We start from the raw sequence: 57671 nt of genomic DNA, 5'->3' as shown, positions 1-57671 counted from the left end.
GGAAGAATTTGATTTAGCATATAAGATTGAGGAAAAAGTTACTCCTGGAAGTGGCGTCAAAATTGCTGAACGTATTTTTATCAATCAAGACTATGAGTTTCAATGGCCTGCTTTACATGAAGAAGAGGACGATGGGAAAGGCTTTTGCTACGGACTTCGAAATCAAGCAGGAATCCTAGCAAATGGAACGGTTATCCCTTGTTGCTTAGATGGAGAAGGGATTATTAACTTAGGAAACGTTAATGACAAACCTTTCTCTGATATTATCGAAGGCGATCGGGCAAAGAAACTAGTAGATGGATTCTCTCAAAGAGTAGCGGTCGAGGAATTATGCAGGAAATGTGGGTATCGGAAGAGATTTGGGAAATAGAGTGCAAAGAGAGAGCGTATTAGGGTAGTTACCCCCAAAAGTTAGAGTTTTTATTATGCTGCTAATTGGCTGGATTGAGTTCTATATTCGACAGGACTCAATCCAGCTAATTTTTCTTTTGATCGTTCATGGTTGTACCAGTAGATATATTCTTCAATCCTTCTCTTTAATTCTTCATAGCTTACTAATTTTTCCCCATAGTACATTTCTTGCTTTAAAATACCAAAGAAATTCTCCATCGAAGCGTTGTCTGCGCAGGTTGCTTTACGTGACATGCTTTGGAACACTTTATTTTTCTTTAATGTTTTCACCCATTTGTTGTGCTGGAAATGCCAGCCTTGATCCGAGTGGATGGTAGTTCGGTGGGTTGAGAGATTCTTTATTTTCTCTATTGTTTCGTTTAAGGGTTCCATGACTAGATCTAATGTAGGACGTTTCTTGATTCCAAACGAAATAATTTCTCCGTTATAAAGGTCAAGTATTGGATTTAAGTACAATTTCTCTTCGCCTAGACATTTGAACTCTGTAGTGTCAGTTACTAATTTTTGAAGAGGGGTGGGCGTACTAAAACGACGTGATAATCGATTTTTTGCTATCTTTCCAACGTTACCTTTATATGAATTGTATTTACGAGATTTGCGCATGAATTTCACACATTTTAGTCCTAGCTCTCGCATAAGTCGATACACTTTTTTATGATTAATACAATATCCTAATTTCTTTAACTCGCCCGTTATACGTTTATATCCATAACGTTCATGGAACTTCTTAAATAAATGTGTAATGAGTTCTTTTAATTCTGTATCTGGATCTTCTCTCTCAAAGTTTTTTACATGATAGTGATAGGTTGCTTCAGGAATACCCACCACAAGGAAAATATCAGTTAATCGAAACCCTTCTTCTTTGAGTTCGAACGCCACTCTTGCTTGTGCTTTTCGTGGAAGGCACTCGGATTTTCCCGAAAAGCTCTCAGCTTTTTTAGATATGCATTTTCTAGTCTTAGTAATTCATTTTCTCGTTCTAATTCTTCTTCACGAGTTAACTTTTGTTCTTCGTTTCTCTTTTTGTTTGGTTTTTTAGACATAGAAGACCGCCCCTTTGACTTTGGATTTAGGCCTTCTATTCCTTGTCCCTTAAATGTTTTCATCCATCGGTGAATTAATGAAGGGTTATTTATCCTAAACTGTTCAGCAGTTTCCTGATAAGAAGCACCTGTTTCTAACATAAATTGTAGCGTATCTAATTTAAATTGAACAGAATACACTGCCTTTCCCTTTTTTTGTTTTAATCCTCCGATCCCTTGTGTTTTATAAGCTCTGACCCAATCTTGTAATGGTGTTTGAGAGGGCATATTGTATTTCTTCGCCAATAATTTATAACCAAGATGTCCATTCAAATACTCAGTAACAAGCTTTATTTTAAATTCCTCACTATATTTTGCCATAAAAAACACCCCCAAAAGTTAGTTTTTTACTCTAACTTTTGGGGGTCGGAACCTAGATACGGTCTCTTTTTCCTTTGAGTCTGAGTGTTATTGCGAGTTGTTAGGTGTGTTGGTTTTGGATAGGGTAGGCGGGTCTAGGGTTTGAGAAGGACAAAGAACAGTTCTTCATAGGGAGGCTAATAAAGTTTTTGATAAGGGTTATGAAAGACGAAACTGCAAGACGTGCTAGGTGAACTGTCTTTCATAGCAAGGATAAAAGACAGAAATGCTAATAAATTCGAAGAACTGTCCTTCATAAGGCGAATGAAAGACAAAACTGCCAGTTGAGCTAGCTGAATTGTCTTTCATAGCAAGGATGAAAGACAGAAATGCTAAAAAATTCGAAGAACTGTCCTTCATAAGGCGAATGAAAAACAACCTACAGTCTGAGATAGGTGAAATGTCTTTCTAGAGCTATATAAAGGACTTCCTAAACTGGAACAGATAGAATCATACAACTAAGCAGCATGGTGGATTCTCATTTAGCAATCATACCTAGAGTGTATTTATTCATAGTAAGCCCATTGGTGAACGCCCACCATTTTAAAGTTTTTTTCGAGTATCCTCTGGATCCTTTTCTTAGTTTTGATGATTTTACACCAATCGTGAATGATAGTTGTTGTTATTTTTATGTCGGGGAAAAGAAGTTTAAACTCGTTTATATTACGTAGAACAGCATCTGTAATCAATTCTCCGTGGTTGCAATCTTCACATATAACTTTTTTACCCTTAATAGAAACAGAAAACGAACTACAGCATACACAAGTAATGCCTTTTTCCATGAGGTCATAGTTGTAAGAGGGTAAAAGCGTATATGGAGATTCTTTAATATGCAGAGAGAGAAGTTTTTCAACCAGATTCTTATGTGTCTCATTTAAACTTGAAGAGATTTTATTAAGCTTATGAATGAATTTGTTAACTTGGGTTGGAAAAATAAAAGGCTTGTCCAGAGGAGCTTGGTATAAGGTGAATTCAGGGTTAATGAAGATTACTGAAGATTGAATAGTGGCATTGTATCCGATTTGTTGGAGTAACTGACGTAATAAAGAATCTGTTCTATTTAATTGGTTAAGAGGATTGCTAATTTCTTGTTTCTTGGAATACGTGTATATGCGGTCTGATGAGTAATAAAAGTCTCCTTCAAAATTTTTAACTTCAAAAACAAAAATAGTTTCCTGAAAAATAATTAAAGAATCAATTTGAAATAGAGTATTGTTTAGTTTTAGTAGCAAATCATTCACTATAAGGCAGTCACTTCTAAGGTTTTCAATCAATGAATCGAATAGTTTTTCTCCATCATACCCCCTCCTAAGGTTAAGGTAGTGTTGCTTGTCTGTTTCTGTCAATTTCATTCGGGTATTTAGTGATGATAACATAAGCAATTCAGAAGATTTAGTACGCGGTTTATAAACCATCATACACATCCTTTCTTAGTATCAATCTATTTTTGAGGTAATAGTATACACTTCACCTACTCCTTAATCTTATTACAAAAATTAACAAAAATAAATAGAGTGAATCTTATCCTTTTTACCCAAAATACAAAAAGTAATGAAAGTTGAAAGAAGAGAGGGATAAACCAATGCAAACTCACGATAATCAAGGATTTTCCCCAGATGAATTTAAGTTAAATAAGTCTGGGTTTGATCCAAATATGCCGGGTCATTCTAATCAACATATGAATGAAATGATACTACGCCAAGAACCTAGAACAGTAAGAACTGAAGGATCAGGAATTAGCTTACCTCAAGACACAAGACTTGAAATGGGGCTAATGCTAGATGAGCATCTATGCGCTCTAAATGTCGCGCTTCACCAGTATACGAAGCACCATTGGTTAACAGAAGGGGCAGAGTCCTTCGGTAGCTTGCACCATATTTTAGATGAGCATATTGAAGTTACTCAAAAACACATTGATATGGTGGGAGAGAGGGTTGCTAGACTAGGGGTTGTGCCAACTGCACATCCAGTAACTCAACATGAAATATCTTATATTAAGCATGAAGCTGAAGGCCGCTATACAATGAGAGACTTCTTACGTAATGACCTAGAGCATGAAATAAAAATCCAAGGAATGTTGAGAAAAACAATCAAACGTGCACATGAGCTAAATGATTTTGGAACCGTCCAAACTTTAGAGGAAGTTTTACTAAAGCGTGAAGACTTAGGCTATCATATCTGGAGTCTCCTAGAAGATGACACATTAGTGCGTGGAATGAATCATCTATTAGATGGCAACAATGATATCGCCAATAACCGTCATTTAAATGATCATCTCCCACAATAATGTTTCACATGAAACAATTTTAAAAAGTCCCTTATTTTAAAAGGGACTTTTAATATGGCATTTTATTCATATGGTTTTTCTTGATAAAAATAGTTCGGTGACTTCCATTTATTATCATAAGATTTATGAAAGATATGAGTGGATGCTGGAGATATCGGTGGAATTAACCATGTCCAATCTCCCGTTAGCTCACGGCCTGAACTTTCCTCTGCTTCTTCAAATAACTTAAATTGAGCTGCAGCTGTGTGATGGTCTACGATACTCACACCTGCATGTTTATATGAAGCCAATACGGCCACATTTAACTCGATTAACGCTTTATCTTTCCATAAACCCTGGTTTCTTCTTATATCTAACCCTAAGATGGATGCTACTTTTGGGAGAAGATTGTATCGGAATGAATCGGCAAGGTTACGGGCACCAATTTCAGTTCCCATATACCAGCCATTAAAAGGTGCAGCCGTATACTCAATGCCTCCGATTTCAAGCTTCATGTCAGCAATCATCGGTACTGCATACCACTTGATTTGTAAAGCTTCAAATGCAGGATAGTCAGGGTGGAATATTGGAACCTCCATGACATAATCTTCGGGGATAGCATACCATTTTGGCTTATTATTCTTAGTTTGTATAACTAAAGGTAATACATCAAAGTGAGTCTCATTGCCTTTCCAGCCTAGATCCATACATACTCTTGTAAAATCGGCTGATAGAGGATCACCAATAAATCCATCTTCTTTCTCATATCCTGCATAGCGAATTAATTGATGATTCCATAATCTAATTTGTTGCTCACCATTAATGGTAGGTTTAAAGATGGTAATGGTTGGTCTGATTTTTCCACCGTTTGTAGCCATCTCCATATGATTTAAAAGGGCGTGGTAAATATCCTCCTCGCGGTCAAGGTTCCTGGCATCAATGACATCTAGTGATTGCCAGAAAAGCCTTCCAATACACCGATTGCTATTTCGCCAAGCCATTTTGGCACCGTGAGATAGCTCTTCGAAAGTATGATCATAGTGGCCATGATGGCATATATCTGATTCAATTCTCATTAATCTTCTTTCAATTTCTTCTTCTTTTCCTAACTCTTTATAGCATATTTCTATGAATTCCTTTGCCTGCTGAAAGAGTTCATTGGCCTGTTTCAAGTTATCAACCTTCCTACTTGTTACCCTACAATAGGGACTTCTCATATGAAGTTAAAGTTGAATCTTTACACTATACTAGTCCATTCTTTTTGACAAATCAATATAAATAGGTTGATGCCTAGGGGCACCTAACTAGTTAGGGCATACATTGGTTATGTACGGTAAAGAAATGGAGGTATAGTGATGAACCCAATGTACCCTAATAACATGTCACCACAAATGAATGGAAACCAACCCTTGCAAGCTGTTCAATCTATGCAATCTCATCAACCAATGCAAGTTACTGTCGTGGAGCCCTATGTGTATGCAGCTGTCCGTAGCTTAATTGGGAAAAGAGTAGTGATGGACACGACGAGAGGTCCAGTCAATGGAATTGTTATGGATGCGAAGCCAGATCATGTTGTCATTCAAGAGCGAGACTCAACATTCTTTGTCAGAATCTGTGAAGTAGTCTGGATTATGCCTGAGAATTTTAAGTAACCTTAAAATATCATTTGGATGTACTTATAAAAATAGTTTCTTGTATTCCATGTAGCCAGAAGCTATGTTGTGTATGTCATGTAAATCAAGATAGACCTCTCATCTCATGGAGGTCTATTTCTGTTTTGTTTAGTCATTATGCGATTTCTTATCATTCGCTACTAAATCTCATAAATAAGAAAAAAATTTACGATATAACGAAAGTAAGAATTAGAAATTTATAATAATGATGTATCAGGAAATTTATATCCAAAATGCTTTTTCACATTACGAAGTTTGTATGTTCTCCCTAAGTAAAGCTACCTTGTAAGGGAAAAGAGTTGCTTCCATAATCCCCTCTTTTACAGCTGGATCATTGCTCATAATGTCTAAGGCTTCTTCTTCAGTCTCGACTTCAACAATAACAATTCCAAACGGATCCGTCTGTAACGTTCTACCAGCTAGTATTAGCTTTCCCTCTTTATGGAAGTCTTGTAAATATGTAAAGTGTTGTGCAACCGTAGTATTCTCCTTATCTGTCCAATTCTTTTCATCTAACAATCTAGGAATAAGCTTGAGTTGATAAAGAAACTGTAATTTCTGCATATAGGACCCCCGCTTTTATTCTGAGTATCTATAAAATGATTATTATAGGGTTACCTCACTCATCAAAGCATGTGTATTGCCTTCTGTATCTTCTAGAAATGTCATCCAAGTTTCTGTTTGCCCCATTTTGGCTACCATATGTGGTCGATCCTTAAATGAAACACCCTTTTCTAGTAAATCTTCATACATGCTTGTAATATTTTTAACCTGAAAATAGATTACTGAACTCGAAAAAGCATAACTTTCATTTTCAGGGATACTGAGAAGGAGGCGTAGTCCATTGCACTCAAAGAAAGCCATACTGTCTGTATGAAAAAGCAGTGGAAGTCCTAAAGTGTCTCTATAAAATATAATGGCTCTTTCAAGGTTTTTTACAGGTACCCCAATTTGTCCTACTTTTTGAATAGAATTCATAGTCATCATAAATCTCCTTAAAACTTAATCGTAATGTCTAATAATTCCATAAGAAACGTAAAAATCCTTTATACTTATGTTTGAAATTATAGTAGTCGCTCTTGAACTCGTGCCATTAGAAACTCGCTTTATGGTATGATTTATTTTACTAATAACCACTTTAAAAAATAGACTAGGATAACCAATTTTAGTAAAAGAGATGAAAAAATGGACATATTAAAGGATATTGTTTTACCTAATGGTTTTTTGGATGATAAAAGGGTTATGAAACGAGAAATTCTCTATAAAGGTATGAATGGGAGAGAAATTGAACGCTTTTTTGTCAATCCATCTCAGAGCTTTGTCTTTAAGCCTTTAACAAATAATAGTCAGATGGGGAAAGAAAATTGGATTTATGAGAATGTTCTTTCTGCCTTTCCACCTTTCTATCCTCGAATTTTAGCAAAGTCTCTTAATAGTCATAATCCTAATCATAATTGGATTATTTATGATGATCTTGGGCCTTTAAACCATGATTTTAATGAAGAGACGGCAAAAGGTGTTGTTACATACATGGCAGGTTGGCACCGTCTTTCAATTGATAAACTAGTACATGCACCACTAAAAGGTCCAAAGCCATTCATTGAGGAGATTGCTTTAGAGGTGCTTAGAAAAAAAGGGGAGATTGAACGAATCCAATCTGACTTCGATATTTCTAATAAGCTTATAGATACCGTCTACTCTCTCCTCCAAAAAGAAAACTTTTCTAAAGAATTAGTTCTTTCACACGGAGACCTGCATTTAGGAAATTATGCTGTTTCTCATGGTAGAATCTATATCTTTGACTGGGAACACACCCATCTTAACAGTCGATTCTGGGACCTATTCCATCTTATTGACTTATCTCATCCTGTCTTTCCTAAGAAGTTGACTAGTCGTATAAGAGAGGAATTACTAGATCTCTATTTAATTGAAATGGAACCGTACGGAATAAAACTAGATAAATCCTCTTTTAAAAGAGAGTATTATTTATTTTCTTCTGTTTTCAACCTTTGGATGCTTTTACTCATTGAAAGAGACTTGAAAAAAGATGCTGGCATATGGTCAAAGGGTCAATTAGAAAATCAGTTAAATGAAACCATACTAAGTTTACGTGATTGTGCTTACCATCTTTAAAATCTAGGAGGGTTTTGATGAAAAAAGTTGGGTTAGTCATGAGAAAAATACAATTTACTGAGGCTCAGGGCCCTCGTGTATTTGCGGAAAGACTAAAAGAGATTAGTAAGGATTTTGGGATAGACATTGTTTTTATATCCCCAGAGCGGCATGTAAGTGGATATGATTGGATCCCAGGGTACGAGCATGAAAAGGGCGACTTAGTTAACTACGATGTTGTCTTAGATCAAATTTATAAAGAAAAAATTGACCATGTGATTTATACAGTTTCAGGATTTACTTATCTTAAAATGTTTCTGAAAAATAGTGTCCTTTTCCCACACAGTTTCCCAGACCCAGCTTTAACTGGTTATGAAATGATGAAGCCATTTTATCAAATCGTGGATAAGGCAATTGTACAAACGGAGTTTCTTAAACGTGAACTTCACAGGAATTTTGGTGTAGACGATGTAACGGTTATTCCCATTGGATTTAATGAGCAATTAGCGGAAAAGCATTTTGACCCCTCCCAAATTGTTCATAACCGTATTCTTTGGATTGGAAGAGATGAAGAGAATCGACGCCCAGATCTTGTGCTAGAATACGCAAGGAGAAATCCAGATAAGGAAGTGTACATGATTTTTGGAGGAGTACGCTATAAGGAAAGCATGAAAAAGTACGATATTCCATCGAACGTAAAGCTACAATTTGCCTTAACACAGGATGAAATTTTTACGTTAATGAACTCTGCGAAGGTTTACTGGAGTAGCTCAAAGTTTGATACATTTGCCATGCCTTTAACGGAAGCATTAGCGATGGGGAAAATTGTAGTAAAACCAGAGCATCCTTGTTATGACCATATTAGTTCAAAGCACTCTTTTTCTGGAAATGAAAAGAACTGGTTTGAGCTTGTCAATATGGCTGTTTCCTCTCCTCTTAACGTATCGAACGATAATCGCCACTATGCTTTTGAAAAGTTTTCTAGCACGGTAATGAAACGAGGCTATAGAGACTTTTTTGATCATTGGTTAGCTCGTACATAATCTTCAGGGTGGAGCGCTGTTTCTTCCACCCCATTATGTTCTAGGAAATAATTCTATACATACACTCCGTCCATAATGTCATTGAACACTTCTCCCATAGTTGATATAGCTACTATCATTTGGTCTTCGGTTAAATGGGAAAACCCAAAAATGCCACAAGGTCGCGGAGGCTTGTGGCTAAATCCTGTTACGACATTAACCCAGAAAACCTCACGCTCATTGCAACGCTTTATAAATTGCTGGTATTTACCCTCTGTGAACCTCCACCAGCCAAAAAGGTGAAGGCCTGATTCAGACTCGATCCAATCAAAGGCAGTAGGGAGATATTGATTGAATAGATTTTTAAATAGTTGGTACTTGTTAGAGTAGATTCGATTCATTTTTCTAATATGTTTTTCATAACTTCCCGTTCGAAGAAAATTAGCAATAGCCATTTGCTCTAGAGCTGAGGTTGTATATGGCTCAAAAAAGTACTTTGCTGCATGAAAGTAGGGTTTGATGTCACTAGGAATTACCGCATAGCCAATCCGTAGAGCTGGCAAAATGGTTTTTGAAAAAGTCCCCAGGTAAATAACCCGATTCTCATAATCTAAAACTTTTAGAGGCTCTATCGGTCTTCCCTTCCTACGAAATTCACTATCGTAATCATCTTCTATTATTAAAGCATTTTTCTGTTTAGCCCATTCTAAGAGAGCTAGCCTTTGTTCAAGTGGCATAACTTTTCCGGTAGGATACTGGTGACTTGGAGTTACGTAGACGAGATTACTATCCCAATCCTTAACTAAAAAATCAGAAGAATGCACAGGGACCGGTAATAGTTTCCCACCTAATGCGAGAATAGTATCCTTCATACTGCCAAACGTAGGGTCCTCTATCACAACATGATCCCCTGAGCGAATAAGGAGCTGAGCAAGGATAGAGAAGGCATGCATCGTCCCATTTGTAATATAAATATCTTCAGACTCGCATATGATTCCACGCGTTTTCCTTAAATAAGTCGCAATGGCTTCTCTGAGCTCAAATAATCCTTGTTGCTCAGGATCTTTGCTAAGAATTAAATAATTCAACTCCCTGGCTGCTTGGTTAACAGCTTTTCTCCACTCGAGCTCAGGAAAGTGAGCTAGCTCCGGAGTAAAGCCAATCCCAAAGTTTATTGCTGAGCTCGTACGTTCACTTGGAGGTTCCTCAATAGGTAACCGACTTCCCCAATCCGACAATCTAATCTCTTTTTTCAGAGTAACCTTAGCTGTCTCTTTAACAGGAATCGTAGAGACGAAAGTTCCACTTCCCATTTCTGTTCGTATGTATCCATCGGCCATGAGCATTTCATAAACCTGTCTAACGGTATTTCGATTTACTTCATAGATGGTGGCCAGCTCTCTAGTAGATGGGAGCTTATATCCTGGAGCAAGCTTACCAGACAGAATCGCTTCTCTTAGTCCATGATATAAAGCTAGATACTTAAATCTATATTTTTGGACATTAAACTTGATGGGAAGAATGGTTTTCATATATCGTCACTCCTGCAAAAGTGGGCTAATAAAAATAGTTAAAACTGGGTCTTTTTCCCTGTCAGTTTATTATATACTATTAGTTTTGTAAGAAACATACACATAAATTTAATGGTTCGAAAGGAATGTAAATAAATGAAAATTCATGTACTAGTTTATGATCAATTTGCAAATTTTGAAGTAATGCTTGTAGGCTGGATGAAATCAAATAACGTAGAGCTTGAAACGGTATCCCTAGAACAAGATTATGTAACCAACGTAGAAGGTTTTAAAGTGTTAGCCGATAAAAGATTAGCAGAAGTCAATCCTAATGAGGTCGAGTTACTCCTAATTCCTGGAGGAAACACTCCATCCATTTTAGGTAATGAGAATCTAAAACAGTTTATTAAAGAAGTAAATGCAAATGGAAACGTGATTGGAGCTATTTGTTATGGACCTACGTTACTAGGTGAAGCAGGTATATTAGAAAATAAACAATTTACAACAAGTGTTGGGTCAGATGAGGAGCTTTTCGCCATTTTTAAAGGTGGCCAGTTCACGAATGACGATGTTACGGTTGATGGAAATATTATTACAGCAAAAGGCAATGCATATGTAGAGTTTGCACTTGAGGTTTGTAAAAAGATGGAGCTAGTAAAGCCTGAACACTTAGAGTTTTATGGTAAGTTTTTAAAGAATGTAAAAGAGCCGGTAAATTCTTAAGTAGGAGGCTCTTATGAAACACAATGAAACGGTAAAAGTGGGTATTATAGGTGTTGGGGCCATTGGAGAAAGTATGACAAAAGTATTTTCACAACACCCTCTCACAGAAGTAGTTGCTGTCTGCGATATTGTGGAGGAGCTTGCTGCCCAAAGAGCAGCAGACCTAGGAAATGTATATTGGACAACCAACTATAAGGAACTATTGGAACTTCAGGGAATAGATATGATCTATGTGGCAGTACCTCCAGCTCATCATTATTCGATTGTCATGGATGTACTCGAAGCTAAGAAGCATGTGTTGTGTGAAAAGCCTCTTGCAAACTCCTTGGAGGAAGCTGAAAAGATGCTTAGCAAAGCTAGGATCTCTGGTGTTGTTAATGCTGTTCACTATCCTCTTAGCTATATAAACAATATTAAAATGTTAACGTCTCTTATGAAGGACGGTTACTTAGGGAAAGTAAGAAGAGTTGAGCTAGAGATGCGCTTTCCAGAGTGGCCAAGAAAGTGGCAAGTAAATGATTGGATTGCAACCCGCGAGCAAGGTGGATTTGTATTTGAAGTGGCAGGTCACTTTATACAGATTATCCATCAATTGCTTGGGAAAGTTAACTCTGTTGAGAGCGAATTAGAATTTCCAGAGGATCCAAAAGCTTGCGAGACAGGAATAATTGCTAAAATGAGACTTGAAGATGGAACTCCCATTCTAGTCAACGGAATCAGTCAGCTGGCTGGCCTACAAGAACAAAGTATTTCACTTACCATATACGGATCTGAAGGTACTCTTGCTTTAGTAGATTTAATTAAGTTATATGGTGGGAAAGTTGGAGAGGCCTACAGTGAGATCCCGATTGAAAAAGATGAATCCTTTTGGGATGAGTTTATTCAAAATCTTGTTGCAGCCATACAAGGTGATACAGCAACAATCATAGACTTTGAACAAGGATATCAGGTTCAAGTTGTCTTAGAAAAGTTAAGAAGTCCTATTATGAAATAACAGAGAGTATCAAAGAATCCTATTTCTTTGATACTTTTATTGTTTTTGAAGATAGATTTGTAATTTATATGGAAATCGGCAGGTTCCTAGTATATGATGAGGTTAAAAATACATAACTTACGACCAATATATAGGTGGGAATCCGTTGCTACTATTAGAATATATTATTAATCTTTCTATTTTCTCGTTAATGGTCAGTTTACCATTGGTAATTGGGTCATATATTAAGCATAAACCTTTAAGGCAGTATCGTTTATGGGTCAGTATTTATGCTGGAATCGTTTCAATTATCTTGATTTTACTTTCAATTCAGGAGCAAGGTTACTCTTATGATATCCGCTATGCTCCCATTATTTTAGTCTTTTCTTATTTGGGGCCCATTGCTGGCCTTGTAACAGGCGCCATTTCTTTGTGTGCAAGGTTGTATATGAGTGGAAATTGGTATCCAGCCATAATGGGCTGGGCTACTATTATGATTAGTTTTTCCGTCATCCACTTTTATTTGCGCCAAGTGAATCCAGTAAAGAGAAGTATCGTTTTCTTTGTCACCTACGTCATTGTTTATATCATAACAGTGCCCATTCTCTTTCAAATATTTAGAGATCATCCACTTTTTCATCTACAATATATGATCTTTGTTATGCTAGGAGTCTTTATAGGCATATTACTTATTGAATCTTATTTAAAGTTATATAGGATTATTCAAGAGAAAAAACGTATGGAGGATCACCTAGCAGCAAGTGAGTCAAAATATCGTTTAATAGCTGAAAATACATCAGACCTTATTTTGGTTATGGATAAGGATCGATCAGCTACTTATTACTCCCCATCCCATGAGTGGGTGTTGGGATATAAGATAGAGGAACTAAAGAATATTGAACTATGTCAAGTCATTCACCCTGATGAGATCACCATGTTTAAAAGAAATATTAAGCGGATGCTTAATAAACACGAATCTTACACGATGGAGTTTCGTCTTAAGCATAAAGGTGGTCAATGGATTGAATTTGAATCCCGCTGCATGCCTGTTAGAGGGGAGAGGAATTCAATCGAGCACCTTGTTCTTATTAGCAGGGATATTTCAGAACGCAAGAAGGCAGAAGAGATACTGCTACAATCTGAAAAATTATCCATTGTAGGAGAACTAGCCGCCGGAGTTGCTCATGAAATCCGGAATCCGCTTACCACTATTAAAGGATTTATACAGCTATATAAACAAGAGAACAGTTCTTTTGCCTATAATGACTTGCTTTTAAGCGAGTTAGAACGAATTGAAACGATCACGAGTGAGTTGTTGTCTTTAGGAAAACCTCAAGCGGTCCAACTAAACCGAACGAATGTAAAGGATTTAATCGAAAACACGCTAGAATTGCTTTCTCCGCAGGCACTGATGAATAACATTGAATTTAACTTAACATGTGAGGAACCATCCATCTTTCTTACATGTGAACAAAATCAATTAAAACAAGTGTTTCTTAATATCTTTAAAAATGCGATAGAGGCTATGCCTGATGGTGGAAAGATTAAGATCGAGTTAAAGAAGTTAGATAATGACTGCATCATTTCTATTCAAGATTACGGATGTGGAATCCCAGAAGATTTACTTCCAAGATTAGGAGAACCTTTTTACAGTCTTAAGGAAAAGGGGACCGGCCTAGGCTTAATGATCTGTCACAAGATTATTCAGCAACACCAAGGAAGCATTTCATATTCGAGTACATTAGGAGAAGGTACATTAGTTGAGATTAGATTACCTTTAAGCAAATAGATGCTAACACCCTTTCATATATTGAGGAGGGTGTTATTTTTTTGAAAAATTTCCATGTTCATATTCCGTTCATAAAAGTGGTTTACATTATTTATGGAATATGAGCAAAAAAATGGTTTAATACAACAAGACGGCAGATATACTTTCTAAATAATTTATGACCTAATAATTGTAAAATTTTATGAAATCATTTACAGATGATACAGGAGAAAAGTGTCGAAAAGTAGAAATTAATTAAAAAATGGTACGGTGAGAGGAGATAGGGTCTTGGAGATCAATCAACAAGTCAAATTATTTGATAAACAGGCGAAAAAATATTCAAAGCGTAAAAAAAAGAATGCTAGCGAGCTAAGAATGCGACAAAAATTATTGCATTCTGCACAAGGTGAAATTTTGGAATTATCAGTAGGTGCAGGGGCTAATTTTCAATTCTATCCTAAAGACGCTAAGGTTACAGCAGTTGACTTTAGTGCATCTATGATTGAACAGGCCAAAGATACAGCTAGGGAACAAAATCTTGATGTTCATTTTATAGTAGGAAATGTTGAAGAAGTAGAGCTTCAAGAAAAGAAATTTGATACGGTCATTTCAACGCTATCAATGTGTTCATATCCGAACCCTGAAAAAGTTCTTCAATTGATGGCTAGCTGGTGTAAAGAGGATGGTCAAATTCTACTGCTGGAACATGGCATTAGTACAAATTCCGTGTATTCCTGGGTGCAAAATAAAGCAGATTCTTTTATTGAGAAAAGAATAGGCTGCCATATTAACAGAGATATATTAAAGATGATGAAAGAATCCCCATTACAGATCGAGAGAATAGAGAGTCTAATGCTAAATTCTATTCATTTAATTTGGGCGAAGCCAAACAAAGGATAAGAGGAAGAGAACATATGCCAAAACTTATAATAGTAGATGATGATTTCAGTATTCGTAGCCTGCTTAGGATGGTATTGGTAAAAGAAGGGTTTGAAGTATTAGAAGCCGGTGATGGCCAAGAGGCATTAGAAGTAATGGAAAAGGTTAAAGTAGATTTAGCTATTATAGATGTAATGATGCCTCGGATCGATGGAATTGAACTGTGTCGAGAAATAAAAGAATTTTATCATATCCCCGTTATTATGGTAACAGCAAAGGGAGAAACGATGGATAAGGTAAAAGGCTTTCAAACAGGTACAGATGACTACATAGTAAAGCCATTTGAACCTATTGAGCTCGTGATGAGAGTAAAGGCTATTATGAAACGATATAACATTGTATCTGCGCAAAAACTAAGTATTGGTGATGTTGATATTGACATGCAGGGCAGACAGGTAAAAGTTAAGGGACATTCTATTGAATTTCCACCTCGTGAGTATGATTTATTCATTAAGCTAGTAAGCAGTGAGAATCAAATCTTTACTAGGGATCAACTCATTGAGGAAATATGGGGTTATGACTTTGAAGGGGATGAGCGAACGATAGATGTTCATATTAAAAGAATTAGGGAGAGAATTAGAGACTCAGAGACTGTAAAAATTGTTACAATCAGAGGCCTAGGGTATAAAGCAGAGGTATTAGCGTGATTAAATCCTTATATGCTCGTACCGTTATTACATTCACCATTGTTGTTATGATTAGTGTGCTAGTAGCTTATGGTATTAATTATTGGATTTTTAAAAAGAGTGTAGAAGAGCAATACCTTGAAGACTTAACAACCTTTTCAGAGGGCATTGTTAAGTTGAAACATACACAAGAACCAGAAGAAGTAGAAACTTTTTTAGAGACAATGGCAAGTCTAAACAATTATCAAATAGACCTCTATTCAGAAAAAGGCCACCTGAAACAGTTTGGTAAACTTCTTTTATGGGAAACTCCTAAAAAGCTAAGTGAAGACGAGATTTTATCTGTCTTTAGTGGAAAGTCATACCGTTATTACGAAACAAATCTTAAGGGATGCCATGCAGTCATAGCTTTTCCTATTACGATTGGAGAGCAAACATTAGTCATGAGCATTCAACTTGATACAGAGGATGAACAGTTATCAACTTATCAAATCTATGTAATACTAGCTTCTGTATTAATCATTGGATGTATGTTAATTGCCGTTGTTTCACACTATTTAGTAAATCCACTCCAAAAGATCACTGGCGCGACAAAATTACTGGCAGAAGGAAAGTATGATGTACATCTAGATATTAAAAGAAAAGATGAAATTGGTACTCTAGCAAGAAGTTTTGATGACATGGCAGTTGAAATGGGAAAGATTGAAAAAATGAGACAAGAGTTTGTTTCAAATGTGTCCCATGAAATTCAATCTCCGTTAACCTCTATAAAGGGCTTTTCTAAACTCCTATTAGAAGACAACATGTCAGAGGAAGAAAAAAAGAAATGTCTTGAATTTATTTATTCGGAAAGTAACCGGTTGTCAAAGCTTGGAGATAACTTATTAAAACTTGCTTCTTTAGATTCAGAAAAACATCCTTTCGAACCAACATCTTACTCGTTAGATGAACAATTGCGCAGAATCGTCATCATGCTTGAACCACAGTGGAGTGAAAAACAAATCTTATTCAACTTAGATTTACCAAAAACAACTATTGAAGCGGATGGGGACCTATTAGCCCAAGTCTGGATTAATCTCATTACGAACGCTATTAAGTTTTCACCCTCAAAAGGGAAAATTAGCATTCTTATAAAGCAGGAAAATGAAGTGGTTAATGTTTTTGTAAGGGATAACGGGATAGGAATACCAGAAGACCATTTACCTTATATTTTTCAACGGTTTTATAAGGCGGATCATTCAAGAGACCGTAAGCAGAAAGGGAACGGTCTAGGTCTTTCTATTGCCAAGAAAATAGTTGAATTGCATAAAGGGGAAATTTCAATTGCAAGTAAGGTAGGGGAAGGTACTACCTTTGAAGTATCAATTCCTGTCACTCAAGAATAAGGTGTCCAAGGAGCCCATGAGAGAAAACGGAAAAGTTGAAATAGAAAAAGGGCAGGCCCAACAAAAGAGTGGACCTGCCTTTATAATAAAAAGTTATTTTGAAATAAGTTCTCTAATTACTTCATTTGTTAAATTTGGAACCACCTCAAGAGAATAAGTCATTTCCATTCTCTCAAGCTTCTTATGAGCATCAATTCCGTATGGCCCGATATTAATGACAGGCACATTGATATCCCGAATGTCACTATATTCTACGAAGTGTTTAGTACCCCAACCTGGATTATTATCCGAAACTGCTCTTATTCCTTCCTCATCATCACTCAGAGCGACAAAGCTCATGTCTGAGATATATGGGAAAAAGTTTCTCGTTACAATCGGGTATTGATAAGTTGGCTGAATAGCTTTGACAGCAGTCTCTACTGCATCAATCAAGTTTTGTTCAACTTCCGACTTCCCTGATAACTCGATCCTTGGTGAATATAGCGAAGAATAGAATAAAATAATCGCTGGGCTTTTATCTTTCATCCATTTCCAAGCCTCTTCAACGACTCTTGCTGCGAACATCCTTGTATCTAGTGATGTATCTAATAATAGTTCTGCCTTAAAAGCATCCATATGACTAGAGTATTTAGCACCGTTTTCACTAATCAGCAGCTCTTCAAATTCTTCAAAGGTGTAGACTCTAGATGACCATTCGGTTGGCATAAAACGCTCACCGCTAATTTCACAAAATGCTTTATATCGGTCATAAAAAGTAGCTAGAGCATTCTCGAAAGCTATCGTCGCTTGTTCCTTTAGTTTTACTAGTACGTCCTTTGGCGACCAAGAATGAATGAAAAAATTATAATAGACATAAGCGGATAGTGCTGTCTGGACGGTATAAGAAGGTTTTAAATCGGTTTGTTTTAACGAAACCGGTGGAACGGTTGTTTCTCCGTATGCTTCATTACATAGCTCAGGGCTGTAGTTTATTTGCTTCGTTAACTCCGCGGCAATAAAGTTAGGATCTAACCCCTCAAAACATGAGCCGACATGTGTTTCTGCACCTGTGATAAAGAAGGATGGAAGAAGCTTTCCAACTGTTCCTTTATAAATGTAACGATTTTCATCCCCCTCATATCTTGGAGACACGAAATCCGCATTAATCGCTGCCACATAGTCAAACTGATGCTCTTCTTTCCACCTTTTAAGCGTTTTTAAAGCTGATAGAACTCCATGTGATCCATCTTCTTCATCACATTCAGCTAAGAAGACCAGATTTCCATCCAATTGATCTGGATTTTCGGAATAATATTTTAGTAGGTATAGATGACTTGCTAGACCACTTTTCATATCTAGCACACCTCTACCAAATAACCATTCACCAGAATCTAAATGGTCTCTAGCTGTTGAAGGAAGCTCCTCATCTCGCAAAGCTCTCATAAGCTCATCTGGTGTGCACGCAAATTCTTTTAACTGGTTAAAATCATCAATTCCAACCGTGTCCATATGCCCCATTAGGATGACAGTCCTGTTACTGTTGCCTTTTGTCCCTTTTACAAATGAAAGAACATTATATCTTTCTAGATCATCATGATTCGTTTGTTCGATTGTGGCGTGTGTTGGGTTTTCTAGAAAATATGGAAAAGAAGTTAGTAGTGTATATAAAGAATGGGCAATGACTTTTTCTCCATCTGTGTTAACAATACTTTCAATATTGACAAGTTGTTTTGTAAAAGCTAAAACTTCCTCACGGCATGACAGCATTCTATATATCTCCAATTCAAGTAAATTTGTATAACGCAAATGTATATGATGGAATTTAAGTGCGTCAAGTGTTAAAAAATCACTATTACTAAAAAGTTTTATCCGTGAGGAGAAGATAGATAAAAAAATTGCCCTCTATTGGAGCTATCGTTTGGTTATTAAATAATAACTAGCTATTCTGAGCCATTCTTAATAGCTCATGAGCTTGATCTCCTGCTAAAATCGCAAGATCCTCCCAAACTTCATCTCGTAATAGGTCAAGTTCAATTAGCTTTTTAGCGAGTTCAAATGCATCTTTATTATTCATTGTAGCGTCCCCCAGATTCCTTTAATAATATTGGCTTATCTTTAGATTAACCTTTAACTTTCGATATTCATGTACTAATTCAGATAATGTTAGTTCTTTCTCTGTTTGGCTCAACACACCAGCCTTAGATAACTCATTTAAATAAAACTGTTTTCTCTTTTCAACAGCCTCTCTTAATAATGACATCCAATCACCTTCTTAACGTGAATTTTTACTTATTTTAATCAATACATAATTGGAAATCACGTTTTTTGTTAGAAAAGCTAACATGGTTTTTACATTGTTGTTAGATTTTCTGACACAAAGGTAAAAATCTTCTTAGAAAAGGTGTATAATTCTAACAAAAGTAAAAGGAATTATCACTAGATGGGGGAGAGTAGTTTGAAAGATGAACCTTCATATAAGAACAGAAAAGTGATTACAATTGGTGTTGTAAGTGAATTAACAGGACTAACGGAAAGACAAATTCGTTATTATGAAGAAAGAAAGCTTATTTTCCCAGAGAGATTAGCACGCGGAAATCGTAAGTACTCATTTTCAGATGTAGAAAAGTTAATTGAAATTGCAAATAAAAGGGAGGAGGGAGTTCGAACGTACGAGATTAGACAGGAGATGATTAAAGAAACAAAAAAAGAAAATGATAAAAAGGCACGTAATAAAATGTTACGTGGGCAGATTAATGCAAGGTTTGGAATTCAAAAGGACTAAGGATCATCCTACTGACCCCATGCATACATGAATAATTTGTTTATGATAATGACAAATCCAAATACGAAGGCAAGGACTGAATGCCCAGAGAACCAAAGAGCTAAAACAGCAGAACCTAATAGGATGAATTCCAACAATAGACGTATCATTCCCTCAAGAGGATATGGTGCAGCTGGAGATCCAAATGTTCCCCAAATAACAGCTGCCAAAAGAGGTATCCCAATTCCTAAAACTAGTTTTACTGCAAGTCCTTTTTCAATTTGAAATCCCCAGTAACCGAGAGCAAGTAACGCAGAGATTTCTGTTAAGAAGCGCACAGCAAGATTCCCTGTTTTTAGAATGTCCATACTTATCCCTCCTCTGTTGTTCTATAAATCCATTATACTAGAAATTTCCACCTGTCTATCATAGCGGTTGCTATGGTCGGGTGGAATTTTTCAGTTCACATCTTAATTGTCACTCTCATCCAACTCATTTAGCTGGTTACTACCTTTGACCATCTTGGACAGACACCAAATTCCACCTTTAATTTATTTTAAGAGCTCAAAAAAAATAGTTTCCAACAAATAGATTGAAAATTTGGTAAAGTGAATCATTTTGTTTTAAAATATTAACATAGTATATATTAAGGGTTCCTAAATTTTTTATTTAACGACAGCATGGTGTCATACGGGGGATAGGATATGCGAAAGTTATTTAGGTATGTGAATGCATACAAATTTGCGATGTGGATGGCGCTCATTTTAACAGGGCTAGAGTTACTCATTGAGCTGTTTCAGCCCATTATTATGGCCATTATTATTGACGAAGGGATTGTAAAAGGAAATCTCTCGGTTGTATATGGATGGGGAGGATTATTGCTTGGAATTTCCTTTCTTGCCTTTGTAGCAGGGATTGTAAATACGTTTTATTCGGCTAAGGTGAGCCAAGGTGTAGGCTATGATATCAGGGGAGATTTATTTCGGAAAATCCAGGAGTTTTCCTTTAAAAACTTCCAATCATTCCCGACATCATCATTAATTACAAGATTAACCAATGATGTGTCACAGCTACAAAACTTTGTTTTTATGGCCCTAAGAATCGCATTACGGGCACCATTATTTATTCTTGGTGGAATCATCATGTCATTCATGGTGAATGTTAAATTAGCCACGATCTTGTTAATTGCAGTACCTCTGCTATTAATTATCATCCTCTGGTTACTAAAAAAAGGGGTTTTATTATTCCAAAGTGTTCAAAAGAAATTAGACTCCGTTAACCGAGTAATTAGAGAGAATTTAATGGGAATGCGACTAATTAAGGCTTATTCACGCGGTGAATTTGAAGAAAATCGTTTCTTAAATGTGAATACATCTTTAATGAGTGATAACAAGAAAGCTTTACGCATTATGGAGCTTACCATGCCAATTTTGCTGTTCGGGATGAATGTCAGCATCGTGATTATTATATGGTATGGATCCATTGAGTTAAACATGGGTGGAGCACAAGCAGGGGAAATTGTGGCGGTTATTAATTATGCTACAAAAATTATGTTTGCTTTCACCGTGTTCTCTTTCTTAATGATGAACTATTCCCGAGCGAAAGCATCCTCTACTAGGATTTCGGGCGTATTAGAAGAAGAGACTGACTTCACGCTTGAAGAACAACTTTCTCAAGATAAATTGATAAAAGGTGGAATTGAGTTTAATCAAGTAAGTTTCCAATATCCATCATCGGAAAAACCTGTTTTACATAATCTTTCTTTTAAGGTTCATGCTGGAGAAACAATCGGAATATTAGGGGAAACGGGTTCAGGGAAATCTTCTATTTTTCAGCTTATTCCAAGGCTGTATGAGGCTACTAGTGGAGACATTTATATTGACCGCGAGGATATAGATACCATTAAGATTCAGGATCTGCGCAAGCAAATAGGCTTAGTTCCTCAGGAGGCTCACTTATTTTCCGGAAGCGTAAAAGAGAATATCGGTTGGGGTAAAGAAGATGCAACCGATGATGAAATTATTCAAGCAGCGAAGGAAGCAGAAATTCATGATTTTATCATGACCCTTCCTAATCAATATGAAACACCTATTGGCCAACGTGGGGTGAATCTTTCAGGGGGGCAAAAACAACGTCTATCGATTGCAAGAGCTCTTGTAAGAAAGCCAAGTATCTTAATGCTAGACGATAGTACAAGTGCGTTAGATGCCCAAACGGAAGCGAGTATTTTAGAAACATTAAAGAAACAAAAATGTACGACGTTGATTATTGCTCAAAAAATCAGCTCTGTAAAAGAAGCCGATCGTATTCTCCTTTTACATGAGGGAAGATTAGTCGCTAATGGGAATCATCAAACATTAATAAAAGAAAGCGATTATTATAAGGAGATTTATTATTCTCAGTCAGAACAGGAGGCAGGACATAGTGTCAAATAAATCGAAACCATCAAATAAAAAATCCAATGTCCTGAATCAGCCAAAAGGGAAGAGAATAAAGGCAAAGAACATTAAAGGAACCCTTTATCGTGTTTGGCAGTACATGACTGAAGAAAAGTTGTTGTTCTCTTTTGTACTAATCATGGTATTCGTTAGTTCAGCTTTATCACTCCTTGGGCCGTACTTAATGGGGGTAGCCGTTGACCGACTGATTGCTGGGTGGGACACTTCGGAATTATTAACGATGCTAGTATGGTTAACACTCATCTTTTTTCTTCAATCTGGAGCTGTATTCTTTCAGAACTACTGGATGATTGGGATTGCCCAAAATGTTGTTTTTTCAATGAGAAATCAATTGTTCTCACATCTACAAAAGCTGCCTGTCTCCTTCTTTCAAAAGCGTCAACACGGCGAGTTAATGAGCCGATTAACGAATGATATGGAGAATGTGAGTAGAACATTAAACTCTGCTGTGATTCAAGTAGTAACGAGTACGTTAACCGTTCTAGGGACTATTGTCGTGATGTTCTGGTTAAGTCCCATATTGACATTGCTGACGTTAACCATTGTTCCGGCGATGTTTGGGGGAATGAAATGGATTACGAACCGAACAGGTGTCTACTTTAAGGAACAGCAAAAAACGTTGGGAGATATGAACGGATATATTGAAGAAACCTTATCCGGTCAGAAAATCGTAAAAATGTTTTCTCAGGAAGACCGTGTCATTCACGAATTTGAGCAGAAAAATGAAGCCCTTCGGAACTCTAGTTACTGGGCTCAAACGTATTCTGGGTTTATTCCAAAACTGATGAACATGCTGAACAATGTGAGCTTTGCCATCATTGTAGGAATCGGAGGCATTTTAGCCCTTAAAGGAAGTATCTCCATTGGAGTGATTGTTACATTCACAACGTATTCTAGGCAGTTTACTCGTCCACTTAATGACCTGGCAAACCAGTTTAACATGATTTTATCTGCAGTAGCCGGAGCAGAGCGAGTGTTTCAAATCATGGATGAAAAAGAAGAGAAAAGTGATGAATCAGCGGCAAGAGAGATTGAAGAGATTAAAGGAGATATTCGGTTTGATTCTGTATCGTTCTCCTATGAGAAGGATGTTGCAACGTTAAACAATGTGAGTTTCCATGCTTCTCCTGGAATGACCGTTGCATTAGTGGGTCCAACGGGTGCTGGTAAAACCACGATCATATCGTTGCTATCTAGATTTTACGAAGTGCAAGCTGGCCATATTTATATCGATGGCCAAGACATAAAAAGTATAACAAGGGACAGCCTGCGAAATAAAATGGCTTTTGTTTTACAGGATTCAGTCATCTTTCAAACAACGGTAAAGGAAAATATCCGTTACGGGAAATTGGATGCCTCAGATGAAGAAGTGTTAGAGGCAGCAAAAGCGGCTAACGCACATGATTTTATTATGAAGCTCCCAAAAGGATATGACACAGTATTGGATGCAGAAGGTAGTGGAATTAGTCATGGTCAACGCCAATTATTATCCATTGCACGGGCGATGCTCGCTGACCCTTCACTGCTCATTTTGGATGAAGCGACAAGTAGCATCGATACCATAACAGAAATGAAAATTAATGAAGCGCTAACGAAGTTAATGAGTGGAAGAACTTCATTTGTCATTGCTCACAGGTTAAACACCATTCAAAATGCAGACAAAATTATTGTATTAAAACATGGTGAGATTATTGAGCAAGGATCAAATCGAGAGTTACTAGAAGCTGGCGGATTTTATGCAGAACTAGTCAAAACGCAGCGTCAAAAAGGGATAGGGTAGAACGAAGGTTATGACCATTAATCAAATTCAGATACGATAATCTAAAAAGCTCTTTTTCAGGCTCATGAAAAAGGGCTTTTTATTTAGAAATTAAAGGGCAGAATATATAGCAATCAATCCTAAAGAAAGGAGAGTCAATCGATATGATATATGACTGCATCATTATTGGGGGCGGAATTGCAGGACTACAAGCGGCCATTCAACTCGGAAGGTATATGCATGATGTTCTAGTAATTGATTCAGGAGACGGCCGTTCTTCTATCTGTAAAAGCTATCACAACATCCTAGGATATCCTGATGGAGTAAGTGGAGAACATTTAAGGGAAGTTGGTCGGAAACAAGCTGAACAATTAGGGGTACGTTTTATCATTGAAAAGGCCGAAAAGGTAGAGAAGGAGGACCAAACATTTAATATAACTGCTCATAACGGCCTCTCCTATAAAGGAAAGAGGCTGTTAATTGCAACAGGAGTGATGGACCGATTACCTGAGATTCCCACCATGTATCCTTGCTTAGGGAAAAGTATTTATGTTTGTCCTGACTGTGACGGGTATGAAATAAAGGATCATAAAACCGTCATTTTAGGCTCTGGCAATGTTGGTGCGAATATGGCACTAACACTCTCTTATTGGACAAAGGAGCTTATTTATATTAACCATGAACAGGAACAAGTTAAACAAGAGCTTTTAGAAAAACTGGAGAAAAAGAACATTGAATATATAAACCAGTCCATTAAAGAAATCCAACAACGTGATGGACAGTTACAAGCAATCACTCTTGCGGATGACACGAGAATACCATCTAATCATGGGTTCGTTGCGTTTGGAAAAAATAAAGTTGAGTCATCCCTGGCAAAGCAACTAGGGGTTGAACTTCTAGAGAATAAACACATCGTTGTGAATCCAAGGACAAAGGAGACCAACATTAAACACGTGTGGGCTGCTGGGGATGTAATTGCTCATTCTGAACAGGTAACGATTGCGATGGGCGATGGCTCACAGGCAGCTATTTGGATTCATAAATCGTTGCTGAATGGATAAACATTTCTTGGAGGGATGGAGATGAACTATCCGCGAAAGTAGGTAGATAGCAAGAATCGCGGTAGGAAAGGGTGTGAATCGAGCCGCGACATTAGGAAAAAGCGAGAGCCGCGGTAGGAAAGGGTATGAATCGAGCCGCGACATTAGGAAAAAGGCGAGAGTCGCGGTAGGAAAGAGTATGAATCGAGCCGCGACAGCGGGGAAAAGGCAAGAATCGCGGCAGGAAAGGGTATGAATCGAGCCGCACAGCACGGAAAAGGCGAGATTCGCGGTAGGAAAGGGTGTGAATCGAGCCGCGACATCGGGAAAAAGGCAAGAGTCGCGGTAGGAAAGGGTGTGAATCGAGCCGCGACATCGGGAAAAAGGCAAGAGTCGCGGTAGGAAAGGGTGTGAATCGAGCCGCGACAGCAGGGAAAAGGCAAGAGTCGCGGTAGGAAAGGGTATGAATCGAGCCGCGACAGCAGGAAATAGGCGAGATTCGCGGTAGGAAAAGGTGTGAATCGAGCCGCGACAGCAGGGAAAAGGCAAGAATCGCGGTAGGAAAGGGTATGAATCGAGCCGCGACAGCAGGGAAAAGGCGAGATTCGCGGTAGGAAAGGGTGTGAATCGAGCCGCGACAGCAGGGAAAAGGCAAGAATCGCGGCAGGAAAGGGTATGAATCGAGCCGCGACAGCAGGGAAAAGGCAAGAATCGCGGTAGGAAAGGGTGTGAATTGAGCCGCGACAGAAGGGAAAAGGCAAGAATCGCGGTAGGAAAGGGTATGAATCGAGCCGCGACAGCAGGGAAAAGGCAAGAATCGCGGCAGGAAAAGGTGTGATTGTTCTTTTTATTTTACGGACCGAATAACCCGATAGCCTAACTTTTGTCCATAAAGGGCAATGATACTCCCATGTTCAAACATCACTTCTTCATACTGTGGGTGTGGTGGAACGGGCTCCATCATATTCGGAGCATCCGATTGTGGGCTGTTCTTCATCATTTCTTCAAATACCGTACTACCATCGAGTACATTCGGCGCTTTAAATCCGGCATCCCTTAATGCTTGTAACCATTGTTGCTCCGTTAAAATGTTGCTTATGCCATACACACTCATAATCGTTTCTTTGTCCTTTTGATTAAAAATGACTTCTGCTGTCATTTCGGAATCAACTAAACAGCCTCCTGGCTTTAAGACACGATAAAATTCTTTAAGGGATCTAGGGATGTTCGTGAAGGCTGTAACGGATTCAACCAGAATGATATCAAATGTGTGATTCTGAAAAGGAAGTTGTTCTATGCTTCCTTGCACTAAATGGACGGGTACCCCTTCCTTCTTAAATCGCTCTTTTGCTTTTCTGATCATAAGCGGATGATGGTCTAATGCGGTCACAGAGCATGAATAAGTTTTTGCTATATAGGCAGCTGTTTGACCTGTCCCACATCCGGCATCTAGTATTTTTGTGTTTTTTGTAATCTTTTCGTTTTGTAGAAGTTTCTTTGTTAATGATAATCCTCCGGGATGTGCCCCGCTAATTCCATAGTAGGCTAAAGCATCTTGATAAGTAACCTTCATAACTTCTCTCCTCATCATGTCTATTAAAAGTACTACTATCATATGGAAAATGGATTTTAAGGAGACTGTACCACTAAAAATCCAGCATTTATCCTAGCAACCCCTCAACTTTACAAAGTTTTAGTAGTAGCTTCATATTTCCTTATCTGTGAACTCATATAATTTAGAAGAGATTTTCTTAACATCAAAGAAAATTCCCATACATAAACTTTTGATAAAGCTGTTTTCGCATACATTGTTGCTACTCGCATATGGTCTCCAACACAGATTCTATGCTGCTTTGTGGCATCTTTTCTTCCCAAAATAAAGAAAACAGCACCATAATCCGTTTAAAAGCAGTTTAAAGTAATTAAATAACAACAAAGATTTACGAAAAGAGCCTTTGATAACAAAGGGATTTGAAGGTGTTTACTACTATTCTCGGGGGTGTAGGGGTGAGTATAAGAAAGGCGATTATACCGGCAGCAGGCTTAGGAACTCGCTTTTTACCAGCAACTAAGGCACAACCAAAGGAAATGTTACCGATAGTAGATAAGCCCACGATTCAATACATCGTGGAGGAAGCTGTGCAAGCAGGAATTGAAGATATCATTATCATTAGTGGGCGTGGAAAAAGAGCGATTGAAGACCATTTTGATAAATCCTATGAATTAGAGGAAACGTTAGCTAAAAAGGGAAAATTGGATATGCTAGGTAAAATTGAACCAATCTCGAATTTAGCAAACATTCATTATATAAGGCAGAAGGAGCCAAAAGGCTTAGGGGATGCCATTTATTGTGCACGTAGTTTTATAGGGAACGAGCCTTTTGCAGTCATGCTAGGGGACGACATCGTTCGCTCGAAAACTCCATGTATGGCCCAATTAATAAATGTTTACGCACAATACGAATGTTCCGTTCTTGGAGTGCAGTCGGTTGAAACGGAGCATGTTTCTAAATATGGTATCATTGATCCACTTATGGTGATTTCGGATAACACCTTTCAATTAAAGGGTATTGTAGAAAAGCCTGATATAGAATCCGCCCCTTCCAACTATGCTGTTTTGGGTCGATATATCCTCGAACCGAAGATTTTTGACATATTGGAATCACTCCCAGCGGGTACGGGGAATGAAATACAATTAACGGATGCAATCGGTCGACTGATTCCAAATAGACCTGTACTTTCATACATTTTTGAAGGAAAGCGATATGATGTAGGGGATAAGCTTGGCTTTATTAAGGCCACCATCGAACTAGGCCTTGAGCGAGGAGATTTAAAGGAGAATTTGTTGTCCTACTTAAAAGATGTGATTCGTTTAGAGGAAGGAATTAAATTATAGTGTTACTTGAATCAGGCCTGTTCTTTACTATTTCCAAAGGGTACCTCTCTTTATCTTTATAGAAGGTTTTTGCTATGATGTAGAAAAATAGCTGAGAGGTTAGTTGGATGGGAAAACAAAAAACAAACGCTATGAGAATATTAGATTCTAAAAAAGTTCAATATGAGGTACTCACGTATGATAGTGAGGACGGTAAAATTGATGGTGTTTCAGTAGCCAGCAAAGTGAATAAAGATCCAAAATTAGTCTACAAAACACTTGTTGCACAAGGAAATAGTAAAAATCTATATGTCTTTGTCGTTCCAGTAGAGAAAGAGCTTGATTTGAAGAAAGCAGCAAAAGCAGCCGGAGAAAAAAAGGTGGAAATGATTCCGGTTAAAGATATTTTAAAATGGACCGGCTATATACGTGGTGGTTGTTCACCTATTGGAATGAAGAAGATATATCCAACCTTTATAGATCAAGAAGCAGATCAATTAGATCAATTGGTTGTTAGTGGTGGAAAAATAGGTGTCCAAGTTGAGTTAACGGTCGAAGATTTAAAGAGTATTACAAATGCTATGATGGCAGAAATTAGTTAAGAGAATAAACTATAGGTCCCATGGATGAATCCTGGGGCTTTTTATTGTCCTTTTTAACCCTTAGAAAAAAGAAATCCTACATCCTTATCCCCTTGTAGGCATTCACCTAATGGAGGGTTTTTGCATAGAGTAAATGGAAACTGCAATCCCGTAATTTATGAAAAGAAGGATGTGTTAGTGTGGCTGGGAAAATTAGAAATTATTTTGCAGGAGGAAATACTGCAAGAGGTTTTTACAGCTTATATGAATCTTGTTTAAGTGATTTAAATCGACTATATATTTTAAAGGGTGGACCAGGTACAGGGAAATCTTCACTAATGAAAGAAATAGGGAAGTATTGGGTAGATAAAGGGTATGACATAGAGTATTTACATTGTTCCTCTGATAATGATTCCATAGATGGCGTTAAGATTCTAGAGTTAAAGGTTGGAATTGTGGACGGAACTGCTCCTCACATAATTGAACCTAAAGCTCCCGGCGCTGTGGAAGAGTATATTAATCTTGGGGAAGCTTGGGACTCTCAAAAGCTCACCTCACAAAAGGATATTATTATTAAGCTATCCAACGAAATAAGTGAAGCTTTTAATACAGCTTATCGTACATTTGGGGAAGCACTGAAAATTCATGATGACTGGGAAAAGATTTATATTGAGAGCATGGATTTTGAAAAAGCGAATGAATTGACGAAGAAGCTCATTCGTAAGTTTTTTGGCAGAATGTCCTTAAATAAGCCAGCTGATGTAAAACATCGTTTTCTTGGAGCCGCAACCCCAAAGGGTGCAGTCGATTTTGTACCTAATCTAACCGAAGATGTTTCAAAACGCTACTTTATTAAAGGTAGACCAGGATCAGGGAAATCTACGATGTTAAAAAAGCTAGCATCAGAGGCTGAGAGCAGAGGCTTTGATGTAGAGGTTTATCATTGTGGTTTTGATCCACACAGTCTTGATATGGTCATCGTTCGTGAACTAGGAATAGCCATTTTTGACAGCACTGCTCCCCATGAGTATTTCCCAAGTCGCGACGGAGATGAAATTATCGATATGTATGGAACGATTATCGCTGCGGGTACTGATGAAATTTTTGCAGAGAAAATAGAAATCTATTCTAAGCAGTATAAAGACAAAATGAAAGAAGCCATCTCCTATTTAGCTAAGGCAAAATCGCTTCATGATGAATTAGAAGAAATTTATATTCAAGCCATGGATTTTAATGTAGTCAACCAATTTAAAGATAAAATCCAAGGAGAAATTCACGCATTAGTAAAGGTAAAAGCGTAAACAAGTGTTCTATAGCATTTAGGCAAATGCACCCTTTTAGGCGGATTGCATACATTAAAATGAAAAAATAGAAAGGGGTATGGACCTTGAACTTTTACAATCAAAATCCTTATGATGACTATCGCCAACAGGTAGGGACTCCAGGAACTGCACCTGGATTTACAGGTACGCAACAATTCGGAGGAGGATTTCCAGGGACTCAATTTGGGGGATTCCCTGGAAACCAATTTGGAGGTTTTCCTGGGGGATTCGGTGGGTTCCCAGGAGGACAGTTTGGAGGGTTTCCTTTTCCAGGATTCCCTGGTACACAACAACCAGGTGATTTTCCACCATCTGCACCACCTTTTGGAGGCGGGGATGCTGGAGCGCCAACCACTCCACCTCCATCGTTCACTCCACAATTAACGCAACAAGATGTTAGCACTTTTGCAGTTGACCCTGGTGGAATTAGAGGTTGTTTATACCGTTTCACTTACATCTGGTTAACTAATGGAAGAAGCTTCTGGTTCTATCCAACGTTTGTTGGAAGGAATTCTATTGCGGGGTATCGTTGGAGAAGATTTAGATGGGAGTATTACGGAACAGATTTAAGAAGAATTAGCTCTTTCCGTTGTGGTGGTTTCTAGGAATGCCATTCCATTAGAAGTACAAGGGTATCGTATGGTACCCTTTTTATTTTTGTTTAAGAATAAGAAATACTAGCCTAGCCTGAGTATAAATCTAAGTTAGTTATACACGTCCAGCTCCAGCGCCCAGCGCCTAGTAAACTTCCCCCCTCCTCCTTACGATAAGTCAACAACGAATCGCTAACGCTCTTCGTGTTTCCTTTATCTCATACGGAGGGAGTCCAGTTTATACGTCGCTAAACGGGCGCTTTCGCTTTTGTTGTAAATTGGAATACTAACCCAATTTTAATTATGATAAAATATTTAAATAGTCTAAAAATTATATAGAGTGAATGGAGGTGGCGTATGGCTTCATACAAAATGTACTGGACTTTTACAAAAAAAGCTTTTCTTCGGTCCGCCGTCTACCGATTTGATGTATGGTCCAGAATGAGCTCGAATTTAATTTTCTTATTAATGTGGGGTTCGATATGGACAGCCTTGTATGCAGGACGAGAGGAAGCAGGAGGGGTAAGCTTCGAATCTATGCTTACATATATTGTTATTAGCCAGTTCTTATCTGGTGTCAACGGCGCTGGGACACCTCTATGGGAAATTCAAGAGAAGGTGCGTACTGGCGATATTGCGTTGGAATTAATGAGACCTTTTGATGTGCCGATGCGCTACTTATTTGCGGACTTCGGTAGTGTTGCTTTTTATATTGCTACTGCACTGTTACCGGTCTACGTACTTGTATTTCTTTTTATGGATTTAACATTGCCGACTAGTTGGATTACCTGGGTTTATTTTATTATAGCAGCTTTTTTAGGATTTCTTATTCGTTATTGTATTGAGATGACTTTTGGGCTTCTCTCCTTTTTCCTATTTGAGACTGGCGGGGTTGAAGATATCTTCTATTTTGCAATGTCTTTACTATCGGGGTCCGTGATTCCAATTTGGTTCTTTCCTGGCTGGTTAGAGTCAATATCACTATATTTACCTTTTCAAGGAATTTACTTCATACCAAATGCCATTTTTATTGGGGAAATCTCAGGCAACTCCATACTTCTATCCTTACTAACTCAGCTATTTTGGTTAGTCGTATGTTTCATCCTATTACGTGTAGTATGGAATCGGGCTTCTCATAAAGTGGTTGTCCAGGGAGGGTAAACATTGATTATTGGAAAATACATAGATTTATATTTTAAGCTAGTGTCTGCAGGAGTTAGAGCCCAGCTACAATATCGGTTTGCCTTCATTATGAGAATCATAGGAATGATTACCGCTTATACAGGTACGGCTGTCACCATGTGGGTGATGCTTTACCAGTTTCAACAACTAGGTGGTTGGAACTTTCATGAAATGTTATTTTTATATGCTATTGCTATCCTTTCATGGGGATTTTGTATTATCTTATTTTTCCATTTTAGAAGTTTAGATACGTATATTTTAAATGGCACCTTTGACCGATTCTTAGTAAGACCGATCAACCCATTTTTTCATTTCATGGCGATGAAATTTGATGTGGCATCCTTTGGGCAATTCATCTTCAGTATCTTCATTTTTATTTGGGTCAGCTTTGAATTAAACATTGAATGGAATCTAGCAAAGTTTGCGTTCCTCTTTGCTTCCGTTTTAGGTGGAGTATTAATTCAAGGTGGACTCTTGGTTATGATTTCTGCCATTGCTTTCTGGACGACTAAATCTGAGCAGTTTTATTGGGTTATCATGTTCCCGGCTAGGAACTTAACAAATTACCCATTGGTTGTCTACCCAAAAGTTATTCAATGGTTTACTGCTTTTGTTATCCCTTTTGGGTTTGTTAACTATTTTCCGGCAACGGTTATATTAGAAAAAGAAACTCCGTTTTTCCCTGATTATATTGGCTACTTTTCACCACTTGTCGGGATTTTATTTTTCCTGCTATCCTACTTGATTTGGATGTTTGGATTAAGCAGATATAAGAGCACAGGTTCATAACCACAAAACAGCAAAGGAGGTCAGTCATGTCTATTATAGAAGTAAGCAACCTACATAAAGATTTTATGATTGCCAAACGAGAAACGGGCCTACTTGGTGCTTTAAGAAGCATTGTCAAACGTGAGTTTATTAAAAAAGAAGCGGTAAAGGATATTAGTTTTTCCATCAATGAAGGTGAGATGGTAGGGTATATCGGTCCTAATGGTGCTGGGAAGTCAACTACCATTAAGATGCTAACGGGAATTCTTGTTCCTACTTCAGGGAGTGTCCAAGTAAATGGGATTGTTCCGTATGAAGATCGCCAAAGGAACGCCAAAAATATTGGAGTTGTATTTGGGCAGCGAACTCAACTTTGGTGGGATCTACCCACAATCGAATCATTTGAACTCCTAAAAGAAATTTACCAAGTAAAGGATAAGCGATATAAAGAAAACATGGATACATTTAAGGAGATATTAGGGCTAGATGAATTTCTAAATACACCGGTTAGACAGCTTTCCCTAGGGCAAAGGATGAGAGCAGACATCGCCGCTTCTCTTCTTCATGATCCACCTATTCTATTCTTAGATGAACCGACCATTGGCTTAGATGTAGTTGCAAAGGAAAAGATGAGGGTATTCATCCAGGAAATCAATAAGCTGCGCAAAGTAACAGTCATTTTAACCACACATGATATGGAAGACATTGAAAAGCTTTGCAAGCGGATGGTTTTAATTGACCATGGGCAAAAAGTGTATGACGGAGACATATCAACGGTAAAAGATCGGTTTGGAAAATACCGTACGCTTATTGTCGATTTAGAAGATAATAAGAATGGCTTACATTTAAAAGATGCTGAGATAAAAGAAGAGGAAGGAAACCGATTCCTAATTAAGTTCAATCGGAAAGAAACTTCTGCTTCAGAATTAATTAATCAAATTACGAAGACTCATAGCATTAAGGACTTAACTGTTGAAGAACCAGAGATCGAAAGCATTATTAGCAGGATCTATCAAGAGGGCTTTGAAGAAAAAACAAAAGAGAAGGTTCAAATATAGAGGTTAATCCAGGGACATGATCAAACATGGTACCTGGATTTTTTAATTGAATTGATTATAACTAACGGTTTGTTTTATAATTGGAAAAATATAGTTGATAGAGGAGGGGGATTATGCCTTTAAAGAAAGTTGAACAATTCCTAAAAAATAAAGGATTAGATACCAAACCAATCGTATTTGAGACGAAAATGGAAACTGCCCAGGAAGCCGCAGATCTACTGGAGGTGTCGGTTGGTCAAATTGCCAAATCATTGCTTTTTCGCTCAGAAGATAAGTTTGGGCTATTTGTTGTTGCAGGAGATGTAAAAGTAAAGGAGAGAGTGATTAAGCATCACCTTGGAAAAAAGCCCAAAATGGCCAGTGCTGAACAAGTTATAGAAAAAACGGGATTTGTACCAGGAGCGGTGTGCCCGTTTGCTTTAGAAAAGGATATTCCTATTTTTATAGATGTGTCTTTAAAGCGTTATGAAACATTTTATACAGCTGGTGGCATTGCTGAATCACTTGTGGAAATTAGCTTTGAAGACTTGTGTATGATTACAAATGGCGAGGTCGTGGAAACGGCATAATAATAGGGCTGCTTACTAAACAGCCCTACCAGTTCCCTATTTATAAGAACAATAATCCAATTGAAATGACGACACCGCTTACAAGTAAGGCAAATACACAGTAACCCATAATGTCCTTTGCCTTTAGTCCAGCAATTGCTAAGGCTGGGAGTGCCCAGAATGGTTGAATCATGTTCGTCCATGCATCTCCCCAAGCTACAGCCATCGCTGTTTTTGGGATGGAAACATCTAAAGCTTTGGCAGCCTCAAGCATAATTGGAGCTTGAACAGCCCATTGTCCCCCACCAGATGGTACAAAGAAGTTAACAATCCCTGCACTAATGAACGTGAAGAATGGGAATGTAAATTCATTGGAAATGGATACGAATGCTTCAGACATTACTACTGCAAGTCCTGAAGCGGTCATCATTCCCATAATCCCTGCATAAAACGGGAATTGAATAATGATTCCACTTGCACCTTTAACAGCATTCATTACCGACTCAAGGAATCTCTTTGGAGTTCCATGGAATAGAATCCCTAAGAATAAAAATAAAAAGTTAACAATATCTAAATTTAATTTAAAGCCATTACTTGAAAAATAATAGAAAAGGAATGCTAGGCCAAGAATTCCAGTTAACAGAGAAACGATTCGGCTATTTTCCAAACGATCAGCCGGAGTCATTGCAGCTTTCTCAAGTGTAGCAGCCTGCACGTCATCGTTCAAAAGCGCTGGATCAACCGTAACGGTTTCTTCTTTAGATGGCATCATCAATCTATTTACAATCGGTAATAATACAATAAGTGCTAATACAATAAAAATGTTAAAGGTTGCAAAAATGGTTTGATCAGTTGAAATAATTCCAATTAGATCCTGTGAAAAGTGCCCTTCTGTTGCAATCGTAAGTGGAATGGAACCTGAAAAACCGCCATGCCAAATAATAAATCCGGTGTAAGCGCTTGCAATTAGTAGACGATAATCGACGGTCTCCACTTTTTTAGCTAATTCCTTCGCAAACAATGCTCCGATAACAAGACCAAATCCCCAGTTAATCCAACTTGCAACTAGTGAGACTAACGTTACAATAATGATGGCTTGCCCCGGTGATTTTGCTAGTCCAGCTAGTGCACCTAACCCCTTTTTAAAAATGGCACTGCTAGCTAGGACGTACCCAGTTACAAGTACTAACACCATTTGCATGGAGAAAGTTAATAAACTCCAGAACCCTGTTCCCCAATGCTGAACCATCTGATACGGGCTGCTATCTGTAAAAATAAGACCCAATCCAAACACAACAAAAGTTAGAATAATAACAAATAAGAATGGATCGGGAAGATAGCGCTGCATTACTCTGTTAAAAAATGAAACTAAAACCTTCATAATATCTCCTCCTTTGTCCTTTTGACTTATACATATTTCTACAAAAATATGAATATTCCTTTTACTCTGAGAAATTAGTAAAGCTAAATATAAGGAATATGGCACCCGACTCTGAGGTGATGAATACGATAAATAGTCAGTTGCCTATAGAGGAGGAAGAACTATGTACCCCGTTTACCCCTATTATGGATATAAAAAAGAAACAAAACAGGTCCCTATTGCCTTTCCACCACAGCATCAAAATGTCCATCCTGGTTATGAATACGTCATGAATCCGAGGCCAATATCTGAGGACCCTACTTATAAAGGATCTGGGGAACTGAGAGGAAAAGTGGCCGTAATTACCGGAGGAGATAGTGGGATTGGTAGATCCATATCCTATTATTTTGTTAAAGAGGGAGCAAAAGTGGTGATTGTCTACCTGAATGAGCATAAGGATGCAAAGGAAACCGCCGAAAGAATTAGGGAGCTTGGCGGGCAATGTATATTAATTGCAGCCGATTTAAAAGAAGAGAAGAATTCGGATTATGTAATTCAGCAAACCCTTAAGGCTTTTGGGAAGATTGATATTTTAGTGAACAACCATGCAGTTCAGTATGTTCAAAAGAGTATTCTGGATATTACAAAAGAACAACTTGAAGAGACCTTTCAAACAAATATATTTTCCTTTTTCTTTTTGACAAAGGCGGCCCTCCCCTACCTACAGGAAGGGAGCTCCATTATAAATACAGCTTCCATTACTGCATACGAGGGTAATAAAAAGTTAATTGATTACTCGGCGACAAAGGGCGCTATTGTTACCTTTACAAGATCCCTTTCTCAATCTTTAGTCGATAAAGGAATTCGGGTAAATGCGGTAGCCCCTGGTCCTATATGGACACCACTTATTCCATCAAGCTTTTCAGCCAAACAAGTCATGAAATTCGGAACAGACACTCCGATGAAACGAGCAGGTCAGCCATTTGAATTGGCTCCTACCTACGTCTACTTGGCCTCAGATGAATCACGATATGTTACAGGTCAAGTACTGCATGTAAATGGTGGAACCATGGTTAGTTCGTAATATAAAAACAAGCATACCTATTGCGTATGCTTGTTTTATATGATCTTTCTAAATCGATTAAATAGAATCATAATAAATAAGATATGTGTTGCAAGTGAAACAGTGGTATAAAGCCAAAACTCCCCTGTTGAGCCATTCATTAAGTTCATAAAGGCAGCAACGGTCCAGAATGGTGGCAACACTCCCCCCAAGTACTTTAAGGGACCTTCAACAAAAACATAAATAAATGGCACCAACAGAAGAATACTCGCCAATTTTGAAACAGCTAAGCCTTCTACCTTATTTTTTGCAAAACCTGCCACAAGTAGTGAAACTAAAGGTGCTTTTAGAGCAAGTAGAATGAGAATAGGAATGAACGAAAATTCGATCACATACGAGTATCCAGCAATCATCAAGCTCACAATAGATAGAACCATGTTAATAAGGATAGGAGCTCCTAGACGATAAATCAAATATCCTTCTTTTGTGAGTGGAGTCACCGAAACAAAGGATAGAATTTGCTCATCTTGTTCATCAAGAATGATAAATGCAGCAAACAGTCCTTGCATAACGGGAACCACTAGTAAAAGGATGATAATAAATAAATCTGAGTAGGCGGACAGATTAACCGAGAAACGACCCTCAACAAATGAACTTATAACAGGCAAGGCAAAACGAAATAATAGAGAGAGCATAATCGGTGCAAGTATGGACACAACAAGCATAAAATCTCGAAAAACATACTTTAAATCAAACATGGTTAAAGTAATAATTTTTTTCATCCGATTAGCCTCCTATCTTTAAGATGATATATTTATAAAAAGCTTGATGCGCTAGTTTATATGTGATGAAGATGGTTATGGCAAACATGGCCAACACATAACCCCATTCTGCAAAAGACAACGGGTTGAAAACGCCATCCATCAGTAGTAACCCTGCTTTTCCTGGGATGAAATATAGCAACCAAGAATCCCAAATAGTCAGAACCTCTAAAATAGGTAAGAAAAAAATTGTGACGAATAAAGGAGATAACAATAAATATTGATTGATGGAGTTTACTCGAACGGCGAAAATTAACCCTAGTAAGCTTGCAAAAATGGAATTTAACGTTACTCCAATAACCAAATATACAAGTTTAAAAGTAAAGCCAAAAGAACATACAAAGATGATGAAACTCGATGCTAAAGAGATGACCGCAAGTGAGATCACCTTAGACCAAATAAACTCCGCAACCTTTACCGGTGTAACAAAAATATGATGGTAGATTCCTTGATCTTTTTCTAAAAGTACAATTCCTCCAATGAAAAAAGCGCCAAGAAAAGAGCAGTCCGAGAACAGTAAAAACATCGCCATTTTCTCTTTGGTAGGAGAAGGGATGAAGTACAGCAATAATACATACAAAGCGCTGACAATTAAATAAACATAATAGAGGTAGTGCCGAAACTGAAACATGATATCAGCTTTTATACTAGAAACGAGTCTCATGTTAAACTCCTTCCTGTCACCTTTATGAAGATATCCTCTAATGATGCTTCTTGTGTATGAATGGTTACAATACGATCTTCCTGAAGAGCCTGAGAAAACTCCTGACTATCCTTTAATTTTGATAGAGGGAAATCCTTCATGAAAGTTGTCTCATTTTCCCCTTTAAATTCAACCCAGACAGATTTCTTTCCATTTTGTAACTTAAGATTTTTAGGAGAATCAATTAAACGAATATTTCCATCGACAACAAAGGCTACTCGATCACATATTTCTTCGGCCAAAGACATGTTGTGAGTGGTAATAATGATGGTTTTCCCTTCCCTTTTTAAAGCAGAGATCCTTTCTCTTAAGATCTTTGAATTTACAGGATCAAGGCCTGATGTAGGTTCATCTAGAAATAAAATTTCAGGTTTGTTTAATAGTGATCGACAGAAGTTCAATCTCATTTTCATTCCTTTCGAAAAAGCGGAAACCTTTGTATCGGCCTCCTTTTCTAACCCCACTTGTGCTAAAAGTTCCTTTGGGTTTGTGGTGTCAACCGAATAAAGTCGTTCAAAGTGTCGAAGATTTTCAAGTGCAGAGAACTTGCTATAAAAATTAGGAAATTCAAACGCAACCCCAATTCTCTCGTAATAATTGCTATTCATCTCCCTAATTTCCTGGTCCATTACTCTTACTGAGCCTTGATATCCTTTCAGCAAGCCTATTAGTATTTTTTGAGTTGTACTTTTTCCAGCTCCAGACGGGCCAAGGAATCCAAAAATTTCTCCTTTATGAATTTGGAAACTCATGTCCTCAATAACGGGTTGTTTTTTTCCAGGATACGAATATTCAAGATTTTTCACTTCAATCATGTTTATCATCCTTAAAAATTTGATTGGATATGGCCTTTGCTAGAAAGACAATCGTACCGTCGTAATCTCGCTCTCCGATTTCCTTTTTATGAAGGGACATAAGAAAGAACGCTCTGATTGCACCACTAATTATTTGCTCTTGCCCCTTCCCAATTCCAAGACCATGTAATAAGGGAAGCAGTAAATCGTTGTCTCCTTTGATATGTGTTTCCACGATTTCCTTTGGTAACTTACGAACAACGAATTCCAATTCCCCTTCAAAATATAGTCGACGAATTAACACATGCTCTGAGATAAGTTCAAGTCCTTTTAATAAGAACTGGGTGAAGTCATCAGCTGTCATGGGAATTGAAATATGTTTAAGTAATTCCTTTTTAATAGATTCCTCTTCATTTTCAAGGATTCGGAAATAAAGCTCCTCCTTAGATTGGAAAAATAAATAAAAGGATCCTTGGGCTATTCCAACTGCCTCCGTTAAATCCTTAATACTTGTTTTCTTTAATCCGAGAGTCGAAAATAGGTCCCTCCCCTTTTGGATTAAACCTTGATAAATGGTTTGTTTTTCTTGTTCTGTAAACCCTCTCATTCGGTTACCACCTTGCCTTTGTGAACATATGAATAATTTTATTTTTTATTCATAAACAGAATAACAGAATTCTAGTAAAATGGAAAATAAAAGAAATAGAGAGTTTTCGACATCATTCGCGGTATTCTTTACACAACTTTTAAAGTTAATCATTGGATATAATAATCCTAACCTTTTACAATAGAGCTATTAGCGATTTTGAGGAGCGTGTTTGTTTGAAGGATTTAGACCTATTAGTCAATTTATTTGAGGAGAAACGAAATCCTGAACTAGCGATTCCAATGAAGAGTTATATGAGGGACCACTTTCCTTTCCTAGGAATTAGAACTCCAGAAAGAAAAGAGCTATTAAAAAAGTTTTATGCGGATAGTGGAATTTTGAAAAAACCTTTTCAACCTGATCTAATATTGGAATTATGGGAAAAAGAAGAGCGAGAATATCAGTATGCAGCATTGGATTATTTAGAGCGATTTGTGAAAAAGCTAGAAAAAGAGCATCTATCTCTAATGGAGAAGCTTATTACAACGAAGTCGTGGTGGGACACGGTAGATATGTTAGCTCAAAAGCCAGTTGGCTATATCGCTTCTAAATATCCGGAAGTGATCCCGAAAGTCATAGAAGGTTGGGCATACGGTGATCATCTTTGGTTAAGAAGAACCGCGATATTATTTCAGCTGAAATATAAAGAACGGACGGATGAACAACTCCTATATAGGTATATAAAGCAAAATAGTGATGATAAAGAATTTTTTATTCAAAAAGCGATCGGATGGGCTTTAAGAGAGTATTCAAAGACGAATAAGGAATCTGTAAAACAATTTATACATAGTACCACCCTTTCCAATCTTAGCATTCGGGAAGGTAGCAAATACTTAGACTAGAACAAACAATAATGAAAAGTTGAAGGTGGATATCATGATTAAATGTATAGCGATAGATATGGACGGGACATTAATGAGTTCAGCACAAGAATTAACGAAAGAGAATATAGAAGCCATTAAAAAAGCACAAGCCCAAGGGGTTGAAGTGGTTATTGCTACGGGGCGCTCACATGAAGAAGCAGGTTATGTTTTAGAAGAAGCAGGAATCCAGTGCCCTTTTATTTTGGTGAACGGAGCAGAAGTAAGGTCTTCAACCGGTGAGATTTTGATTACTAATCCACTTAATAAAGATACAGCAAAGAAGATTGAGCAAATTCTTGTTGAGAATGGATTATACGAACAAATGTATACGAATAAAGGAGTCCACACAACAGATAAAGACAAGGGAATCGCTACTTTTGTTGATATTGCTATGAGTGCAAACCCTGAGGTTGACCGTGATGTTGTAGAAGAAGAAGTCATTAATACATTCGGAAAGTTCCTGCAAGAGGTGGAAAGTTACCAATTCATCTATGAAGATCATGAAATAGAAGTTTATAAACAGTTAGCTTTTTCTTTCGATATTCGTTTACTGGCTCAAGTAAGTGAGTCTCTTAAGAAAATGGATGGACTTGCGATTAGCTCTTCAGGGCATGAGAACATAGAAATCACAAGTGCTTATGCACAAAAAGGAATTGCTCTTGAAAAGTTTGTGGCGGAGAGAGGAATATCTTTAGAAGAAACCATGGCAATCGGAGATAACTACAACGATATCTCCATGTTTGAACGCGTTGGACGAGCGGTTGCAATGGGCAATGCTGACGATACCATTAAAAGCTACTGCCAGTTCGTAACGGCTTCTAATAACGAAAGCGGTGTAGCTAAGGCTATTTTAGAGGCTTTAAACATGAATAAATAATGTTTGATTGGAGGCAAATATGAAAAAATGGATAAGTCTTTTGCTTATTCTTTTGGTTGGATGTTCATCAAATAATGGTGATAGAAACGAACAGATAGATTACCAAGAAGTTACCGCTCCTCAAGCAGTGGAAGTGATAGCGGAGAACCTACAGATTCCTTGGTCAATAATTAAATGGAATGACACTTTTTTCATTAGTGAGAGAACGGGAAGCATTGTTAGAATAGACAGTCAAACGGTAAGGCAGAAGGTACATTTAGAAAAACCTTTGTCTACCGCAGCTGAGGCAGGTCTTCTAGGGTTTGTGTTATCACCTGATTTTGAACAATCCGATAAGGCGTTTGCCTATTATACGTACGAAGATAGTGGGAATCAACTCAATCGAATTGTGACATTAAAGCTGGAAGATAATGAGTGGACCGAGCAGGAAATCCTTATCGATCGAATTCCAAGTGGTCAATACCATCATGGAGGACGTCTAAAAATTGGACCTGACGGTAAGCTTTATGCCACAACAGGCGATGCTACCGAACCAGAAATAGCTCAAGATTTAAGTTCACTTGGAGGAAAGATTTTAAGATTAAATTTAGATGGGACCATCCCAGATGATAATCCGTTTCCGAATTCCTATATATACAGTTATGGACATCGTAATCCCCAAGGTCTTACTTGGAGTCCTGATGGGACTATGTATGCTAGTGAACATGGCCAATCCGCACACGATGAGATCAACCTTATAAAAGCAGGACAGAACTACGGCTGGCCAAAGATTCAGGGGGACCAGCATTTTGAGGGAATGGTAACTCCCCTCTTTCATTCTGATAGTGATATGACATGGGCACCTTCTGGAATGGCCTTTCATCAAGATAAGCTATACGTTGCCACCTTACGAGGAAATGCGGTGCGCGAATTTAATTTGAAGACTAGTGAGTCTCGGGAAGTCGTAACAGGACTAGGAAGAATTCGGGACGTCTTAATCATTGATGATAGTTTGTACTTTGTCAGCAATAACACAGACGGACGAGGAAATCCTGACGAAAGTGACGACAAGCTTTATAAAATAGAATTGCCAATCAAATAATGAAAAGGGCATTATCAAATGGTAATGCCCTTTTAGACGCGGAGAAAATTTTTAAAATAGTTTGTAAGAAATGAACGTTTGAATCGTCTATTCTATTGTAAGAGAAAATTGAGAGTAGGGAGAGTATGGAAGATCAGCATAGGTGGAACTTATTAGAGTTCTGTTTAAACAAATATTACGACGAAATTCTAAATTACATGAACCTTCGATTACATAACAAAGAAGATGCAAGGGATCTAACACAAGAGACATTTTTGCTCATTACCAAACATATCGAATCTTATCAGCAGCTATCTTCATTAAGAACCTGGTGTTTTACGATTGCCAAGAATGTGTTGGTTGATCATTATCGAAAAAGAGGTCGGATTAAACAGTTGTTTTTAAAAGTAGTAGGAGCTTCATCATTAAAAAAGGAAACCAATCATTTTGAAGAGTATAGTCATTTCAGATTTCTCCTACAGGAATTATCTGCGGAAGAACAAGATTTAATTATTTTAAAGCATTACTTTGGTTTTACCTATAAAGAGATTGCTGAAATCAGTAAACTGTCCGAATCAAATGTTGGGGTAAAGCTAAGTCGTGCTATATCAAAAATTAATGAGTTAGAAAAAAGGGGTGAAAGCGATGAGTTCCATATTCAAGGACTACACGCCTTTAAAAACAAGTGAGGAAGAGAAAAATGCGATGTTACAGAAAATGAGAGTGGTAGATAAGAAATGGTTACAGAAGAAGAGATTCACTAAATGGTATTACAATGCTGCGATTATGGCTTCGATCCTCTTAATCTTATTTATTTCTGATTTAATCATGAATAAGGAACAGCCATTAACGGGCTCTACAACCGCTAGTCAAAGCAGTGCTTCTCCTGCAGAGATTAGTCATATAGAAAAAATGGCAGCACAATATTTAGAAATGGCCTACAATATTGAACTTAATACTATTGAACAAAAAATATATGAAACGGGATTAGACTTTTATGATGGAAATCCATATAAAGCATTGATGACCGAGGCAGGCTATGAGGATACGTTCCCTGCTCAACCGATGTCCATCTTAAGGGATGCTTTACTTCTACAAAGTAATTTCTCCATTCAAAACGTGTCCTTCCAGCACCGCTCTTACGATGACGGCTATGAGTTTTTTGTATTTAATGGGAAATTGAAGATAAAAAATTCAGAGCACATAAAAGAACACGATCTTTCAGGAAAGATTGCTTTTAAACAAGTAGACGATGAATGGAAGATTGTATATGTTGGTACGGAATACCCAATAATTCAATTTCCAACACGCTACCGTAAGTTAGCCACTACAGACCTAGAGTATAAAGAAAAACTGACAAGCACTACCTTCTTCAAAGAGAATCATGAATATATTGGAGTGGAAGGTTTGTGGGGAATATCGAATTACACAGACCTCGACAAAGGGATGGAGGAAACATTCTCACTCATTCTTCATAAAGATCTAATAAAAGAAGACTTTAGTGAAGTTTTTTTACAATTAACACATATTGAAGGTTTCAACTATGATGAAATACCGTTCAGGTTTTTATATGTGAATCAAGGAGATAGTGATGGTGATCTGCTAGAGTTGGATATTAAGGGTGAATTTCCGCGGAGTGGATTCTACGATTTGACGCTATATGTAGATGGACAACCAATTGGGATTGTTAAATATAAAGTAAAGTAGATTGTATGATGAAAAAAGTAAGGCTGTTATAGAGAACGGCCTTACTTTTTTGGTGCTATGCCGTGCATGATAAAATTTACCGTTTTTTCAATCTCCACTTGGTCATCCCAATCTAGTTCCGGAAATAACAGATTCCTTCCAATTAAGTAACCAAAGATACTGGAGGCCACTAGCCTTATAACCGTATAAGGTGGTAGATCAATAATTTGTCCCTTTTCTTGATAATGGGTAATGACCTTTAGAAACCGCTCAACTACCTTTGAAGCAATATGTTCCTTGAATTGTGCTTTTAGTTCTGGTTGGAAAGGTATTTCTTGAATAAGAATTCTAAAAAGAGTCAAGTTCTTGTTTAGGAACTTCATGCGGTTTTCAATCATTGCTTGTAAAAAATCTTCAAATCGTTCAAAGTCCTGGTTCAACACTTTATCTAGGTCTTTAATAACAAAAGGCGCAATAAGTTTTGCCATTGCAGGAGCAGCAATAGAAAGGAGTAAATCCTTTTTTGTTTTATAGTGTCTAAATATCGTTCCCTCAGCTACTCCTGCCTTTTTGGCAATTTCACTTGTAGAAGTAGAGGCATAGCCTTTTTCCGCAAATGACTCGATTGCAGCCTGAATAATTTGCTTTTGCTTTTCGGTTAAGCCATCTGCATTATTGAATAATTCATCTATTAGTTCCTTATCTGACATGGTGAACTCCTTTTATAATACTTTTACCGTTTCTTAAGGCTGTTTTCGCATAGATTGTTGCTATTCGTATATGGTCTCCCACACGGATTCTATGCTGCTTCGTGGCATCTTTTCTTCCCAAAATTAAGAAACCTACACTATAATCCGTTTAGAAGCAGTTAAAAGTACTTAAATAGCAACAAAGTTTACGAAAAGAGCCTTTCTTAAAAAGATAACTTATAGTGATTATTGTAATGGATTTCTGCCAGAAGGTGAAATGAATTAAGAAATAGCTTAAACTTTACGATATTTTCTTAATGCAAGGATATTTAATAACATAAATAGAACAGAGAAGCCAGCTAGTGCTAATAGATTGGTGTAAATTTCTTCCCATCCATAGCCTCTTACCATGACATCGCGAAGAGCATCGGCCGCATAATATAAAGGAGTTATGACCCCAATCCAATTTAACCAATCTGAAATCGTTTCTAGATTAAACAGTCCTGAAAAGAAGATCTGCGGAACAATGACAAGTGGGATGAATTGAATCATTTGCAGCTCATTGTTAGCAAATGCTGAAAGCAATATCCCTAATGTTAAGGCTGTTAATGAGAGAAATAACGTAATGAGAAGAACGTATATGAACGCACCCTCCATGAGCATGTTTAACACATAAATGGCATATGCTGCGATAATGGTTGCTTGAAGCATGGTGAAGATTCCAAAGCCAAGTACATACCCGATCACGATTTCCCATTTTCGAAGAGGGCTTGAAAGTAACCTCTCCAATGTACCAGTTGTTCGTTCCCTTAAAAATGAGACACCCGCAATTAGGAATACAAAGAAAAACACGAAGAAGCCTAATAAAACAGGGCCAAAGTAATCAAACTGTCCCATATCGTTTGATCCGTGCAAATACTCGATTTCTAGCTCATGATGTGCTTGAGTTGGTTGTAATGATTTAAAGGCATTTTGAATCCATCTCATCGTTGCACCGTTGACAGTTGGGTCACTTCCCTCCAACACAACAGAGAAAGAATTTTGGTCAAAAACGATATAACCATCTAAGCCTTTATCAGATAAGTCCATTTTGGCAATTTCTTTATCCTCATAATTTGTAATCGTCGCATTCTCTAAATCCATTTTTTCTTGAATTTGATCAGGGATATAAACGAATCCGACTTTTGGGATATAATCATTGCCATTAAAAACTAAGTGAAGCATCGTTAAAACTAGGATAGGTGCTAGTATTAATAATGCCATCGTTCTTTTATCGCGAATAATTTGTCTTAAAATCCTTATGATAAGAGCTGAAATTCTCATGTTCAAGCACCTCCGTACACTAAAAATGCTTGTTCAATAGTGGTGGAATCTGTACGTTCTTTTAACTCCTCAGGTGTGCCAACTGCAATTAAATGACCGTCGCGAATCATTCCAAGTCGATCACATTTATCCGCTTCATCCATAACGTGAGTAGTCACTATGATCGTCGTTCCTTTTTCCTTTAACCTGTAAAACGCTTCCCATATACTCTTTCTTAAAACTGGATCAATCCCTACAGTTGGTTCATCTAATATTAATAGCCTTGGTTCATGAAGAAGAGCAATGGCCAACGATAATCGCCTCTTCATCCCACCAGAATAATTAGAAACAAGCTTATTCATATGTTCATTTAATTGAACCACTTCCATAGCCTCTTCCATTCGTTGCTTTTGCTTCTTTCCTTTAAGTCCGTATAGAGATGCAAAAAATTGAAGATTTTCTTTTGCTGTCAATTCCCCATATAAAGCATCTGATTGAGCCATATAACCAATTTTCTCAATCAATTTTAAAGAAGGCATTCTTTCTTGAAACAACAGATTTTCTCCTTCGGTCGGAATATCCAAACCAACCAATTGCTTAACGAGTGTCGTTTTGCCAGCTCCTGAAGGCCCAAGAAGACCAAAAATTTCCCCTTCCCAAATGTCCAATGAAATATCTTTTAGGACTTGCTGCTTTCCAAAAGCTTTTGATACTTGATTAATTGAAACAATAGTATTCACTTAATTCACCCCATTCTATAAAAGTGAGTAATCACTCACAAATAATTTAAAACAGAAACTGAAATTTGTAAAGTGAGTAATCACTCACTATTGGTAAAAAGTTTTCGACACAAAAAAATCCTCCACGAGGGAGGATCTTCTAAATAGCTATATTTTTAGCATGGTTCTTACAATCGGAGTTAAGCCACTAACAATAAACTCTACGGCAATAACCATTACAATTAACCCCATTAAACGCATAAGAATATTATTTCCAGTCTCACCGAGTAAATCGTAGATTCTAGTTGAGTTCAATAGAATAAGATAGGTAGCAAAACAAACGAGAAAAATGACTCCAATTAGTATCCCTTTCAGAGCAATGTCATTGGCAGTGTCCATCATTAAAATAGCATTTGTTATCGCTCCTGGACCACAGATCATGGGAATAGCAAGAGGAGTAATCGAAATATCATTTGTATAACTCTTTACTTCTTTTTCTGTGATTTTTGTTTTGACTAAACGTGCTTGAAGCATGTCTTGTCCCATTAGAAAGAAGATGACACCACCAACTACTTTTAAACTATCAATGGTAATTCCAAAAAATTTAAAGATAAGTTGTCCAGTTATAGCAAACAAAACAAGGGTAATAAATGAAACCATAGTAGCCTTTCGGGCCGTTCTCTTTTTCATATCTTTATCTAATTCAGATGTCATCGTTAAATAGATCGGCATAACACCGAGAGGATTAATTAGTGTGAAAAAAGAAGTAATAGCAAGTAGGGTAAAAGCTAGATATTCGTTCATAATGTCCTCCGTCAAATAAGGCAATATGAATAGTATAACAGGGAAAGAGAGGGTGGAGGGGAAAAATTAAAGAGGCTCAAGTATAGAGCCCCTATTGTCCTATAAAAACTCAATTTTTAGTGAATTTACCTGTGAAACTAGTAGCTCTTCATATTGTTTTTGTGCTAAATAGTATATTTCTTGTTCGTTTACATCTGGGTTTTCTTCTTTCACCTTAGCAATTAGATCCTGTTGGACCTTTTGTGATAGCACGATTAGCTCGTATTGTTTGGCTTGTTTATCCCAGAATTTCTGTTCACCATATTCTTTTATTAATGTCGTTGCTACTTCAAACTCACCATATTGGTTACGAACCTTTGTAATTTCCTCTTCAATTTCGCTTTCGGTTGCTTTATGCCCTTTTTCTTCGCCTAACAAGGCCATGGATCTTAAACGAATGATTTGCGTGAGGAGCTGATTCTTATCTTGAACTAGCTTTTCTTGAGCATCCCAATAGGCTAATGCATCATCTAATGCTTCCCCTTTATAGGTTTCCTTATCTTTCTCGCGACTGATCTCAATGTGTAGCTTATTGATGAAAGAGTAAAACTCTAAATCTTCTTCAGTAATCCATTGACCGTTAATGGTAGCGACTCCATCGGATTTCTTCACTTCATACTGAATGACTTTTTCAATGGTTTTACCATCTTGTTCAACAGTAAAAACAATCTCCCATTTTCCAGCCATTGGAATCGCTAGCTCTCCAACATACATACCTTTTTCACTTTCTGTTAAAGATACATCATAGCTTCCGTGATCCATATCCGTCATAGAGAAATTTGCAGCGATTGTTAATCCTTCTACTGGTTTTCCCTTGTCAGTAATTTTAATCTCAAATTTAGATTCTTTATCTTTTACATAAAATAAATCTTTTGTAATCTCTACATTTAAGTCACTTTGACTGCTACAAGCTCCTAAAAGAAACACCAGCAATAGAATCATCAGTATCTTTTTCATTTTTCAGCCTCTCCTAAGTGTTGAGTTTTTAAGAATTCCCCAACTGTATATTTGGTTATTTTTCCGTTATCAATAAAGGCAACATGGGTACAAAGCTGTCTAATTTCATCTAGGTGATGGGAAGAGAGTAAAATGGTTTTGTTTTTTAAAGCTTTTAAAGCTAAGAGAATCTCTTGGCGTCCCATCGGATCAAGGCCACTAGTTGGCTCATCAAGAACTAAGATGGCAGAATCCTGATAGAGGGTAACAGCAAGACCAAGGCGCTGAAGCATCCCTTTAGAGTAGCTGTTTATTGATTTGTTTCGTTCTTCCCATAGATTTACCGATTTCAGGATAGATTCGATCCGGTCATAATCAAGTTGGTTGTGTACAGCCTTAGCGAAAAACACCATATTCTCTAGTCCGGTTAACAAAGGATAAAGCATAAACTTTTCAGGTAAGTAGGCAATTTCATTGGAAAGCCGTTTTCTTTTACGTGTTACTTCTATTCCATTAATGAAAATCTGTCCCTGTTTAAAAGGAAGAATTCCTAGTAGGCTATTAATAAACGTTGATTTCCCTGCGCCATTCCTTCCGACTAGTGCGCAAATCTCATTTGTATCAATTTGTAGGTTTACACCGTCTAAAACCACTTTTTTACCAAAACCTTGTTGTAATTGTTGAACATCAATCATTCGGAGCCCTCCTTACGGTGAAAAATGATGGCGAATAATAAAGAACTACCGAACCAAAATACAAGATTGCTAACTAAGAAGACAACAGGCTTCATCCACATAAAGGATTGGAGTAGCTTTGACATATGTCCAAATGAGAACACCCCAATAGCTGACTCCAAATTCAAACGAGCCGTTTGCAAAGGATTTATAAAATAAGCTGAGGAAAACAGCTTAACGTTTTCATAGGTAACATCCGATAGATAGGATAATAGTATAAAATCATGTAAAAAGAAAAAGTAAAACCAGATGGTGATCGAGAAGCCAACAATCTGCATTCTAGAGCGGCTAATACTACCAACCATGACTCCAATTTGGGTAAAAACCAATATTATGCATAGAAGTGATAGTAAGAAAGCGAGATAGCTTTTAAAATCAATTGAAAAGTAGAACTTTGCCGGTACTAGATAGATAAAAAACCATACTAGAATAGGTGAAACAGTCACGCTGTGTATCGCTAGGCTCTTTTTAAAAAGGAAGCTCACAAAGCTGTCCCTTCGAGTTAGGAGCATAATGAGTGTTTTATGTTCTTTTTCCTGGAAAATTGAAAAGGCTCCAAGAAACAAGCAGAGAATCGGGATAAAATAGATTAATGCATCAAATAAGTTTAGGAGAAGGACATAAAAACCTTGCTCAAAAGATAGGGTAGAAGACTTTAACAGGATCCCTATGGAAATGATGATTATGATACTAAACGATAACCATAGTCCTTTTGATTTTAAGTTTTCTTTCCATTCCTTCCAAATGTAATACATAGCTGATGTCTCCCTTTTAATAGGATGGTTACAATTACGCCTATTCCTAAGAGTAAAAGCCAAATCCAATTTGTTGATCGTTCCTTATCTCCAACAACCGGATATGAATCTTCAACCATCACTTTTTCTTTGTGGAAAAGTTTGTTCATCTTTTCATAAACGGCGATAGCCGGACTTTTCAAAAATAAATAGGTTAATTCTTGGTCTTCAATAAGTTGATATAAGGAAGATTGATAAGTCAAAGGACTGTCCCCTATTCCATCCTCATCTAGGTCAAGGAGTGGAAACGATTTTCCCCAATCATTCCCCTTTTGATCTAGACTCCAACTGTTTTTTCCCTGTCCACCTAAAGTAACGGCTGGGATCTTATTTTCATCTATTTTGTTTAAGGTGAAGATTTGTTCATTAGAGCTAGCCCATAATTCAATGCCTATATGATTTTGTACAATCGTGTTACTCTTAATCAAATTATTAGTGGATTGATCAATGTACAATCCTCTTTGATTTAAAAAGAATGTATTATTTTCAATGGTTGTATCATTAGATGATAAAAGTAAAAGTCCAAAGGAGCGATGTCCATAGTTAAAAATAAATTGGTTGTTTGTTAGTTTAATGCCGTTTGAGTGCATAATCGCTGCGCCACCCGTATTAAATGTAAAGGTATTTCCGACAAAATGATTTTTGTCCGAATACATATAATGCAAGGCGTATCGAGTCTGGCTAATGTTGTTATTTGAGATAATGTTATGATTAGCGTAATCAAGGAACATTCCATCACGTGTTCCCTCAATCCGGTTATTTTCAAGAGTATTATGATTGGAATAATAGATATGAAGGCCATTTCCTTGGTTAGCAATTTCTCCTTTTCCAAGCCCTTTCACATCTACATTTCGAATGGTATTTTCATGAGATTGGCTTAAGTAAATTCCATGAAAAAAATCACGTAAGATTACATTTTCAATCGTGCTCTTATTTTCATATACCTTAATAGCTGCGTATTCTTCTGAAGAATTACGGTCCAAACTGCTATTCATGACCGTAAGATTTTTTACCGTCACACCGGGAGCTTTAATAGAGATGACATTACCGGTTCCATCTCCTCTAATAACCGTTTTACGGTTACCAATTATATGGATGGTTTTATCAATCACGATATTCCCTTCATAAGTTCCATTATCAAGATTTAAAACTGCGCCTTCCTCTTTGGAATCTATGAGTGCTTGCAAATTGTTCGATGCTAAAGAAAGTTCCGGAAGAGAGAAGATCATGAACAATGTGATGAAGAGAAAGAGCAACAGTTTTTTCATTTTCGTCGATCCTTCCATAAAGGAATTAAAAGTAATAAGAATGCGGCTAGAACCATGTATGATCCGAATCCAAGATAGCTATTTGTTATAAAGTTAGCTAATGTGTTTTCGCCTAACATCGGTGGTACAAAAGGCTCAATTTCAATCGGAGCAGTAGGATCCAGGTTGGTTCCGAAATCCTTCAACCACCTGTTTAAATCCCAAACCCCTAGTAATCCTCCGACAGCGAATAGGCCAATGACACCGTATAGAAGTGATTTTCTTCTTAAAATAGCAGTGATTAATACCATAAGTGCTAAACCACTGATGACATATGGGAGAAACGTTAGTTCAGGAAAGTTCTCTTCACTGAACCCTTTCATTCCAATATAGTGGTTTAAACCATTCACGATTTCAATTTCACCCTCGAGCTTATTAGGGTACACAATAATATCTAATCCCTCAGGGTACTGCGGTGCGATGAAATTCATTGCCCACCAAGGAAAGAAAATAGATCCTGCTATGAGCAAAGATGCTAAAACAAGTAGTGCAGAGGAAATGAAGGATAGACGTTTAATTTCTTTCATTGTCATCATCCTTTCAAACAAGGGAGGGGCATCAAGGAAAACTTTGATGCCCTTCACTCATTAATTTTTTGGTTTTACTAAGAAATAGCCAGTCATTTCTTGGTGTAATGCTGAACAGAAATTTGTACAGTATAGCGGGAATGTTCCTGCTTTATCAGCGGTGAATTCTACTGTATTTGTCTGTCCTGGTTGGACCTCAATATTTAAGTCATAGCCGTTAATCGCAAATCCGTGTGTGATATCCTGGTCAAAGTCGATGTTTGTTAGGTGGATAATGACTTTATCTCCTTCATTTACTTCAATCACATCAGGACGTTTAGCTTTTGCATCAAAGATAAATTTCGATCTCATCGCAATACCATATACATGTACTTCATTTCCTTTACGTTCAATCCTTGTATCTTCTTGGTTGTACGTGGCGTATGGATTCTTTTCATCTTTCGGATAAACGGAAATCGTCTTAATTTTGTCTGCTTTAATCATTTGTGCATAGTGTGGTTCTGGGTTAACAGGTGCTGATTGAATGACTTCCATCTTTTCACCGGTTAGGTCAATTAGCTGCATGGACTCAGGGTGAGAAGGTCCTACAGATAGATAACTGTCTTTTGCGATTTTATTCAGTGCAACAATGTATTTCCCGTCTGGTGCAACAGTATCCCCTTCAGCAGCAACAGAGTGACCTGGTGAATACTGAACTGGTACACGGTCTAAAGTTTCTCCTGTTGTTGGATCCCATTTCACAATTTCAGAAGAAATGAACATCGTTGTATAAGCCATGCCTTTGTCATCAAATTGAGTATGAAGTGGTCCTAATGCATTTTCTGGGTTTACTTCTCTTTCCATAACGGAGTCATAATTGATAATCGGAATTCCATTTCTTTCTCCAGCAAAATCTTCAGCTTCAATCGCTGCAAATGCTTTTTCAAAAGAGAACACAGTCATAGCTGGTGCAAGTTTACCTGATGCAATGAAGTGCTCACCGTCTGGAGTTACGTCAACTCCGTGTGGTGATTTTGCTACAGGTACTAAGTAAATACCACCTTTGTGCTTTTCAGGGAAAATCATTTTTTGCCCCGTGACTTCATCATAGTTTCCGTCTGCGATCATCTTTTCAAGCTCTTTCCAATTGAAAAGGACGATATAATCACGATCTGCTTGAGATGCGTTAATTTCAAGGTTTGTTGTTGCTTCTTCCGTATTGTAAGTTGTCATTACAGCCCAATCCGCTGACATCTTTTTCCCTGCATCTGATAAGTCATAAGACCAAGGTGGTAAAGCAACTTGATAAGCAATATTTAACTTTTCTTCTTCTTCATTGAATGTTACAGCTGACATAACTCCACGATATTTCTCGCTATAGTTATCTAGCTCTGCATACTCACTTCCAATCGGAACTGCGAAACGAGTTGGCAAGAACATATACTCTGTATTTTCTGTTACGAATGCAGCACAGTGTGGACCGCTTGTGTTAGGAACCTCAATAATGTCACGTACTGTAAACGTTTCCAAATTCATGACTGCAGCACGGCTGTTTCCTACGTCTGTCGCAAACATGTACTTCCCGTCATAGTCACCATCTGTTTCAGAGAAAGCCGGATGGTGTAAATCTCCCCAAGTATACCCTCCAAGTAATTCTTTCGTATGATTATCCCAACCGTAACCAGTAGCTGAATCTTGTGAGAAGACTGGTACCGTACGAATATGTCTCATAGAAGGTACACCGTAAATAAACATCTGTCCTGAATGTCCACCTGAAGCGAATAGATAGTACTCATCTTTTTCTCCAAATGGTACATATACTTTTTCAGCATTCGTTTTGTTAGCTTCATTAGATGCTTCGCTTTTAGGGCCTGTAGTGAAATCTGCAAAGAATACTGTTGCTGCCATAAAACCAGCGATTAATCCTGACGTAGCAGGTAACCATTTTTTCATAAGCTATGAACACCGCCTTTTTATTTAGGTTGTTTGCGCATGGATTGTTGCTATTCGTATTGTTCTTTCAAATAGAAACAAAGTTTACGAAAAGAGCCTTTATTAATGAGATTGTGAAGCTTCCTCTAATAATTTTACAAGTCCAGTTATTTCTTCATCAGTTAATGGGTTTCCGCTAATTACACCTGACATAACAGCAGAAGTTGGTTCTTTTAGGAATTGATCAAGTGGTTTACCGTGCTTCCCTTCAACATTGTTAAACGATTGTGTTAAATCAGGTCCTGTTACCCCCCCAGATAGATTTAATCCGGAAACTGAGTGACAACCTAGACAACCTTTTGCTTGAAGTAGATTTTCCTCCGTGGCTACGGTAGTCGCTTCTTCTTTATTGTGATCGGAAGCTGGTTGAGACGTTGATTCTTTGTCTGCAACGACTTCTGTTTTATTACTGTCATCGGCCGCAACAACATCAAATACTAGGTATCCAACTCCGAGTCCGATGAGAGCACTGATGATAAAACTAATAACGGGTTTCTTCACATTGTTCCCCCCTTGTAAAGGATAGTTAAAAACGTTTTTACAGTCTTAATCCTAATATCAAAAATGGAAATTCATTGTGATGTATTGCACACGAAAGGTGAGATATTGTGACAGGTTTGTGAAGTAACTGTGGTAAATATCCCCTTTTGGGTCCGTATGTGGAAAAACTGTGAACTAAATCACTTTTTAGAAAAAACGGGTTCGTTAGAATGAAACTATAAATAAATTTAAGGGGTGGAAACATGCATCTATCCGAATCGTTTATGGAACATTCTTCAAATCCTCACATTGATGAATTTCTCGGAAAAATCGAGATTTTCAAAGGATTACCTAAGCAATCTGTACAGTTAATTGATAAAAGAATCATTAAGAAGGCGTTTAAAAAAGGAGAAAAGGTTATTTCCGAATTTGATGCAGCCCAAGGCGTTTTCTTCGTTCACTCTGGAATAGTGAAGTTAACGAAACAGGATGAGCAAGGAAACGAAATTATTGTTTGTATAAAGAAAAAAGGGGAAGTTTTTGCAGAGGCTTGCTTGTTCAATGAAGAAAAAAAGAATTACCCTGCCACAGCGACGATGTTACAGGAGGGAGAAATATTTTTTCTAAACACAGATGATCTAGAGCAGGAGCTCATGTATTCACCAGAGCTTGCAATCGGGATTATACGCTATATGAGCGAGTCGCTAAGAGATATGACTTCTATATTAAGAGATATCGCTTTGTTGGATGTATACACAAAAACCATTAAGACCCTAGAAAGATTAGCGGAGAGATTTGGAGCAAACCGTTGTAATAAAGTGCATATTGAGCTTCCTATCACGGTCCAAGAGTTTGCTACATTAGTCGGAACCTCTAGAGAGAGCGTTAGCAGAGTGTTTTCGAAGCTAAAAAAAGATGGGCTGATTGAGATCAAAGATAAGAATATTATCATTACAGACTGGTGCAGGTTTTGTAAAAAGCTTTAGAACAGAATCTATTGGGGTTCTGTTTTTTTATTGGAGGGTTAAGGGATTCTATTTTGGTGGTAGTGAGAAAAGAGGCTCTAAGATTGGAAAGAAATGGTCAATCCCGTTTGCATCTTGAGAGGTTTTCAAAACGAAGGATATACTTTTTCTACAATAAAAGTACTTATTCAAGTATAATGTTAGGTGGACACAGATAAGCTCCTAAAAATGAGTATATCTTGTCCAAATGAACAATGCTACTAATAGTTCTCTATCATTTTTGTATAAATCGAGGTGTGAACATATGCCAGATTTTCGAGCAAGTGTCATTATTCAAAAACCCATTGAGGATGTCTTTAACTTTGCATCCAATGCAGATAACACCCAAGATATCATGCCGTACGTTATTAAACGTGAGAAAGTAACAGACGGACCACTTCGTAAAGGAAGCAAATTTATTGAAACGAGAGTAGTTCGGAGAAAAAAGGTTACATCTGAAATTGAGCTTACCGAGTACGAACCCTATACTACTTTTACAACAAAAAGTGACTCAAATGGAGTTGTGGTTGAGTATCAGTATAAGTTCTATACGATTGAAGAAGGAACACAGGTAGAATTTGATGCCAATATTCATCTTAGTGGTGGTCTAGGCTTCTTAACAAAATTTATGCTAGTGAAAATTATTAAAAAAGAAGATGGGGATCAGTTGAAGAACCTAAAAAGGTTGATGGAAACTGAGGAGCAAAAGAGTGTTGAAAAAGAGTCCAATTAAAAAATGGACTCTTTTTGCTTAATTATTAAATTTATACGTCCAAAAACGTTCGTTGTTAATCCAAGCGACAATTTGTGGGTCGTTGTTCTTCCACTTCTCTTCCATACCCTTTACCATAAGCTGTGTTTGGGATGTATGTGCTTTAATCGTCGCAATTTTTTGATGTGCAACAGCACTTACATCGTGCAAGATATCTGGCTGGCCGAGATCATCTATACAATTATTTGAAAAGGCTACGCAGTGGAGCTTTGGTCTATCTTTGCTAGGTAGTTTCCCAACGGCTCTTACGACAGCAGCACCAGTAGCTTCATGATCAGGATGGACAGAATAACCTGGGTAAAATGTAATTACTAAAGAAGGATTCAATTCTTGTAAGAGAGAGCTCATATGATTAGTCAGAATATCATCATCTACAAACTCTATCGTTTTGTCTCGGTACCCAAGCATTCTTAAATCTGTTATTCCTAACATATTAGCAGCGTTCTTCAGCTCTTTTTTACGAATCTCAGGTAGTGTTTCACGGTTTGCAAAAGGAGGATTCCCCATGTTTCGTCCCATTTCTCCTAATGTTAAACATGCATACGTAACAGGTGTTCCATTATTGATATGTGTAGCAATGGTTCCAGAAACACCAAAAGCTTCATCATCAGGATGTGGAAACACAACTAATACTTGTCGCTCTTTTTCCATTGGTTAAACTCCTTTCATACTACTAAAGCAAATTTACAGTTACGGAATAATCTTATTTAAACGGGGTTGTACTTATTTGCATGGCTACTGCAAGCTTTCCCTCAAAGTCATGACCGGCTAATAATAAACGCCCAAGATCATCTACTTCAAAATGAGTAATTCCTTCTGCGTAAACCCAGCCAATATCCATTTTTAGGCCGATGCGAAAAGGGCCAATACCAGTTATTTTCCCGTATTCATATTGGATTAGTGCGTTTCGAATATAGGCACCAGAGGAGAAAAATGACTCATCTTTATGTGATGCGTAAGCTCCATTAGTGGTTTCAAGATGTAAATAAACATCTTGATTGGCAAAACGATCAAGCTCTTTTTGAACCTTTTGAACAACGACCGGATCCAAATAAAACGCCCTCCTTTTAGGCAAGTGTAATGATATATTTAAATGGCAATTATTTTAAAAAGATATATTTATCTTACTAAAATAGCCGGTAAAAAGCGAAATAGTTAGCTCAGATTTTGTAATTTAAGTACCTGAGATTAACTCTCTATGTTGATTTGTGGAAACGGCTGTATATCATTACATTAAAGTATCCGTTTTTGAACACGGCTACTATGTTTAAAATTTTTTACGAGCATTAGTTAATAAAATTAAAAAGCAGAGCCCATACGAGGCTCTGCTCCCACATATCTAATTAAACTGTTTCTTTCACACCAAAAGTTCGATAAGCACCATGCATTGTTGGACCAACATACTCATTCAGCTTGAAGCCATGGCGAATTGCAGCAGTAATAAACTCCTTCGCAACAGAAACAGCTTCAAAAACGGTACTTCCTTTTGCTAATTCAGCTGTAATGGCAGAAGAATACGTGCAACCTGCCCCATGAATATAGGTAGTGTTAATTTTCTCACTTTCAAATAGCTTGAACTCCACCCCATCAAATAATAGGTCCACAGCTTTTTCATGGTTTAATTTGCTGCCACCTTTAATTAAAACGTTCTTTGCTCCAAGTTCATGAATTTTTGCAGCTGCTTCTTTCATCTCATCGATGGTTGTAATAGCGCCTGTTTGGGCAAGCTGTGATGCCTCAAAAAGGTTTGGAGTTACGACTAACGCTCGCGGCACGAGAACCTCACGAAGTGCATCCGCTGTTTCAGGGTGAAGCACTTCATCCTCTCCTTTACAAATCATGACTGGATCAATAACGACTTTATCCAATCCATGTTCATCAATGGTTTTTGCCGAAAGTTCAATAATCTCAACAGATCCTAACATTCCTGTTTTCATCGCATCGA

At 37.5% G+C, this 57671-nt stretch carries 62 protein-coding genes (2 of these 62 running past the window's edge); 31 read left to right on the top strand and 31 right to left on the bottom strand.

The genetic code is table 11. The features are described from left to right. A protein-coding gene (locus tag ACFYKX_RS15405; protein WP_389361950.1) for a radical SAM/SPASM domain-containing protein crosses the window boundary here: on the top strand, nt 1-370 show its final stretch. Its footprint begins 509 nt before the window's first position; only the last 370 of its 879 coding nucleotides appear in the window; the start codon falls outside the window, past its left edge; it ends in the stop codon at nt 368-370. A 53-nt stretch (nt 371-423) separates the two neighbouring features. Here the strand turns inward: ACFYKX_RS15405 and ACFYKX_RS15400 are convergent, their stop codons facing one another. The 3 genes from ACFYKX_RS15400 to ACFYKX_RS15390 all read right to left on the bottom strand — a co-directional run bounded on the left by ACFYKX_RS15400 (nt 424) and on the right by ACFYKX_RS15390 (nt 3271). Beyond that, entirely contained in the window at nt 424-1356 is a 933-nt protein-coding gene (locus ACFYKX_RS15400) for an IS3 family transposase (RefSeq protein WP_389361974.1), read from the bottom strand. After that, nucleotides 1254-1814: a helix-turn-helix domain-containing protein gene (locus ACFYKX_RS15395; RefSeq protein WP_389361949.1), complete on the bottom strand. Its 561-nt coding sequence runs from the start codon at nt 1812-1814 to the stop codon at nt 1254-1256. The genes ACFYKX_RS15400 and ACFYKX_RS15395 overlap by 103 nt, the downstream gene beginning before the upstream one ends. 545 nt (nt 1815-2359) lie before the next feature. Then, a complete protein-coding gene (locus ACFYKX_RS15390) occupies nt 2360-3271 on the bottom strand; it encodes a nuclease-related domain-containing protein (RefSeq protein ID WP_389361948.1) in 912 nt (303 codons plus the stop codon). 164 nt (nt 3272-3435) lie between these two features. On the opposite strand from ACFYKX_RS15390, the gene ACFYKX_RS15385 reads away from it, so the two are divergent. Continuing rightward, nucleotides 3436-4140 (top strand): Dps family protein, encoded by a 705-nt coding sequence (locus tag ACFYKX_RS15385; protein ID WP_389361947.1) that lies wholly within the window; start codon nt 3436-3438, stop codon nt 4138-4140. Between the two features lie 62 nt (nt 4141-4202). On the opposite strand, the gene ACFYKX_RS15380 is transcribed toward ACFYKX_RS15385, so the two are convergent. Continuing rightward, on the bottom strand, nt 4203-5291 hold the full coding sequence (locus ACFYKX_RS15380; RefSeq protein WP_389361946.1) for a nitric oxide synthase oxygenase: 1089 nt from the start codon (nt 5289-5291) through the stop codon (nt 4203-4205). Between the two features lie 183 nt (nt 5292-5474). Here ACFYKX_RS15380 and ACFYKX_RS15375 point away from each other — a divergent pair, with 183 nt between their 5' ends. Then, nucleotides 5475-5771 carry a YuzF family protein gene (locus ACFYKX_RS15375; protein WP_389361945.1) on the top strand — a complete coding sequence of 99 codons (297 nt, stop codon included), beginning with the start codon at nt 5475-5477 and terminating at the stop codon, nt 5769-5771. 267 nt (nt 5772-6038) lie between these two features. Here ACFYKX_RS15375 and ACFYKX_RS15370 read toward each other — a convergent pair whose 3' ends face one another. Both ACFYKX_RS15370 and ACFYKX_RS15365 read right to left on the bottom strand, forming a co-directional pair. Next, nucleotides 6039-6356 (bottom strand): YciI family protein, encoded by a 318-nt coding sequence (locus ACFYKX_RS15370; protein ID WP_389361944.1) that lies wholly within the window; start codon nt 6354-6356, stop codon nt 6039-6041. Nucleotides 6357-6398: 42 nt separating this feature from the next. Beyond that, on the bottom strand, nt 6399-6776 hold the full coding sequence (locus ACFYKX_RS15365; protein ID WP_389361943.1) for a VOC family protein: 378 nt from the start codon (nt 6774-6776) through the stop codon (nt 6399-6401). Between the two features lie 201 nt (nt 6777-6977). On the opposite strand from ACFYKX_RS15365, the gene ACFYKX_RS15360 reads away from it, so the two are divergent. Both ACFYKX_RS15360 and ACFYKX_RS15355 read left to right on the top strand, forming a co-directional pair. Continuing rightward, nucleotides 6978-7925, top strand: a complete 948-nt coding sequence (locus tag ACFYKX_RS15360) for a phosphotransferase family protein (protein ID WP_389361942.1) — start codon at nt 6978-6980, stop codon at nt 7923-7925. 17 nt (nt 7926-7942) lie between these two features. Beyond that, nucleotides 7943-8947, top strand: a complete 1005-nt coding sequence (locus ACFYKX_RS15355; RefSeq protein ID WP_389361941.1) for a glycosyltransferase — start codon at nt 7943-7945, stop codon at nt 8945-8947. Nucleotides 8948-9000: 53 nt separating this feature from the next. Here the strand turns inward: ACFYKX_RS15355 and pdxR are convergent, their stop codons facing one another. Further along, complete coding sequence (gene pdxR, locus ACFYKX_RS15350) at nt 9001-10458, bottom strand: MocR-like pyridoxine biosynthesis transcription factor PdxR (RefSeq protein ID WP_389361940.1); 1458 nt, start codon at nt 10456-10458, stop codon at nt 9001-9003. A 135-nt stretch (nt 10459-10593) separates the two neighbouring features. Between pdxR and ACFYKX_RS15345 the strand changes: the two genes are divergently transcribed. The 6 genes from ACFYKX_RS15345 to ACFYKX_RS15320 all read left to right on the top strand — a co-directional run bounded on the left by ACFYKX_RS15345 (nt 10594) and on the right by ACFYKX_RS15320 (nt 16851). Beyond that, on the top strand, nt 10594-11160 hold the full coding sequence (locus tag ACFYKX_RS15345) for a DJ-1/PfpI family protein (RefSeq protein ID WP_389361939.1): 567 nt from the start codon (nt 10594-10596) through the stop codon (nt 11158-11160). A gap of 13 nt (nt 11161-11173) precedes the next feature. Next, the gene (locus ACFYKX_RS15340) at nt 11174-12154 is read left to right on the top strand and encodes a Gfo/Idh/MocA family protein (protein WP_389361938.1); all 981 of its coding nucleotides are present in this window, start codon (nt 11174-11176) and stop codon (nt 12152-12154) included. Between the two features lie 145 nt (nt 12155-12299). After that, nucleotides 12300-13922: an ATP-binding protein gene (locus ACFYKX_RS15335; RefSeq protein WP_389361937.1), complete on the top strand. Its 1623-nt coding sequence runs from the start codon at nt 12300-12302 to the stop codon at nt 13920-13922. A gap of 267 nt (nt 13923-14189) precedes the next feature. Beyond that, complete coding sequence (locus ACFYKX_RS15330; RefSeq protein ID WP_389361936.1) at nt 14190-14801, top strand: class I SAM-dependent methyltransferase; 612 nt, start codon at nt 14190-14192, stop codon at nt 14799-14801. 14 nt (nt 14802-14815) lie between these two features. After that, nucleotides 14816-15487, top strand: a complete 672-nt coding sequence (locus ACFYKX_RS15325) for a response regulator transcription factor (RefSeq protein WP_389361935.1) — start codon at nt 14816-14818, stop codon at nt 15485-15487. Beyond that, complete coding sequence (locus ACFYKX_RS15320) at nt 15484-16851, top strand: sensor histidine kinase (RefSeq protein WP_389361934.1); 1368 nt, start codon at nt 15484-15486, stop codon at nt 16849-16851. The genes ACFYKX_RS15325 and ACFYKX_RS15320 overlap by 4 nt, the downstream gene beginning before the upstream one ends. A 93-nt stretch (nt 16852-16944) precedes the next feature. Here ACFYKX_RS15320 and ACFYKX_RS15315 read toward each other — a convergent pair whose 3' ends face one another. From ACFYKX_RS15315 to ACFYKX_RS15305, 3 genes are all read right to left on the bottom strand, one after another. Continuing rightward, the gene (locus tag ACFYKX_RS15315; protein ID WP_389361933.1) at nt 16945-18597 is read right to left on the bottom strand and encodes a M20/M25/M40 family metallo-hydrolase; all 1653 of its coding nucleotides are present in this window, start codon (nt 18595-18597) and stop codon (nt 16945-16947) included. Between the two features lie 169 nt (nt 18598-18766). Next, nucleotides 18767-18904, bottom strand: coding sequence for a hypothetical protein (locus ACFYKX_RS15310; RefSeq protein ID WP_389361932.1), 138 nt, complete (start codon nt 18902-18904; stop codon nt 18767-18769). Nucleotides 18905-18925: 21 nt separating this feature from the next. After that, the gene (locus tag ACFYKX_RS15305) at nt 18926-19090 is read right to left on the bottom strand and encodes a Fur-regulated basic protein FbpA (RefSeq protein WP_389361931.1); all 165 of its coding nucleotides are present in this window, start codon (nt 19088-19090) and stop codon (nt 18926-18928) included. A 195-nt stretch (nt 19091-19285) separates the two neighbouring features. On the opposite strand from ACFYKX_RS15305, the gene ACFYKX_RS15300 reads away from it, so the two are divergent. Beyond that, the gene (locus tag ACFYKX_RS15300; RefSeq protein ID WP_389361930.1) at nt 19286-19612 is read left to right on the top strand and encodes a MerR family transcriptional regulator; all 327 of its coding nucleotides are present in this window, start codon (nt 19286-19288) and stop codon (nt 19610-19612) included. A gap of 8 nt (nt 19613-19620) precedes the next feature. Here ACFYKX_RS15300 and ACFYKX_RS15295 read toward each other — a convergent pair whose 3' ends face one another. After that, nucleotides 19621-19959: a YrdB family protein gene (locus ACFYKX_RS15295; protein WP_389361929.1), complete on the bottom strand. Its 339-nt coding sequence runs from the start codon at nt 19957-19959 to the stop codon at nt 19621-19623. A 336-nt stretch (nt 19960-20295) separates the two neighbouring features. Between ACFYKX_RS15295 and ACFYKX_RS15290 the strand changes: the two genes are divergently transcribed. The 3 genes from ACFYKX_RS15290 (at nt 20296) to ACFYKX_RS15280 (ending at nt 24870) form a co-directional block, all read left to right on the top strand. Beyond that, nucleotides 20296-22026, top strand: a complete 1731-nt coding sequence (locus ACFYKX_RS15290; protein ID WP_389361928.1) for an ABC transporter ATP-binding protein — start codon at nt 20296-20298, stop codon at nt 22024-22026. A gap of 103 nt (nt 22027-22129) precedes the next feature. Beyond that, nucleotides 22130-23830: an ABC transporter ATP-binding protein gene (locus tag ACFYKX_RS15285; protein ID WP_389361973.1), complete on the top strand. Its 1701-nt coding sequence runs from the start codon at nt 22130-22132 to the stop codon at nt 23828-23830. A 143-nt stretch (nt 23831-23973) separates the two neighbouring features. Next, on the top strand, nt 23974-24870 hold the full coding sequence (locus ACFYKX_RS15280) for an NAD(P)/FAD-dependent oxidoreductase (RefSeq protein WP_389361927.1): 897 nt from the start codon (nt 23974-23976) through the stop codon (nt 24868-24870). An 826-nt stretch (nt 24871-25696) separates the two neighbouring features. Here ACFYKX_RS15280 and ACFYKX_RS15275 read toward each other — a convergent pair. Then, nucleotides 25697-26422, bottom strand: coding sequence for a class I SAM-dependent methyltransferase (locus ACFYKX_RS15275; protein ID WP_389361926.1), 726 nt, complete (start codon nt 26420-26422; stop codon nt 25697-25699). Between the two features lie 434 nt (nt 26423-26856). On the opposite strand from ACFYKX_RS15275, the gene galU reads away from it, so the two are divergent. The 8 genes from galU to ACFYKX_RS15235 all read left to right on the top strand — a co-directional run bounded on the left by galU (nt 26857) and on the right by ACFYKX_RS15235 (nt 33796). Continuing rightward, nucleotides 26857-27744, top strand: a complete 888-nt coding sequence (gene galU, locus ACFYKX_RS15270; RefSeq protein WP_389361925.1) for a UTP--glucose-1-phosphate uridylyltransferase GalU — start codon at nt 26857-26859, stop codon at nt 27742-27744. A gap of 107 nt (nt 27745-27851) precedes the next feature. Beyond that, nucleotides 27852-28325, top strand: coding sequence for a Cys-tRNA(Pro) deacylase (ybaK, locus tag ACFYKX_RS15265; RefSeq protein ID WP_389361924.1), 474 nt, complete (start codon nt 27852-27854; stop codon nt 28323-28325). Between the two features lie 179 nt (nt 28326-28504). Then, the gene (locus tag ACFYKX_RS15260; protein ID WP_389361923.1) at nt 28505-29605 is read left to right on the top strand and encodes a PRK06851 family protein; all 1101 of its coding nucleotides are present in this window, start codon (nt 28505-28507) and stop codon (nt 29603-29605) included. Nucleotides 29606-29691: 86 nt separating this feature from the next. Next, a complete protein-coding gene (locus ACFYKX_RS15255; RefSeq protein ID WP_389361922.1) occupies nt 29692-30231 on the top strand; it encodes a hypothetical protein in 540 nt (179 codons plus the stop codon). Nucleotides 30232-30576: 345 nt separating this feature from the next. Then, a complete protein-coding gene (locus tag ACFYKX_RS15250) occupies nt 30577-31380 on the top strand; it encodes an ABC transporter permease (RefSeq protein ID WP_389361921.1) in 804 nt (267 codons plus the stop codon). A 3-nt stretch (nt 31381-31383) separates the two neighbouring features. Then, nucleotides 31384-32190: an ABC transporter permease gene (locus tag ACFYKX_RS15245; protein ID WP_389361920.1), complete on the top strand. Its 807-nt coding sequence runs from the start codon at nt 31384-31386 to the stop codon at nt 32188-32190. Nucleotides 32191-32216: 26 nt separating this feature from the next. Beyond that, nucleotides 32217-33227, top strand: a complete 1011-nt coding sequence (locus tag ACFYKX_RS15240) for an ABC transporter ATP-binding protein (RefSeq protein ID WP_389361919.1) — start codon at nt 32217-32219, stop codon at nt 33225-33227. Nucleotides 33228-33340: 113 nt separating this feature from the next. Next, nucleotides 33341-33796 (top strand): YbaK/EbsC family protein, encoded by a 456-nt coding sequence (locus ACFYKX_RS15235; protein WP_389361918.1) that lies wholly within the window; start codon nt 33341-33343, stop codon nt 33794-33796. Nucleotides 33797-33836: 40 nt separating this feature from the next. Here ACFYKX_RS15235 and ACFYKX_RS15230 read toward each other — a convergent pair whose 3' ends face one another. Next, nucleotides 33837-35156 carry a short-chain fatty acid transporter gene (locus ACFYKX_RS15230; protein WP_389361917.1) on the bottom strand — a complete coding sequence of 440 codons (1320 nt, stop codon included), beginning with the start codon at nt 35154-35156 and terminating at the stop codon, nt 33837-33839. Between the two features lie 163 nt (nt 35157-35319). Here ACFYKX_RS15230 and ACFYKX_RS15225 point away from each other — a divergent pair, with 163 nt between their 5' ends. Further along, nucleotides 35320-36219, top strand: a complete 900-nt coding sequence (locus ACFYKX_RS15225) for an SDR family oxidoreductase (RefSeq protein WP_389361916.1) — start codon at nt 35320-35322, stop codon at nt 36217-36219. Nucleotides 36220-36254: 35 nt separating this feature from the next. Here ACFYKX_RS15225 and ACFYKX_RS15220 read toward each other — a convergent pair whose 3' ends face one another. From ACFYKX_RS15220 to ACFYKX_RS15205, 4 genes are read right to left on the bottom strand one after another with little or no spacing between them, the layout of a single operon-like run. Further along, on the bottom strand, nt 36255-36980 hold the full coding sequence (locus ACFYKX_RS15220) for a hypothetical protein (protein ID WP_389361915.1): 726 nt from the start codon (nt 36978-36980) through the stop codon (nt 36255-36257). 4 nt (nt 36981-36984) lie between these two features. Continuing rightward, nucleotides 36985-37683: a fluoroquinolone export ABC transporter permease subunit gene (locus tag ACFYKX_RS15215; RefSeq protein WP_389361914.1), complete on the bottom strand. Its 699-nt coding sequence runs from the start codon at nt 37681-37683 to the stop codon at nt 36985-36987. Next, the gene (locus tag ACFYKX_RS15210; protein ID WP_389361913.1) at nt 37680-38537 is read right to left on the bottom strand and encodes an ABC transporter ATP-binding protein; all 858 of its coding nucleotides are present in this window, start codon (nt 38535-38537) and stop codon (nt 37680-37682) included. Before ACFYKX_RS15210 ends, ACFYKX_RS15215 begins: the two co-directional genes overlap by 4 nt. Continuing rightward, nucleotides 38530-39123 (bottom strand): TetR/AcrR family transcriptional regulator, encoded by a 594-nt coding sequence (locus tag ACFYKX_RS15205; protein ID WP_389361912.1) that lies wholly within the window; start codon nt 39121-39123, stop codon nt 38530-38532. Before ACFYKX_RS15205 ends, ACFYKX_RS15210 begins: the two co-directional genes overlap by 8 nt. Before the next feature lie 215 nt (nt 39124-39338). Between ACFYKX_RS15205 and ACFYKX_RS15200 the strand changes: the two genes are divergently transcribed. The 5 genes from ACFYKX_RS15200 (at nt 39339) to ACFYKX_RS15180 (ending at nt 43669) form a co-directional block, all read left to right on the top strand. Then, the gene (locus ACFYKX_RS15200) at nt 39339-40004 is read left to right on the top strand and encodes a DNA alkylation repair protein (RefSeq protein ID WP_389361911.1); all 666 of its coding nucleotides are present in this window, start codon (nt 39339-39341) and stop codon (nt 40002-40004) included. A gap of 34 nt (nt 40005-40038) precedes the next feature. Next, nucleotides 40039-40902 carry a Cof-type HAD-IIB family hydrolase gene (locus ACFYKX_RS15195; RefSeq protein ID WP_389361910.1) on the top strand — a complete coding sequence of 288 codons (864 nt, stop codon included), beginning with the start codon at nt 40039-40041 and terminating at the stop codon, nt 40900-40902. Between the two features lie 19 nt (nt 40903-40921). Next, entirely contained in the window at nt 40922-41983 is a 1062-nt protein-coding gene (locus ACFYKX_RS15190) for a PQQ-dependent sugar dehydrogenase (RefSeq protein WP_389361909.1), read from the top strand. A 125-nt stretch (nt 41984-42108) separates the two neighbouring features. Further along, the gene (locus tag ACFYKX_RS15185; RefSeq protein ID WP_389361908.1) at nt 42109-42651 is read left to right on the top strand and encodes an RNA polymerase sigma factor; all 543 of its coding nucleotides are present in this window, start codon (nt 42109-42111) and stop codon (nt 42649-42651) included. Beyond that, a complete protein-coding gene (locus ACFYKX_RS15180) occupies nt 42608-43669 on the top strand; it encodes a hypothetical protein (RefSeq protein WP_389361907.1) in 1062 nt (353 codons plus the stop codon). Before ACFYKX_RS15185 ends, ACFYKX_RS15180 begins: the two co-directional genes overlap by 44 nt. Before the next feature lie 41 nt (nt 43670-43710). On the opposite strand, the gene ACFYKX_RS15175 is transcribed toward ACFYKX_RS15180, so the two are convergent. The 11 genes from ACFYKX_RS15175 to ACFYKX_RS15125 form a co-directional block, all read right to left on the bottom strand. Next, nucleotides 43711-44358, bottom strand: coding sequence for a TetR/AcrR family transcriptional regulator (locus ACFYKX_RS15175; protein WP_389361906.1), 648 nt, complete (start codon nt 44356-44358; stop codon nt 43711-43713). A 273-nt stretch (nt 44359-44631) separates the two neighbouring features. Next, nucleotides 44632-45660 (bottom strand): ABC transporter permease, encoded by a 1029-nt coding sequence (locus ACFYKX_RS15170; protein ID WP_389361905.1) that lies wholly within the window; start codon nt 45658-45660, stop codon nt 44632-44634. Nucleotides 45661-45662: 2 nt separating this feature from the next. Beyond that, a complete protein-coding gene (locus ACFYKX_RS15165; RefSeq protein WP_389361904.1) occupies nt 45663-46379 on the bottom strand; it encodes an ABC transporter ATP-binding protein in 717 nt (238 codons plus the stop codon). 147 nt (nt 46380-46526) lie between these two features. Then, nucleotides 46527-47162 carry a MarC family protein gene (locus ACFYKX_RS15160; RefSeq protein ID WP_389361903.1) on the bottom strand — a complete coding sequence of 212 codons (636 nt, stop codon included), beginning with the start codon at nt 47160-47162 and terminating at the stop codon, nt 46527-46529. 99 nt (nt 47163-47261) lie between these two features. After that, on the bottom strand, nt 47262-48158 hold the full coding sequence (locus ACFYKX_RS15155) for a FixH family protein (RefSeq protein ID WP_389361902.1): 897 nt from the start codon (nt 48156-48158) through the stop codon (nt 47262-47264). Further along, nucleotides 48155-48832 (bottom strand): ABC transporter ATP-binding protein, encoded by a 678-nt coding sequence (locus tag ACFYKX_RS15150; RefSeq protein ID WP_389361901.1) that lies wholly within the window; start codon nt 48830-48832, stop codon nt 48155-48157. The genes ACFYKX_RS15155 and ACFYKX_RS15150 overlap by 4 nt, the downstream gene beginning before the upstream one ends. After that, entirely contained in the window at nt 48829-49626 is a 798-nt protein-coding gene (locus tag ACFYKX_RS15145; protein WP_389361900.1) for an ABC transporter permease, read from the bottom strand. Before ACFYKX_RS15145 ends, ACFYKX_RS15150 begins: the two co-directional genes overlap by 4 nt. Beyond that, nucleotides 49590-50933: a nitrous oxide reductase family maturation protein NosD gene (nosD, locus tag ACFYKX_RS15140; RefSeq protein ID WP_389361899.1), complete on the bottom strand. Its 1344-nt coding sequence runs from the start codon at nt 50931-50933 to the stop codon at nt 49590-49592. The genes ACFYKX_RS15145 and nosD overlap by 37 nt, the downstream gene beginning before the upstream one ends. Continuing rightward, on the bottom strand, nt 50930-51499 hold the full coding sequence (locus ACFYKX_RS15135) for a hypothetical protein (RefSeq protein ID WP_389361898.1): 570 nt from the start codon (nt 51497-51499) through the stop codon (nt 50930-50932). Before ACFYKX_RS15135 ends, nosD begins: the two co-directional genes overlap by 4 nt. A gap of 60 nt (nt 51500-51559) precedes the next feature. Beyond that, on the bottom strand, nt 51560-53431 hold the full coding sequence (gene nosZ, locus ACFYKX_RS15130) for a Sec-dependent nitrous-oxide reductase (RefSeq protein ID WP_389361897.1): 1872 nt from the start codon (nt 53429-53431) through the stop codon (nt 51560-51562). A 102-nt stretch (nt 53432-53533) separates the two neighbouring features. Beyond that, nucleotides 53534-53971 carry a c-type cytochrome gene (locus ACFYKX_RS15125; RefSeq protein WP_389361896.1) on the bottom strand — a complete coding sequence of 146 codons (438 nt, stop codon included), beginning with the start codon at nt 53969-53971 and terminating at the stop codon, nt 53534-53536. 242 nt (nt 53972-54213) lie between these two features. On the opposite strand from ACFYKX_RS15125, the gene ACFYKX_RS15120 reads away from it, so the two are divergent. Beyond that, nucleotides 54214-54936, top strand: a complete 723-nt coding sequence (locus tag ACFYKX_RS15120) for a Crp/Fnr family transcriptional regulator (RefSeq protein ID WP_389361895.1) — start codon at nt 54214-54216, stop codon at nt 54934-54936. Nucleotides 54937-55219: 283 nt separating this feature from the next. Then, nucleotides 55220-55687 carry an SRPBCC family protein gene (locus ACFYKX_RS15115; protein WP_389361894.1) on the top strand — a complete coding sequence of 156 codons (468 nt, stop codon included), beginning with the start codon at nt 55220-55222 and terminating at the stop codon, nt 55685-55687. A gap of 18 nt (nt 55688-55705) precedes the next feature. Here ACFYKX_RS15115 and bshB2 read toward each other — a convergent pair whose 3' ends face one another. The 3 genes from bshB2 to pdxK all read right to left on the bottom strand — a co-directional run. Further along, nucleotides 55706-56377: a bacillithiol biosynthesis deacetylase BshB2 gene (bshB2, locus tag ACFYKX_RS15110; RefSeq protein WP_389361893.1), complete on the bottom strand. Its 672-nt coding sequence runs from the start codon at nt 56375-56377 to the stop codon at nt 55706-55708. Between the two features lie 52 nt (nt 56378-56429). Then, complete coding sequence (locus ACFYKX_RS15105; RefSeq protein WP_389361892.1) at nt 56430-56777, bottom strand: YojF family protein; 348 nt, start codon at nt 56775-56777, stop codon at nt 56430-56432. A 292-nt stretch (nt 56778-57069) separates the two neighbouring features. After that, nucleotides 57070-57671 carry the 3' portion of a pyridoxine/pyridoxal/pyridoxamine kinase gene (gene pdxK, locus ACFYKX_RS15100; RefSeq protein ID WP_389361891.1) on the bottom strand. 220 nt of this gene lie beyond the right edge of the window, so 602 of the gene's 822 nt are visible here — the last part of the coding sequence; the start codon falls outside the window, past its right edge — the gene reads right to left on this strand; the stop codon is at nt 57070-57072.

Origin of the sequence: Cytobacillus spartinae (genome assembly GCF_042865285.1) — a bacterium.
Lineage (GTDB): Bacteria > Bacillota > Bacilli > Bacillales > Cytobacillaceae > Robertmurraya_A > Robertmurraya_A spartinae.
This window is presented reverse-complemented; position numbering and strand designations above follow the sequence as displayed.

Excerpts from the sequence above, each read along its gene's own strand:
- ACFYKX_RS15395 (WP_389361949.1), bottom strand. The coding sequence starts at position 1,814 with ATGGCAAAATATAGTGAGGAATTTAAAATAAAGCTTGTTACTGAGTAT.
- ACFYKX_RS15390 (WP_389361948.1), bottom strand. The coding sequence starts at position 3,271 with ATGATGGTTTATAAACCGCGTACTAAATCTTCTGAATTGCTTATGTTA.
- ACFYKX_RS15385 (WP_389361947.1), top strand. The coding sequence starts at position 3,436 with ATGCAAACTCACGATAATCAAGGATTTTCCCCAGATGAATTTAAGTTA.
- ACFYKX_RS15375 (WP_389361945.1), top strand. The coding sequence starts at position 5,475 with ATGAACCCAATGTACCCTAATAACATGTCACCACAAATGAATGGAAAC.
- ACFYKX_RS15370 (WP_389361944.1), bottom strand. The coding sequence starts at position 6,356 with ATGCAGAAATTACAGTTTCTTTATCAACTCAAGCTTATTCCTAGATTG.
- ACFYKX_RS15365 (WP_389361943.1), bottom strand. The coding sequence starts at position 6,776 with ATGACTATGAATTCTATTCAAAAAGTAGGACAAATTGGGGTACCTGTA.
- ACFYKX_RS15360 (WP_389361942.1), top strand. The coding sequence starts at position 6,978 with ATGGACATATTAAAGGATATTGTTTTACCTAATGGTTTTTTGGATGAT.
- ACFYKX_RS15355 (WP_389361941.1), top strand. The coding sequence starts at position 7,943 with ATGAAAAAAGTTGGGTTAGTCATGAGAAAAATACAATTTACTGAGGCT.
- pdxR (WP_389361940.1), bottom strand. The coding sequence starts at position 10,458 with ATGAAAACCATTCTTCCCATCAAGTTTAATGTCCAAAAATATAGATTT.
- ACFYKX_RS15345 (WP_389361939.1), top strand. The coding sequence starts at position 10,594 with ATGAAAATTCATGTACTAGTTTATGATCAATTTGCAAATTTTGAAGTA.
- ACFYKX_RS15340 (WP_389361938.1), top strand. The coding sequence starts at position 11,174 with ATGAAACACAATGAAACGGTAAAAGTGGGTATTATAGGTGTTGGGGCC.
- ACFYKX_RS15325 (WP_389361935.1), top strand. The coding sequence starts at position 14,816 with ATGCCAAAACTTATAATAGTAGATGATGATTTCAGTATTCGTAGCCTG.
- ACFYKX_RS15315 (WP_389361933.1), bottom strand. The coding sequence starts at position 18,597 with ATGCTGTCATGCCGTGAGGAAGTTTTAGCTTTTACAAAACAACTTGTC.
- ACFYKX_RS15310 (WP_389361932.1), bottom strand. The coding sequence starts at position 18,904 with ATGAATAATAAAGATGCATTTGAACTCGCTAAAAAGCTAATTGAACTT.
- ACFYKX_RS15305 (WP_389361931.1), bottom strand. The coding sequence starts at position 19,090 with ATGTCATTATTAAGAGAGGCTGTTGAAAAGAGAAAACAGTTTTATTTA.
- ACFYKX_RS15295 (WP_389361929.1), bottom strand. The coding sequence starts at position 19,959 with ATGGACATTCTAAAAACAGGGAATCTTGCTGTGCGCTTCTTAACAGAA.
- ACFYKX_RS15290 (WP_389361928.1), top strand. The coding sequence starts at position 20,296 with ATGCGAAAGTTATTTAGGTATGTGAATGCATACAAATTTGCGATGTGG.
- ACFYKX_RS15285 (WP_389361973.1), top strand. The coding sequence starts at position 22,130 with ATGACTGAAGAAAAGTTGTTGTTCTCTTTTGTACTAATCATGGTATTC.
- ACFYKX_RS15280 (WP_389361927.1), top strand. The coding sequence starts at position 23,974 with ATGATATATGACTGCATCATTATTGGGGGCGGAATTGCAGGACTACAA.
- ACFYKX_RS15275 (WP_389361926.1), bottom strand. The coding sequence starts at position 26,422 with ATGAAGGTTACTTATCAAGATGCTTTAGCCTACTATGGAATTAGCGGG.
- ybaK (WP_389361924.1), top strand. The coding sequence starts at position 27,852 with ATGGGAAAACAAAAAACAAACGCTATGAGAATATTAGATTCTAAAAAA.
- ACFYKX_RS15250 (WP_389361921.1), top strand. The coding sequence starts at position 30,577 with ATGGCTTCATACAAAATGTACTGGACTTTTACAAAAAAAGCTTTTCTT.
- ACFYKX_RS15240 (WP_389361919.1), top strand. The coding sequence starts at position 32,217 with ATGTCTATTATAGAAGTAAGCAACCTACATAAAGATTTTATGATTGCC.
- ACFYKX_RS15235 (WP_389361918.1), top strand. The coding sequence starts at position 33,341 with ATGCCTTTAAAGAAAGTTGAACAATTCCTAAAAAATAAAGGATTAGAT.
- ACFYKX_RS15230 (WP_389361917.1), bottom strand. The coding sequence starts at position 35,156 with ATGAAGGTTTTAGTTTCATTTTTTAACAGAGTAATGCAGCGCTATCTT.
- ACFYKX_RS15225 (WP_389361916.1), top strand. The coding sequence starts at position 35,320 with ATGTACCCCGTTTACCCCTATTATGGATATAAAAAAGAAACAAAACAG.
- ACFYKX_RS15220 (WP_389361915.1), bottom strand. The coding sequence starts at position 36,980 with ATGAAAAAAATTATTACTTTAACCATGTTTGATTTAAAGTATGTTTTT.
- ACFYKX_RS15215 (WP_389361914.1), bottom strand. The coding sequence starts at position 37,683 with ATGAGACTCGTTTCTAGTATAAAAGCTGATATCATGTTTCAGTTTCGG.
- ACFYKX_RS15210 (WP_389361913.1), bottom strand. The coding sequence starts at position 38,537 with ATGATTGAAGTGAAAAATCTTGAATATTCGTATCCTGGAAAAAAACAA.
- ACFYKX_RS15205 (WP_389361912.1), bottom strand. The coding sequence starts at position 39,123 with ATGAGAGGGTTTACAGAACAAGAAAAACAAACCATTTATCAAGGTTTA.
- ACFYKX_RS15195 (WP_389361910.1), top strand. The coding sequence starts at position 40,039 with ATGATTAAATGTATAGCGATAGATATGGACGGGACATTAATGAGTTCA.
- ACFYKX_RS15190 (WP_389361909.1), top strand. The coding sequence starts at position 40,922 with ATGAAAAAATGGATAAGTCTTTTGCTTATTCTTTTGGTTGGATGTTCA.
- ACFYKX_RS15185 (WP_389361908.1), top strand. The coding sequence starts at position 42,109 with ATGGAAGATCAGCATAGGTGGAACTTATTAGAGTTCTGTTTAAACAAA.
- ACFYKX_RS15180 (WP_389361907.1), top strand. The coding sequence starts at position 42,608 with ATGAGTTCCATATTCAAGGACTACACGCCTTTAAAAACAAGTGAGGAA.
- ACFYKX_RS15175 (WP_389361906.1), bottom strand. The coding sequence starts at position 44,358 with ATGTCAGATAAGGAACTAATAGATGAATTATTCAATAATGCAGATGGC.
- ACFYKX_RS15170 (WP_389361905.1), bottom strand. The coding sequence starts at position 45,660 with ATGAGAATTTCAGCTCTTATCATAAGGATTTTAAGACAAATTATTCGC.
- ACFYKX_RS15160 (WP_389361903.1), bottom strand. The coding sequence starts at position 47,162 with ATGAACGAATATCTAGCTTTTACCCTACTTGCTATTACTTCTTTTTTC.
- ACFYKX_RS15155 (WP_389361902.1), bottom strand. The coding sequence starts at position 48,158 with ATGAAAAAGATACTGATGATTCTATTGCTGGTGTTTCTTTTAGGAGCT.
- ACFYKX_RS15150 (WP_389361901.1), bottom strand. The coding sequence starts at position 48,832 with ATGATTGATGTTCAACAATTACAACAAGGTTTTGGTAAAAAAGTGGTT.
- ACFYKX_RS15145 (WP_389361900.1), bottom strand. The coding sequence starts at position 49,626 with ATGTATTACATTTGGAAGGAATGGAAAGAAAACTTAAAATCAAAAGGA.
- nosD (WP_389361899.1), bottom strand. The coding sequence starts at position 50,933 with ATGAAAAAACTGTTGCTCTTTCTCTTCATCACATTGTTCATGATCTTC.
- ACFYKX_RS15135 (WP_389361898.1), bottom strand. The coding sequence starts at position 51,499 with ATGAAAGAAATTAAACGTCTATCCTTCATTTCCTCTGCACTACTTGTT.
- nosZ (WP_389361897.1), bottom strand. The coding sequence starts at position 53,431 with ATGAAAAAATGGTTACCTGCTACGTCAGGATTAATCGCTGGTTTTATG.
- ACFYKX_RS15120 (WP_389361895.1), top strand. The coding sequence starts at position 54,214 with ATGCATCTATCCGAATCGTTTATGGAACATTCTTCAAATCCTCACATT.
- ACFYKX_RS15115 (WP_389361894.1), top strand. The coding sequence starts at position 55,220 with ATGCCAGATTTTCGAGCAAGTGTCATTATTCAAAAACCCATTGAGGAT.
- bshB2 (WP_389361893.1), bottom strand. The coding sequence starts at position 56,377 with ATGGAAAAAGAGCGACAAGTATTAGTTGTGTTTCCACATCCTGATGAT.